We start from the raw sequence: 57,671 nt of genomic DNA, 5'->3' as shown, positions 1-57,671 counted from the left end.
ATCGGTCAGTTGCCCCACGAAGGCGCGCGACCGCAAACCGTGCGCAACACCAAAGAACTGCGCGGACGGATGATTCATCTATTGCCGGTGATCGATGCGCTTGAAGACTCGCTCTACGCCCTCGAACGGCGCACGCCGGAGCTTGTAGAAAAGTTCGAACCGCTGCTCGTCGCGACCCGCGAATGGCTAGGTCATGAAGACGCCGATCTCGACCGTTGGCAAGCGCTGAAAGATCAGCTCGAAGCCCTGCAACCGAGCGCCGAAGCGCTGGAAGATCGCCGGCAATTGCTGTTCTCCAACTCGATCTATCGCCTCGGCGAGTTCATCGATCTGTGGCAGGACTGCCGCAGCCTGCAAGACGCCATTCTCTGTGAACGCCAGGACAACTGGCGCGCGGTGTATCGCCACTGGCGTCTTGGTCGGCTGACACCGTTCATTGATCGTGGGTTGATGCTGTATTCGGTGGCCTCGACGATTCTGGCGATCATCACCGCGTCGGTGCTGTGGATTCTGCTTGGCTGGCCGGACGGCGGCAGCGCGGTGATTCTGGCGGCGGTGGCGTGCAGCTTCTTCGCCTCGATGGATGACCCGGCGCCGCAGATTTACCGATTCTTTTTCTGGACCGGCATGTCTGTGCTGTTCGCCAGCCTGTATCTGTTTTTGATCCTGCCCAACCTGCATGACTTTCCGATGCTGGTGCTGGCGTTTTCCATCCCGTTTATCTGTGTCGGCACCCTGACCGTGCAGCCGCGTTTCTACCTCGGCATGCTGCTGACGCTGGTCAACACCTCGTCGTTCATCAGCATTCAAGGCGCTTACGACGCGGACTTTTTCGCCTTCGTGAACTCCAACCTCGCGGGGCCGATCGGTCTGTTGTTCGCGTTTATCTGGACGCTGGTGGCGCGCCCGTTCGGTGCTGAACTGGCGGCCAAGCGCCTGACCCGTTTCAGCTGGAAAGACATCGTCCACATGACCGAGCCGGCCAACCTCGCCGAGCACCGGAAATTGGGCGTGCAGTTGCTTGATCGGTTGATGCAGCACTTGCCGCGTCTGGCTCTTACCGGCCAGGACACCGGCATCGCCATGCGCGAAGTGCGCGTGGGCCTGAACTTGCTCGATTTGCTCGCCTACACCCCACGGGTGACCGGCGCGCCGAACGTTTTGTTGCAGCAAGTGGTCAGTGAAGTCGGCGAGTATTTTCGCGCCTGCCTCAAGGCTGGCGAACGCTTGCCGGCGCCTGCTCCTTTGCTGATGACCCTGGATCGCACCCGTCGCGCACTCAATGGCCACGGCGACGATGAAACCCGTCTAAACCTGTTGCACGCCTTGAGCGGTTTGCGTCTGGCGTTGCTGCCCGGCGTCGAATTCGTCTCCAGCGCCGAGCCCGAAGAACCGCTGCCCGATGGAGCGCCCCTATGATCGGTGATCTGGACATCAGCGGCATTTTCCTGCCGACCCTGCTGGTGTTGATGGGCATTACTTATGTGCTGTTTTTGTTGGTGCATGCCGTGCTTACGCGCGTGCACTTTTACCGTCTGGTCTGGCACCGGGCATTGTTCAACGTGGCCCTCTACGCCGTGCTTCTGTACGGCGTGGACTCACTCAGTCGATACCTGATGACATGAAAAAACCGTTTTTGACCATCGGTCGCGTGGTACTGACCCTGCTGATCGTGACTTTTGCCGTTGTCCTCGTCTGGCGCATGGTGATGTATTACATGTTCGCGCCGTGGACCCGTGACGGCCACATTCGCGCCGACATCATCCAGATCGCCCCGGACGTCTCCGGGTTGATCCAGCAGGTTGAAGTGAAGGACAACCAGCTGATCAAACGCGGCCAAGTGCTGTTCAGCATCGACCAGGACCGCTTCAAACTGGCACTGCGTCAGGCCAAGGCGGCTGTCGCCGACCGCGAAGAAACCCTCGCCCAGGCCCAGCGCGAAGCCAAGCGTAACCGTGGCCTCGGCAACCTGGTGCCGGCCGAGCAGCTGGAAGAAAGCCAATCGAAGGTCGCCCGTGCGCAATCGGCACTGGCCGAAGCCATGGTCACCGTGGACAGCGCCCAGCTCAACCTCGACCGCTCGGTGATCCGCAGCCCGGTGGACGGCTACGTCAACGATCGCGCGCCGCGTCCGCAGGAGTTCGTCACCGCCGGGCGTCCGGTGTTGTCGGTGGTCGACAGCAATTCCTTCCACATCGACGGCTATTTCGAAGAGACCAAACTCGACGGCATTCATGTCGGTCAGTCGGTGGACATCCGCGTGATCGGCGACCGTGCGAAATTGCGCGGGCATGTCGAAAGCATCGTCGCCGGTATCGAAGACCGCGACCGCACCAGCGGCAGCAACCTGCTGCCCAACGTTAACCCGGCGTTCAGCTGGGTGCGGCTGGCGCAGCGGATTCCGGTGCGGATTGCCTTTGACGATGTGCCGGAAGATTTCCGCATGATCGCCGGGCGTACCGCCACGGTGTCGATCATTGAAGACTCAAAGGTCGACGATAAAAAGCAGGAGCCCGCGCAATGAGCAGGGCCCTGATGATCGCCGGGTTGGGCGTGATGTTGTCGGCGTGTCAGATGGTCGGCCCGGACTATCACGTGCCGGAAGACGCGGCAGTGCAACGCAAGGATTTTCAGGGCGAACTGGCCGTGGCCGGCAAACCGGTCGTTTCCGCCCCGGTGCCGGCGGATTGGTGGCGGCTGTATAAAGACCCGCGTCTGGATCAGCTAGTCCAGCAAGCCATGGCTTCCAACACCGATCTGCGCGTCGCCGCTGCCAACTTGCAACGCGCCCGTGCACAGGTCGATGAGGCCGAAGCCGCCGGTGGCTGGAGCGGCGGCGTGAAAATGGGCGCCCAGCGTTTGCAGGAATCCGGTCAGGCATTCCTGCTGCCGGAAAAAGTCCCGGTGGCGAATATCGGCGATATCGGCATCAGCGCTTCTTACCAGTTCGACCTGTGGGGCACGTTGCAACGTGGCATCGAGGGCGCGAAGGCCAATGCCGACGCGACGCAAGCCGCAGCGGATACCGCGCGGATCACTTTGGTAGCGGACGTGGTGCGCGCCTACACCCAAGTCTGCGCGGCCAACGAAGAGCGCGAAATCGCCCAGCATTCCCTCGACCTGCAGTCCCAAGGCACCACGCTGATCCAGCGTCTGCGCGACGCTGGCCGTGGCGATGAAACCCAGGTCACCCGTTCGCAAACCCAATTCAAATCCCTGCGCGCCGACATGCCGCGCTATGAAGCGGCGCGTCAGGCCGGGTTGTTCCGTCTGTCGATGCTCCTGGCGAAACCGGTCGATCAATTGCCGGCGGGCACCGCGACTTGCGCCGAATTGCCGAAAATCGCTCAGTTGGTCCCGGTCGGTGACGGTGCCGCTCTGCTCAAGCGTCGCCCGGACATTCGTCAGGCTGAACGACGTCTGGCCGCCGCGACCGCCGGGATCGGCGTCGCGACCGGCGAGCTGTACCCGGACATCAGCATCGGCGCGACCATCGGCACCGTCGGCATCATCGACGACCTCGGTGATCCGTCGACCAATCGCTGGGGTTTCGGCCCGTCGCTGAGCTGGAAAGTGCCGACCAACGGCGCCCGTGCGCGCATCCGTGAAGCCGAAGCGACCACCCAAGGCGCGCTGGCGCACTTCGACGGCGTGGTGCTCAACGCCATTCGCGAAACCCAGACCGGCCTCGCGCAGTACAGCGCGCTGCTGCAACGCCGCGATGCACTGGCCGATGCCGAGCAGTCGGCGAAACTCGCCGCCGACCAGACGCACCGCTTCTTCCAGGCCGGTCGCGAGTCGTTTCTTGCCGACCTGCAAGCGACCCGCACCTACACCGATGTCACCGCGCAACTGGCCGCCGCCAACACCCAGGTTGCGATGAGCCAGATCGATTTGTTCCTCGCCCTCGGCGGCGGTTGGGAAAGCGGACGAACGCACGCTCCAAGCCCGGGCAAACCCTGAGGCCGTAGCTATGCTTTGAAGTGTTGGAAGGGCGCCCCGTGCAAAGCACCCTTCCAGCGCACATTGCTAGCGCTGGTCTAGGGGAAACCAATAATGAAAAACCCTTACGCTCTCGGCTTCTGGTGCGCCTTGGTAGCGCTGGTGCTGCTATCGGCCACCTATTTCTACGGCATCATGCTGGCCCATCAGATCGACAAGGCCATGGTCTTTCTCGACAGCGCCGTCGCGCTGATCGCAGTCATGGCAATTGTGGTGGTGGCGTGGGCATCGGTTCAGGTGCAGCGGGTCAAGAAACGCCAGCTCGAACAGGGCAAGACCCTGGTGCTGATCTGGGACACCAAAGTCGCCTTGCGCCGGGTCGAAACCGTGTTCGACCGGTATTTCTGGGGCAGCTACTGGCAACCGGGGCGCACGTTCGCTGAGGTCATGGGCGAACTCACCGGCACGCCGCTGGAAAAAAGCCTCGAAGCGCTGAAAAAGCAGTGCCTGGAACTCGACAAGCAGATCGATAACGAGGGCTGGCACTGGTTGAACAACGCCCGCGAGTTGTCCGATGTTGCCACGGCCATGGCCCGCGAGCGTTATCAACTGGATTTCTGCGATCCACGCGCCGACGGGCCGGGCGGGGCGGTGATCGATCGGGATTTTGAAGTGCTGGTTTATACGTGGACTGCGCGGTTGAAGAGTTTTGATCATCAACTGGATGAGATCGAGGTTCAGTATTCCTGATTCTCGGCTGAATCATCTGGCCTCATCGCTGGCAAGCCAGCTCCCACAGGTTGACGTGGTGTGCACAAATTTTGTGTTCGCTGAAGATCCCTGTGGGAGCTGGCTTGCCAGCGATGGCGGTTTTGCTAACTGCGAAACTCTCACTGCCTGTCGGTTGTCCACTCTCCCCATAGACACTCTTTAACCTTTAAACATTGGGCCGTCTTGCACACCCGGTGCTAATCTCCATCGCTAATTTCAGCGGAGTCGAGCCGCGACCCGGTCACGGGTTCAGGGAAGACGACCACACTCACAGCCACGGAAATCGATCAGGTCATTCATGAATAAATCAGCAGGCGTGCTCCTCGGAATTGTTGTTGCCATTGGCGCGATCAGCGCAGGCGGGGCCTGGTACACCGGGACCAAGATCGAAGGCGTGTTGAACAACGCCGTCAGCAACGCCAACAAAGAGCTGCAAACCGCCATGGCCGGTTCCAACGGCACCGCGTCTCTGGAACTGGTGTCGCTCGATCGCCACACCTTCACCAGCACCGCGCACTACCGCCTCAAGGGCGAAGGCGAGATGTTTGGCGACAAGCCGGTCGAATTGCTCTTCGTCGACCACATCGAGCATGGCCCGCTGCCGTTCTCGCGTCTGGTTTCGCTGAAGTGGCTGCCAGTCATGGCCACCAGCAATTACGAACTGGAAAAGAGCCCTGCCACTGAAAAATGGTTCGCCGCCACTAAGGGCGCGGCGCCGCTCAAGGGTGTGACCAGCATCGGCTACGACGAATCCACCACCAGCACCCTCGAACTGCTGCCGTTTGAAACCGCGCTGGACGAGCAATCGAGCCTGAAGTTTTCCGGCCTGACCATGGACATCTCCGCCAGCGCCCAGGCGCAAAAGGTCAAAGCCAACGGCTACATGGACAACCTGAAACTGGTCACCGTGGCTGAAGATCAGGCGCCGGTGCAGGTCGAACTCAACGGTCTGACCCTGGCCAGCAACCTCGCCAAGAGCAGCTTCGGCTACTACACCGGCGAAAACACCCTGGAGCTGACCGACAGCAAAACCACCTTCGGGCCCAAGCAGTCGGTGCTGGGTGTGAAGAAGTTTGAAATGAAGAACCTCACCGAAGAAAACGGCAGCAGTGCCTCCGGTCGCGCCGATTACAAGATTGGCGAGGTGTCGCTCAACGACAAGAAAATCGGCTCGGCCAACATGGCCATGAGCCTGAAGAACCTCGACATCCCATCGACGATGTCGCTGATGCAGATCTACCAGACCAAACTACAGCCGTATGAAAAAGCCGCTGCCGAAGCCGCTGCTCAAGGCTTGCCGGCGCCGGAGCTGAACCTCACCGAAGCTGAAAATGCTCAGGTTAAAGCCGACCTGCAGAAACTGCTGGCCGCCGGCCCGCAGTTTGCCCTGGAAAACCTCTCGTTCAACACCGCCAACGGCGAGAGCAAGGCCAACCTGGTGATCGACCTGACCAAGCCGCAGTCGATGGATCTGCCGCCGGATCAACTGGGCAAACAGCTGATTGCGCTGCTTGACCTGAATATCCAGGTGTCCAAACCGATGCTGGTCGATCTGCTCAGCGTGCAGGCGCAGCTGGACGGCCAGACTGACGCCAAAGCCATCGTCGATCAGTCCAAGGAAGCCGCCGACATGTTCGCCGGCATGGCGGTGGGTTCGCAGTTGGCCGTCGTCGACGGCACCAACGTCGTGACCAAGTTGCATTACGCCGCCAATCAGGTCGAATTCAACGGCCAGAAGATGACCGTCGAGCAATTCGTCGGCTTCCTGATGAGCAAGTTCGCCGGCGTCACGCAAGTGCAGTAATTCTGCGTTCTAAATAGCAACGCCCGGCCTCTGGATCCTCCAGACGCCGGGCGTTTTGCTGTCTGGCGTTCGGGTTGTCGGCGTCTTGGCCGAATCGCCGCTTCGATTCTGAACAAATATTGTGTTCTGAATTTTGGTCTACGCTTGCGTGCAAGACTGCCTGACTAAGCTTGGCCGAGTGCTGTCATTTTCGGCCACCGTTACGAATGGGCAAGGAGGGCATTGCGACCCGGCTGGCCATGTAAGGATGCTGACGAATGCCGCGTATTGATGTTCCTGTATTGCATCGTGGTTTACGCCCGTTGTTCCGCGTTGCGCTGTGCAGCCAATTGCTTTGGCCGGCACTGGCGTTTGCCGACACCCCCTACGATCAGATGGTGCGTGATGCCCGTGCCGGACAAACCACGCCGGCGCTGACGGTTTTGCGCCAAGTGCCGCCGGGTCAATCGACCACCGGGCAGATCAGCGATCACCTGCAAATCGCCAGTTGGGCCGGGCTCGACGCCGAAGTGGTGCAGGTTTATGAAATTCAGGGCCGTGATCGCGTGCTGCCGGTGCAGGCACTGACCGCCACCGCCCGCGCCTACCGCAATCTCAAGCGCTGGGATCAGGCGAGCCAGGTCTACAACAAGGCCCTGGCGCTGGATCCGGACAACGCTGACCTGCAACTGGGCTTGGCCCTGACTCAGGCTGACGCCGGTAAACCTGACGAGGCGGTGACCCGCGCCAAGTCTCTGGTCGCAGCCAAACCCGATGACCCTTCGCGCCGTCTTGCGCTCGGCTACGCGCTCACTCGCGCCGGCAAACAGTACGATGCGCTGTTCGAATACGATCAGGCTTTTATACGCGCCGGTAACAAACCGGAAGTCGCCCGTGAATACGTGGTCGCGCTGCAAAAGGCCCGTCTGCCAGAACCCGCGTTGCGCTTGGCTAACCAACGTCCGGGTCTGATTGATCCCGTCACGCTACGTCGCCTCGAAGGTGATCTGGCCGCCGAGCGTGTGCGCCTCGCCGAAATGGCCAGTCGCAGCGAAAAAGAACGCTACGTCATCGCCGATCGTGCGCTGGCCGATTACGACAAACTCCTCGCCACCTGGACGCCGGACGCCAGCGCCAAGGAAGACGTGACCCGCTGGCGCATCGACCGCATGGGTGCGCTCAAGGCCCGCGCGCGAACTGCCGACGTCATTGCTGAATACCAAAAGCTGCAAGCCGAAGGCGTGAAGATTCCGACCTACGCGATGCGTTGGGTCGCCGCCTCATATCTGGATCAACGCGAGCCGGAAATCGCCACCGATCTTTATCGTCAGGTACTTTCCGCCCCGGACGCCGATGTCGGCAATCGCCTCGAAGACAGCACGGCGCTGTATTACGCGTTGCTGGAAAGCGACCGTGCCGACGAGGCGCGCAAAGTCGCCGAGGACGCCGCCAAGTCGCAACGCCCGCGCATCGAACTCAAGGGCTTGCCCGTCGGCAACCCGAACGATGAATGGATGGACGCCCAGCAACTGGCGGCGCAGGCCGGCACCTACGGTTCCGATCTGCCCCACGGTGAAGAGCGTTTGCAGGCCCTGGTCGATCAGGCGCCGGGCAACATCGGTTTGCGTCTGGCGCAGGCCGATTTGTACTTGGCCCGCAACTGGCCGCGTCGCGCAGAAATGCAGCTCAAGGAAACCGAGAGCATGGTGCCGCGCGACATGGGCCTGGAAATTGGTCAGGCGCATACGGCCATGGAACTGCAGGAATGGCGGCAAATGGATGCGCTGACCGACGACGTCGTCGCGCGTTATCCGGACAACCGCCAAGTGCAGCGTCTGGCCCGCGAGCGTGAAGTCCATGACATGTCCGAACTGCGCGTCGAAGCCTACGGTGGCAAGGCCAACGGTGGCGGCGACAGCGATGCAGGCGCCGTCAGCGGCAGCCGCGATTTCGGTATCCAGACCACCCTTTACAGTCCGCCGATCGACGAAGACTGGCGGGTGTTTGCCGGGGCCGGTTATGCCACAGGCGACTTCACCGAAGGCACTGGTCACCACCGCTTCCAACGAGTTGGTCTGGAGCGGCGCACCCGCGACATGACTCTCGAAGCCGAAGTCTCCAATCACGATTACGGCTTCGGCGACAAACAGGGCGCGCGCCTGGCGATCGCACGCGACATCAATGACCACTGGCAGTACGGCGGCAGCCTCGAATACCTCTCGGCGCAAACCCCGCTGCGCGCACTCAACAGCGACATCAAGGCCAACGGCGGCAGCGGTTTCATCCGCTGGCGCGCCAACGAAAGCCGCGAGTGGCGCCTGTCGGTCAGCCCATCGCACTTCAGCGACGGCAACAACCGCGTCGAAGCTTTGCTCACCGGTCGCGAGGGTATTTACAGCGCGCCGAACGTGCAGGTCGATGCGGGTCTGGAAGTCGGCACCAGCCATAACTCCAAATCCGATGACGTGCCGTACTTCAATCCAAAATCCGATCTCAGCGTGATGCCGCTGGTCAACGTCAATCACGTGCTCTACCACCGCTACGAAACCTCCTGGAGCCAGCAATTCCAGGCCGGTGCGGGCACGTACAGTCAGCGCGATCACGGCACCGGCGGCATGGGCCTGCTCGGTTATGGCCAGCGCTACGCCTGGAATGACGTGCTTGAGGTGGGCGGCCTGTTCAGTGTGATCAACCGGCCTTACGACGGTGATCGGGAGACCGATCTGCGTCTGCTCGTCGACCTCACTTTCCGCTTCTAGAAGAGTTTGAAGATGCCTTTGATTTCGCGTTTCATCCTTCTGCTGGGAGTGCTGTTGATCAGCGCTTGCGCCCAGCAAGCCCCGGCCTTCGCGCCGCCGTCCGAGCGACCGCTGGCGGCCAGTGAAAAACCGTGGCCGAAAAACCACGTGCTCGGCATTGCCTACCACGATGTCGAAGACCGCGACCCCGATCAGGCCGTGGTGGCGGTGCGCACCGAGCGCATGATCGAGCAACTCGCGTGGCTGCGTGAAAATGGCTACAAACCGGTCACGGTCGACCAGATCATGGCGGCGCGCAACGGCGGCCCGGAGCTGCCGGCGAAGGCGATTCTGCTCAGCTTCGACGACGGCTATTCGAGCTTCTATACCCGCGTCCTGCCGGTACTGCGCGCCTACAACTGGCATGCGCTGCTGGCGCCGGTCGGCAGCTGGATCGACACGCCGCTCAATCAACCGGTGGATTTCGCCGGTGCCCCGCGTGCGCGTTCCGACTTTCTGACCTGGGATCAGGTGCGCGAAATCTCGCAGTCGGGTCTGGTGGAAATCGCCGCGCATACCGACGCCAACCACAAAGGGATTCTGGCCAACCCGCAGGGCAACATGCAGCCTGCTGCCGCGACCCGGCGCTACGATCCGGTGACCAAACGTTATGAATCCGAGGCCGATTTCCAGGCGCGGATTCGCACTGACGTGAACAACATCTCGGAGAAAATCCGCAAGGTCACCGGCAAGAAACCGCGTGTCTGGGTCTGGCCGTACGGCACGGCGGACGGCACTTCGCTGACCGTGGTGGGCGAGGAGGGCTATGAAATGGCCCTGACCCTCGACGACGGCCTCGACTCACTCGATAACCTGATGAGCAGCCCGCGCTTCCTCGTCGCCTCCGACCCAGACGGTGAGCATTTCGCTAACAGCGTGGTGGCGGTGCAGTCCGATTTCGCCATGCGCGTGGTGCATGTCGATCTGGACAACGTCTATGACCCGGATCCGGCGCAACAGGACATCAATCTCGGCAAACTGGTGCAGCGCATGGCTGACCTCGGTGCCAACACGGTGTTCCTGCAAGCCTTTGCCGATCCGAAGGGCGATGGCCTGGTGCATTCGCTGTACTTCCCCAACCGTCATTTGCCGGTGCGCGCCGACTTGTTCGACCGCGTCGCCTGGCAACTGCGCACCCGCGCTCATGTGAAAGTGTTTGCGTGGATGCCGGTGCTGAGTTTCGGCCTCGATTCGAAGCTGCCACGCGTGACGCGCTGGGATCCGAAAACCGGGACTACATCAGTCGATCCGGATCAGTACAAACGCCTGTCGCCGTTCGATCCGGAAGTGCGGCGGATCATCGGTGAAATCTACGAAGACGTGGCGCGACTGACGTCGGTCGACGGCATTATTTATCACGACGATGCGGTGCTTTCGGATTTCGAAGACGCCGGCCCGCAGGCGCTGAAGGTTTACGCCGCCAACGGTCTGCCGGGTTCGATTGCCGCACTTCGCGATGATCCGGCGGCGATGCAGCGCTGGACGCGTTTCAAGAGCAAATACCTCATCGATTTCACTAACGAGCTGACTGCCAAAGTCCGCGCCATTCGTGGCCCGCAAGTGCAGACCGCGCGCAATATTTTCGCCGAGCCGATGATCAATCCGGCCAGCGAAGCGTGGTTCGCGCAGAACCTCGACGACTTCCTCGCGACCTACGACTGGACGGCGCCAATGGCCATGCCGTTGATGGAAAAACAGACGCAGGCGCAGTCCGGCCCGTGGCTGGAAGCACTTGTCGAAATCGTCAAAAAACGTCCTGGGGCACTGGATCGCACAGTGTTCGAATTGCAGGCGCGGGACTGGACGAAAAAGGACCAGGCCGACATTGATGCGACGGTGATGGCGGACTGGATGGGGCGCCTCAAGCGTCAGGGCGCGACCAGTTTCGGTTACTACCCGGACAACTTCCTCGACAACCTGCCAGACCTGAAAACCGTAAGGCCTGCACTCTCCAACAAATGGAATCCATAACATGCTGGATAGACTGTTAGCCCTGCTTGTTCTGGCGCTCGTCCTCGGCGTGCCGCTGGGACTGATCTTCCTGGTCACCGGGCAGTTCCTGATGGACTTCGTGTTCTTCTACCCGTTGTTCATGTCCGGGTTGTGGATCGCCGGTGGCCTGTATTTCTGGCTGCACTGGGAGCGCCACTGGCCGTGGAAAGACGACACCCTGCCGCCACCGCTCGAAGGCGAGCCGCTGATCTCGATCCTGATCCCTTGCTACAACGAAGGTGACAACGCCGCCGATACCATTCACGCGGCATTGGCCCAGCATTACCCGAACATCGAAGTCATCGCGATCAACGACGGCTCCAAGGACAACACCGCGCAAGTGCTCGACGCGCTGGCCAAGGAAGATCCACGGTTGCGCGTGCTGCATCTGGCGGAAAACCAAGGCAAGGCTGTCGCGCTGCGCATGGGCGCCATCGCTGCGCGCAGTGAGTATCTGGTGTGCATCGACGGTGACGCGCTGCTGGCACCGAACACCGCGGCCTATCTGGTCGCACCGATGCTGGATAACGCACGGCTTGGCGCAGTGACCGGCAACCCACGGATTCGTACGCGCTCGACGCTGGTCGGGCGGGTTCAGGTCGGTGAATTCTCGTCGATCATCGGGTTGATCAAACGGACTCAGCGGGTCTTCGGGCGGATCTTCACCGTTTCCGGGGTGATCGTCGCGTTCCGCCGCAGCGCACTGAACCGGGTCGGTTACTGGAGCCCGGACATGATCACCGAAGACATCGACATCAGCTGGAAGCTGCAACTCGATCACTGGAGCATCTTTTACGAGCCGCGCGCGCTGTGCTGGATTCTGATGCCGGAAACCCTCGGCGGCCTGTGGAAGCAGCGTTTGCGTTGGGCCCAGGGTGGCGCCGAAGTGCTGTTCAAAAACATTCGTGGCATCTGGCAGTACCGCCATCGTTACCTGTGGCCGCTGCTGTTCGAATACTGCCTGTCGACCGGTTGGGCGTTTACCTTCCTGTTATCGGTGATCTTCTGGGGCGTGGGCAAGTTTGTGGTGATGCCGGAAGCCATCGCTGTCGATCACCTGATGCCGCCGGCGTTCACCGGGCTGCTGTTGGCATTTGTCTGTCTGGTGCAGTTCGCGGTCAGCATCATCATCGACCGCCGTTACGAACCGGGCTTGGGCAAGACCATGTTCTGGGTGGTCTGGTATCCGATCGCATTCTGGTTTGTCAGTTTGCTGACGACCTTGGTCAGTTTCCCCAAAGTGTTGTTCGGCCAACATCAGAAACGCGCGCGTTGGGTCAGTCCCGACCGGGGCATCAAACCGATCGGCGACGACGAAGAGGAGGTCATCAAATGAAAATCATCCGGACCCGCCAGCGGCCTTTCCTGGTCGTGGTCGATGTGGTTCTTACTGTAGTGGCGTGGGTGGGCCTGCTGTTCCTGCTGATACGCGGACTGTGGCCATTGATTGAACCCCATGTGGGTGGACCGGGCGTCGACAACTCGGCGTTCGATGCATTGGGCACCCTGCAGATTTATCTGTGGGTGGCCTTGGTCAACGCGGTGATTCTGATCAGTTGGGCGCGTTATCAGCAGCGCAAAAGTCGCAGCTTCGCCCAGCGCCGTCTGCCGTCGCCGGTGATTGACGACGAAGGGCTGAGCAGGAGCTTCAAGCTCTGCGATGACCGCTTTCAAAAGCTGCGCACGCCCGGGGTGATGACCATTCACAACGATCAGGAAGGCGATATCAGTCATGTGGTGACGCATTTCTGGCCAGTACAGCAGGAGGAATTGCCGCCGCCGCTGGCACCGCTGGAGCATCCGCGAGTGATCTTTCTGCATGCCGAGGATGACGATAATCGCGAGCCGGTGAACCGGCTTACCTGAGTTGATCGTTCCCACGCTCCGCGTGGGAATGCCTCTTGGGACGCACTGCGTCCAGTGACGCAGAGCGTCACGGGCTGCATTCCCACGCGGGAGCGTGGGAACGATCAAGCAGCGAATCGGTGGTCAGGCTTGGACCAGTGCCCAGGCTTCTTCCATCGGCAATGGCTGCTTCATCCTTTCGGCCAACAGGGCCATCGCCCGTTCCTTCTCGCAAGCGACCGCAGCGACCAACACACCATTTCTACCAAACAGCCCAATGAACGGCGGGTGTTCGGGTTCGCCAAGAAACTCCACTTCATCCCAATGTTCGGCATGCCCGAGGTAGTCGTAATTCTTGCCGAAATGCCAAGTCCAAAAGAACGGCACATCGAGGTAATGCTCGTCGCCACCGAGCATGTTGGCGGCAGCGATGCGTGCGTGCTGTTGAGCCAGGCGCCAGTGTTCGATGCGTTGCGGCTGACCCTGTAGCGGGAACGTGGCGATGTCGCCGATGGCCCACAAGCTTTCGCTCACGCGCATACCGTCATCGACGCGCAGTGACTGATCCTTTTCCCTCGGCAGTGATGCGAACGCCTCGGTCGCCGGATGCACACCGACTCCGGCCAGTACCAGATCCGCTGAGAGCCTTAGTCCATTGTTCAGCAGTACCGCTTCGACTTTGCCGTCGCCAATGATTTCGGTCGCCTCATGATCATCGATGAACTTCACGCCCTGTGCTTCATGCAGTGAGCGGATGGCCTTGCCGACGGCTTCGCCAAACTGAGCGGCGAAGGGAATCGCGTGGCGGGCCAGTACGGTGACGTCGAGGCCATGCTGGCGCAGGGCCGAAGCGCATTCGAGGGCAATGAAACTGTCGCCGATGATCACGGCGCGTTGATCGGGGCTGGCGGTGTTCATTATCCGCTCGGCCTGAGCTTTTGAGCGCAGCACGAAGACTTGCGGCAGGTCCGCTCCCGGTAGATCCAATGGGTTGGGCTCGCCGCCGGTAGCCAGCACCGCCGCGTCGTAGTGCAAGACTTGGCCATCGCTCAGATGCAAAGCCTTATTGGTGGCGTCGAGCGAAGAGAGTTCTTTCTCCAGGCGCTCGATGCGCTGCTCTGTATAGATATTCTCATCTCGCAGTGGCGGTGTTTCCTCGGGTGGCATTTCCCCGGCGAGGACAAATTTGCTCAGCACCGTGCGGTCGTAACCGGCATCGGCCTCGCGGTCGATCATGACGATGCGGCCACCAAAGCCCTTTTCCCGCAACGCCGCTGCACACGCGGTGCCAGCCGCCCCCGCGCCGACAATCACGAACGTGCGCGGATCATCCGCCGGAGGGGTGTGCGGATCCGGCAATGGCTGATCATCAACCCAAATTTCATCGCCGCGCAGCTCCAGTGGATAGCGTTTGAGGCTGTCGAGGGCGGGCGGCTCACACAATGCGCCGTCCTCTGCGCGAAAAGCGGCCTTGTGCCATGGGCAGATCAACCGCCCATGACACAACGCGCCGTCAGCCAAAGGCGCACCGGCATGCGGGCATTCGCCCTGAACGGCCCGCAACTGCTCGCCTGCGCGCAGCAGCACAATCTTGCAGTCGCCGATTTCAACGGCTAGGCCACGGTCGTGGGGGACATCTGCGCTACGGGCGACGCGGTGCAGGGACATGTTCGGCTTCCTCGCGGGCATTTCTCTTGTGAGTTTGCGCATCGGTGCGAGGTTCAGCCATTTGCCACTGCCACGGCACGAACGGTACAGCTATAGTTTGCAGGCCGACGACGGCCCAACTGCACAAGGTGCTCCCGGAATGACCCGATTGACCTCTCTCAACCCCTGGCTGGCAGCCCTCGCTGTCACCCTTTGCGTGCAGTTTCCGGCGCAGGCCCAGGAACGTTTCACCCTTAGCATCCCGGGTGTGTCCGATAACCGTCTGTTCACTTCGGCTGCGGCCAGTGATGCGCCCGGTTGCGGCGGCAAGAACCAGTCGCCGGCGCTGAGCTGGAACGCCGGCCCTGCCGGCACGCAAAGCTACGCAATCGTCATGCATGACCCGGACGGCCAGAAAGGTTTGGGCGTCGATCACTGGATTCACTACGGCATCAAGTCCTCCACGCACCAGATTGCGGCGGGCGTCGGCGCCAAATCCGCGTTCGAAGGTGTCGGCGGCACCAACAGCAAGGGCAACACCCATTACATGGGGCCGTGCCCGCCAGTGGGCGACAGTGCGCACCACTACATCATCCAGATCTACGCGCTGGATCTGGCTCCAGACGCCTTGCCCGCCGGTCTGACTCGCGCCGAGCTGATGGAAAAAATCAAAGGTCATGTGCTGCGTAACAGCAGTGCGGTGCGGCGTTATCACCGCTGAAAATTTTTTAGCGGCGTTTAACCCGAACTGAAAGGGCTGCCCGTCTCAGTGGATGAATGATCAACTTCATCCCCGAGGTCAGCCCCATGTCCCTTCCTTTCTTACGCCCTGCTGCGGTTGCTGTGCTGCTGGCGCTCGCCGGTTGCGGTGTTTCTTCCACACCCGATTCCGCTGCGGTGCCAGCGCCGGCTCAGCCTGAAGTGCTGGTACAGCAGGAAACGATGCCGGTGGCTGGCACGATGGCCAAGCGCATGTTCCGTTCGGCGCCCATCGCCAGTTTTGCGCCGATGCCCAGCGCAGACAGTTATCCACAGGGCTATCGCGACGAGCAGCGTGAGCAATATCAGGCGCTGGCTGACAACCCGGTTCACAACGTCGCCGAAACCCCGGTTTCAACCTTTAGCGCAGACGTCGACACCGGCGCGTACGCCAACGTTCGCCGCCTGCTCAATCAGGGACGTCTGCCGCCGCAAGGCGCCGTGCGGCTGGAGGAAATGGTCAATTACTTCCCCTACGACTACGCGTTGCCCAGCGACGGCTCACCGTTTGGAGTGACCACCGAACTGGCCGCGTCGCCGTGGAACCCACACACCCGCTTGCTGCGGATTGGCATCAAGGCCTCCGATCGCGCCGTGGCGGAACTGGCCCCGGCCAATCTGGTGTTTCTGGTGGATGTGTCCGGCTCGATGGATCGCCGCGAAGGCCTGCCGATGGTCAAAAGCACGCTGAAATTGCTGGTCGATCAGTTGCGCGATCAGGATCGCGTGTCACTGGTGGTGTATGCCGGCGAATCCAGAGTGGTGCTTGAACCTACATCCGGGCGCGAGAAGGCGAAAATTCTCACAGCCATCGAGCAATTGACTGCGGGTGGTTCGACCGCTGGCGCTTCCGGCATCGAACTGGCCTACCAAATGGCCCAGCAGGCATTTATCCCCAAAGGCATCAACCGCATCCTCTTGGCCACCGATGGCGATTTCAATGTCGGCGTCAGCGACTTCGACAGCCTCAAACAAATGGCTGTGGATAAACGCAAAACCGGGATCTCGCTAACCACCTTGGGTTTCGGTGTGGATAACTACAATGAACACTTGATGGAACAACTGGCCGACGCGGGCGATGGTAACTACGCCTACATCGATAACCTGCGCGAGGGGCGCAAAGTGCTGGTGGACCAACTGGGTTCGACCCTCGCCGTGGTGGCGAAAAACGTCAAACTGCAGGTGGAATTCAACCCGGCGCAGGTCAGCGAATATCGCCTGCTCGCCTACGAAAACCGCGCGTTGAAGCGTGAGGATTTCAGCAATGACAAGGTCGATGCCGGCGAAATCGGCGCAGGACACACGGTGACCGCGCTGTATGAAATTGTTCCTGCGGGTGAAAAAGGTTGGCTGGAGCCGCTGCGTTACGGCAAATCGGCATCGGTTGGTTCCGGAAAGAACGGAGAGTTGGCGATGCTGCGTGTGCGTTATCAACCGCCCGAAGGTGGGAAAAGTCTGCTGATCGAGCGGCCGATTACCAATCAGGTCGCGCCCGCCAGCGAAGACCTGCGCTTTGCCGCTGCGGTCGCCGCGTTTTCCCAGCAGCTTAAGGACGGTCGCTATACCGGCGACTTCAGCCTGAAAGACACTGAAACCCTGGCCCGTGGTGCGCGCGGCGATGACCGTTTTGGCCTGCGCAACGAGTTCGTGCAACTGGTCGAGTTAGCGCAGAGCTTGCGCAACTCGAGCGCATCGAACGCGCTGGCCACTGAACGCCGGATTGAATAAGTGAGTCGTCTGAAGGGGTTTATCAGTCAGCTGTTTGCCTCCGCAGACAGCTCAGCCGCCAGCAGCGATGAATCGCTGCTGGCGCGTTATCGCGAGGGTGACGGTGCGGCGTTCGAGATCTTGTACGCGCGTCACCGTCAGGGTTTGTATCGGTTCCTGCTCGGTTTGAGCGGTAAAGCGGAACTGGCCGACGAGGTGTTTCAGGAAACCTGGCTGAGCCTGATCCGCAGCGCCAGTCAGCCACAAGGCCGGGCGACTTTTCGTACGTGGTTGTTCCAGATTGCCCGCAATCGTTTGATCGATCACTGGCGCAAACACGGGGCTCACCAACCGTTGCACGACAGCTATGACGAACAAAGCCACGCCGTCAGCGACGAGACGAATGATCCCGAACAACTGCTGAGCCTCAGCCGCGATAGCCAACGCTTGGAAAGCGCTCTGCAAACCCTGCCCGCCGACCAGCGCGAAGTGTTCCTGCTGCGCGCCCACGGCGACCTCGACCTGGCGCAAATCGCCAGCCTCACCGAAACACCGCTGGAAACCGTCAAAAGCCGCTTGCGCTACGCCCAGCAAAAACTGCGTCGGCTGCTGGCCGAGGAGGTACTCACATGACTGACGCCCGCCAGACACCTGAAGATCCGCTGATCAAACATGTGCGTGAGCAACACAACGCTGAACCACCAGCGCACCTCGATGCGTTTATCCTCAACGCTGCCCGCCGCGAGGTCCCGGCGCCCCAGGCAAGCCTGTGGCAGCGCTGGCTCGATGCATGCCGCAAACCACGCTGGCAAGTCGCATTCGCCAGTCTCGTTGGCGTCGCCCTGATGTTGTCGCTGGTGCAACGCGCGCCAGAACAGCAAGGGCAATCCGACTTCGCCCCGGCAGCGAAACCCGCCGCACCGCTGGCGCGCAAGCACGCGCCGCAAGCATTGTCGGCGCCCGCAGGTGCCATGCCCGCACCCGCACCGATGGCAGAAATGGCCGCACCGATGCAGAGCGAACCCATCGGCGCTGACCAAGCCAAACTCAGCAAACGCGCCGCCACCCCGGTCAATGGCCTCGACGCGCAACTGCGCGAAGTCCTGCGTCTGCGCGAAACCGGCCAATCGCGAGCGGCCGACAGCCTGTTCAACAACCTGCACAAACGCTACCCGAACGCCGATCTCGACGCCCGACTCGAACAGTTGCAGAAAAATTGATCGCGTGACCGCTCAGCCATTTGGCATTGCCCCGCAAAAGCGCGCAATATCGGGACATTGCCAATACGCTGGAGGACAACGTGGCATCGAAAATTGACCGCATTGCCCAACTGCTCAACTGCCCGGAAAAGGGCGAAGAGATGCGGCGCGCTATTACCGAAGCACGTAAGGAATTTCTGCTCAACCAGCCGGAAGAAGATGTCGTTGATGAAGACGAGGTTTTTGAGGAGGAAGTTGGAGAGGAAGAGGACGACGATGATTACGATGAGTTTGACTGGACGACGGAGTAAATTGAGCTTCAGGCGCTGGTTCAGGTCTTGGTTGCCTGATCCAAGGCTGTGGGCTCAGTGCCGACTCTTTTGTGAAATGTGGCGAAGTGCTTCAATGGCGTCCCGTTCGCCTTCTTTCTCTTTCAGAGTCCTGCGTCGTTCGGCATAGATTTCATATTCAGCTCGGCCTTTTTCTTCGGCTGCTTGATTACTTGTGTGCCCCGATCCTTGCAAAATCTGGCGGCTGTTGAATTCCAAAAACTGGTTCAACTTCTCCTGCCAATCCCGTAGAAAAACCTGTTTGCGCATCAATGCTTGGTCTTCCGCGAAGTCCAGCCACATCGTAACGATGCGATTGAGAGCATTGATTTCTTATTGGATGAGGTAGTTTTTAGCGATTGTTACATCGCTTTTACGCACTTCATCTCCCTTGAAGTTGGTTAGACCCATATGTGCTTTTGAGGCGTCAACGCGCTGGAAAATTAACTCGGCGGCAGTCAGGCCCGTGCTGGCGAAATGCAGCTTGTTTTGGATGATCTGAAAAAACGCAGTCGTATCCTTGTTGGACGGCACGTAATCGGCCGCCATCGCGAAGATATCCTTCACCCTTAAATAAACCCGTCTTTCGCTGGCTCGAATATCCCGGATGCGCTCAAGCAACTTGTCAAAATAGTCAGGCACCTGTGAGTGTGCCACGGGAGGGTTTCTCAATCGCTCGTCGTCCATAGCGAAGCCCTTGACCAGATATTCTTGAATTACCTGGGTGGCCCATCGACGGAATTGGGTTCCTCGCTTGGAACGGACGCGGTATCCCACCGCAATAATCAAGGGCAGGCTGAAATACTTGACGTTGTAAGGTTTGTTGTCGGCGGCAGTTGTTCGGTAATACCGAACAACTGAATCCTCTGACAACTCGCCCTCGGCAAAAATATGGCTGATATGTTCGCTGATGGTTGCTTTGGCTTTACCGTACAGTTCGCAAATCATCGACTGAGATAGCCAAAGCGTTTCGGACTCGAATCGACACTCCAGGCGTACCTGGCCTTCGGAGCTTTCAAAAAGCAAAAGCTCCCCTTGAGGGGCTACAGGATAGGCTGTGTCGTTCTGATCAATCATTGGCTGTTCCGCGACCAGTTCTGGCGAGTCTTTACGTTGATCGCAAAGGCTCAGGTGAGGCTACGTAGTGTGGCGAAAACCGCAGGCCTAATGAACCCGATTGTCGTGTAATTTTGTTTCCAAAAAATCTTTTCTTAAAACCATCGCCCACAAAAAAGCCCCGGACCATCACAGTCCGGGGCTTTCTCGTTTAAATCAATGGTGCACCAGGCGGGATTCGAACCCACGACCCCTGCCTTCGGAGGGCAGTACTCTATCCAGCTGAGCTACTGGTGCAGCGGGCGACATCATACCTAGGTCGGCTCGGGGCGTCCATGCTGGGTTTCGGCGCGGATTGTCAGTGCGCGTGTCGGCGCAAAGCGCTGTATTCCATAAAGCGGTAACGTCCTGCAAAACCCTCGCTTGGCGCTTTGCCGGGGTTGATCTAAGGTTTTCCTGCGGCGGGGGCTTTTGGCTCGTTGATCTGAAAAATCCGGCAAAAGCGGCGTTTTTGTTCTTTTTTTCGAACGACCTATTGTCCTTTAACCCCTTTGATCCTACGATCCGTTTGAGATTTCAAACGCTCGTTGATGGGGTGTTGAAGCGCCGGTGGTTCGAATCGTCCACGGTTGATGCGCCACACCCGGTCACTGATTTCCCTGACGGCAGCCTTGCGAGGCGCCTTTCTACAATCATAATTTGCTCCGCGCAGGCCGCGGTGCTGTTAAGGAAAGCCGACATGCAGCTTAAAGACACCCAGTTGTTCCGCCAACAAGCCTTCATTGATGGCGCTTGGGTCGATGCGGACAACGGTCAGACGATCAAGGTCAACAACCCGGCCACCGGCGAAATCCTCGGCACCGTGCCGAAGATGGGCGCTGCCGAAACCCGCCGTGCCATCGAAGCCGCTGACAAAGCGCTGCCGGCCTGGCGTGCACTGACCGCCAAAGAGCGTGCCGGCAAGCTGCGTCGCTGGTTCGAATTGATGATCGAGAACCAGGACGACCTCGCGCGCCTGATGACCCTCGAGCAGGGCAAGCCGCTGGCCGAAGCCAAGGGCGAAATCGTTTACGCCGCTTCGTTCATCGAGTGGTTCGCCGAAGAAGCCAAGCGCATCTACGGTGACGTGATTCCGGGTCACCAGCCAGACAAGCGCCTGATCGTGATCAAGCAGCCAATCGGCGTGACCGCCGCGATCACCCCGTGGAACTTCCCGGCGGCGATGATCACCCGTAAAGCCGGCCCGGCACTGGCCGCCGGTTGCACCATGGTGCTCAAGCCTGCTTCGCAAACGCCGTTTTCCGCTTTCGCATTGGCCGAACTGGCTCAGCGCGCTGGCATTCCTGCGGGCGTGTTCAGCGTCGTGTCCGGCAGCGCCGGCGACATCGGCAGCGAGCTGACCAGCAACCCGATCGTGCGCAAGCTGTCCTTCACCGGTTCGACCGAAATCGGTCGTCAGCTGATGTCGGAATGCGCCAAGGACATCAAGAAAGTCTCGCTGGAACTGGGCGGCAACGCGCCGTTCATCGTGTTCGACGACGCGGATCTGGATAAGGCCGTCGAAGGCGCGATCATTTCCAAATACCGCAACAACGGCCAGACCTGCGTCTGCGCCAACCGTCTGTACATTCAGGATTCGGTCTACGACGCATTCGCCGAGAAGCTGAAAGTGGCCGTGGCCAAACTGAAGATCGGCAACGGTCTGGAAGACGGCACCACCACTGGCCCGCTGATCGACGAAAAAGCCGTGGCCAAGGTCAAAGAACACATTGCTGACGCCGTATCCAAAGGCGCCACCGTGCTGGCCGGTGGCAAGGCGATGGAAGGCAACTTCTTCGAGCCGACCATCCTGACCAACGTGCCGAAAAATGCTGCCGTAGCCAAGGAAGAAACCTTCGGCCCGCTGGCGCCGCTGTTCCGCTTCAAAGACGAAGCCGAAGTGATCGCGATGTCCAACGACACCGAGTTCGGTCTGGCTTCGTACTTCTATGCTCGCGACCTGGGTCGTGTGTTCCGTGTGGCCGAGGCTCTGGAATACGGCATGGTCGGCGTCAATACCGGGCTGATCTCCAACGAAGTCGCGCCATTCGGCGGCATCAAGGCCTCGGGCCTGGGCCGTGAAGGCTCCAAGTACGGCATCGAAGATTACCTGGAAATCAAATACCTCTGCCTGGGCATCTAAGCCGAGAAAGGGATCGCTGCAAACGCAAAGGGCACGAGAGCGCTGTCCCTTTGCGTCGTTTCAAACCGGAATTTTCTCTGCGGCCAGGAACGCCGTGGCAGTCGATCATCGCATGCTGCCACCGTCGATTCCTCCCGCTTAATCCTTGAACCACGCCGCCCGATGAGCGGCGAATGAGGACTGTAATGAGCAAGACTAACGCTGAACTGATGGCCCGCCGTACCGCAGCTGTTCCACGTGGTGTTGGCCAGATTCACCCGATCTTCGCTGAGTCCGCGAAGAACGCTACCGTGACTGACGTTGAAGGTCGTGAGTTCATCGACTTCGCCGGCGGTATCGCTGTACTGAACACCGGCCACGTGCACCCGAAAATCATCGCCGCCGTGACCGAGCAACTGAACAAGCTGACCCACACTTGCTTCCAGGTTCTGGCTTATGAGCCGTACGTAGAAGTGTGTGAAAAAATCAACGCCAAGATCCCGGGTGATTTCGCCAAGAAAACCCTGCTGGTTACCACTGGTTCCGAAGCTGTCGAAAACGCCGTGAAAATCGCCCGCGCCGCCACTGGCCGTGCTGGCGTGATCGCGTTCACCGGCGCTTATCACGGTCGTACCATGATGACCCTGGGCCTGACCGGTAAAGTCGTGCCTTACTCGGCCGGCATGGGCCTGATGCCAGGCGGTATCTTCCGCGCGCTGTACCCGAACGAACTGCACGGCGTGAGCATCGACGACTCGATCGCTTCCATCGAACGCATCTTCAAGAACGACGCCGAGCCGAAAGACATCGCCGCGATCATCATCGAACCTGTTCAGGGTGAAGGTGGTTTCTACGTCGCGCCGAAGGAATTCATGAAGCGTCTGCGCGCGCTGTGCGACCAGCACGGCATCCTGCTGATCGCTGACGAAGTGCAGACCGGCGCTGGCCGTACCGGCACGTTCTTCGCCATGGAACAGATGGGCGTTGCTGCCGACCTGACCACTTTCGCCAAATCCATCGCTGGTGGCTTCCCGCTGGCCGGCGTGTGCGGCAAGGCTGAATACATGGACGCCATTGCTCCAGGCGGCCTCGGCGGCACTTACGCCGGTAGCCCGATCGCTTGCGCCGCGGCCCTGGCCGTGATGGAAGTGTTTGAAGAAGAAAACCTGCTGGATCGTTGCAAGGCAGTCGGCGAGCGTCTGGTCACCGGCCTCAAGGCTATCCAGGCCAAGTACCCGGTGATCGGCGAAGTCCGTGCTCTGGGCGCGATGATCGCGGTCGAGCTGTTCGAAAACGGCGACAGCCACAAGCCGAACGCTGCTGCTGTGGCATCGGTTGTGGCCAAGGCGCGCGACAAGGGTCTGATCCTGCTGTCCTGCGGCACCTACGGCAACGTTCTGCGCGTACTGGTACCGCTGACCTCGCCGGACGAGCAACTGGACAAAGGCCTGGCGATCATCGAAGAGTGCTTCTCCGAGCTCTGATCACCCAGTGTGACCTGATCGACAAAAAACCCGCTTCGGCGGGTTTTTTTACGCCCCCGAAACACATCGGACGCTTTAGCGCTGTATCGAATGGCCAGCATTGGCTAAGGTTCAGGCATTGCAAGGGAGAGCGCGCATGACAGCCGTTGATTTACCCGCTGTACCCCGAGTGTTGATTGCCGAGGCTGACCCGTGGTCTCGCGACCTGCTCAAACAAGTGTTGCTCAATGTGCGTTGCGATGCGCGCCTCGATTTGTGCGCCGACGGCCAACAAGCCATGTCGATGCTCAGCGAAATTCCGTATGACCTTGCCATCGTCGATTGGGAGCTGCCCGGCGTCGATGGTCTGAATGTGCTGCGCAGCGTGCGCCAGCGCAAACGCAATCCGCCGCTGCCGTTCATTCTGATGAGCAGCCGTAACGACAGTGCCAGTGTCCGTGAGGCACTACCGCTGGCGCCGACGGCGTATCTGACCAAACCCCTGAACATGGAAAGCCTGACTGAGCGTTTGCAGGGTTTGCTGCTCAATGCCGGGGAAGAAGTGTTCTGTGAAGTGCCGACGCTGGCACCGGGCATGACCTTGTCAGTGTTTCTTGAACGGCGGCGCGAACAGGCTGACGGCGCGCCGTTGATGACCGATGTGCAGGTAGCCGTCAAACGCAGCCTCAATCCTAATGGCCTCGATCTGAAGCTGCTGGAAGATGAGATCAAAACCGATCCGCAGATCACTGCCGTGTTGATCGCTGCGGCCAACAGTGCCGCGCAGCACCACGGCGCGCCGGTGCAGACACTCGCGCAGGCGCTGCATCGCTTGGGTACGGGGCAGAGCATGAATCTGATTCTCGGCTTGGCGCTCAAGCGCAGCGCCAGACTGAGTGATCCGTGTCTGGCCGACTATGCCGAGCGCTATTGGGGGCTGTCGCTGCACACTGCTGAATACGCACGCACGTTGGCGCGTCTGCTCGATCTTGATCAAGAGCGTTGTTATTGCGCAGGCATGCTCCATCGGCTCGGTGATCTGGCGTTGTTGCGGTGTTTGCAGGAGTGGCAGCAGGCCGGTGGGGCGCTGGATGAGCTGGAGGAGGTCGGCGAGGCACTGGCGGCGTTTGGTGCTGCCTACGGTTCGGCATTGCGTACGCGCTGGCGGTTGCCGTTGGAGCTGCGGGAGTTGATTGCGTCGGTCTACCAGCTCGGTGGCGGGGTGTATTCCCGTGAGGCGCTGGTGATGAACATGGCGGCGCAAATGGCGCGCCTGACCGAGCATGAAGGCATTGAAGAGTTGGCGAAGAGCCGCACGGCGCGGTTGCTCAAGATCGGCTTACCGGAGTTGATGCGGATGCGCAAATAGCCCGACTTACGCAAACCCCTGTAGGAGTGAGCCTGCTCGCGATAGCGTAGTGTCAGACACCTACGGTTCGTTTGACACACCGCTATCGCGAGCAGGCTCACTCCTACAATGAATCTCTGTGAAGCTGAGATACGGCTCAGGCAGAAATAATCCGGTTCTTGCCCTGCCGCTTGGCCTCGTACATTGCCGCGTCCGCTCGGGCGAACAGGCTGTCGAGGCTTTCGTCTTCTTCGGTGAGGCTGGTCAGGCCCTGACTGACAGTAATGCCGAACGTCTGGCCGTCATGGCTGAAGCTCAGCCGCTGAATCTCCTGCTGTAGCCGTTCGGCCACTTGCATGGCCATGTCCGGCGCACAACCCGGAAACACTGCGGCAAACTCTTCGCCGCCAATGCGTCCAAACAGATCGCCGCGCCGCAACGACCCCCGTCCACACTCGGCAATCCGCTGCAGCACGTTGTCACCCTCCGGATGGCCGTAGCTGTCGTTGATCACTTTGAAGTCATCGATATCCAGCAGCAGAAACGCCAATGGCGAGCCTTGCAGTCGGGCTTCTTCGAACTCGCGGTGGGCACACTCGAAGAAGTGCCGGCGATTGCTGCTTTGGGTCAGCACGTCGGTGGTCGCCAAGCGATGCAGCTCGGTTTCCATGTGCTTCTTGTCGGTGATGTCTTCGGCGATGCCGACGATGATCACCGGTTGTCCGGGTTCGTCCTGGCGATTGATGAAGCATTTGTCGCTGAGCCAGCGCACTTGGCCGTCGGCGGCGATGATCCGGTACTCGCGATCTTCCACCGCGCCTTTGTGCAGCACTTCGGCGAGGCTGCGTTCGGCGTATTCAAGATCGTCGGGGTAAATGCTGTCGCGCCACTGGTTGTAGTCGGCCAGCAGAAGCGCTGCGGAATGGCCGAAAATCCGCTCATAGGCGGGGCTGACGTACAGCACCTGCCGGGTTTCCCAGTTGAAGGCCCAAAGCACCGCGTTGACGCTGACCAGCAGCGAGCTGAACAGTTGCTCGCGCTCGCTCAGGCGGGCGACTTCGCCTTGGGCGTGCATCAATGCCATAAGGGTTTGCGCGGCTTCTGGCCACTGCGGCAAGGATGAGTCTTTCTGGTTGTTATTGACCATCGGCACCAATCTCAAAAGGCGTGCCGGAAGTCGACAACGGCCACGGTACAACCCGCCGGAGGTGGCGAAGTGTCATTGAGATAGGGGATTGGAGGGGAAGTTCCAAAGGGTGCGCCCGGGTTGCGGGCGCACCGATCAATGGCTTTAGACCGCTGCTGGACGCAGCGAGTAGGTTTTCAACTGGTCGGCGAATTCACGCAGGGACTGGATGCCGCTGGCTTCTGCTTCGTGAATCCACTCTTTGATGGCGGCGAGCATGTCGTGGCCATTCGAGCTGGTCTTGACCCAGATCTGCTGCAGGGCCAGGCGTTTTTCGTAAATTACTTTCAGCGCCTGGCTGTGCTCGAGCATGTTCTGGATGCGCAAGTGGTGGCGGTCTTCCAGCAGGCTGGTCTCCCGCGACAGCAGACGTTTGGCGCGGTGGAACTGGTGACGCACCGAATGATCGACCTTGGCCAGCTCCTGTTTGACCAATGGGCCGATCACCAACTTGCGGTACTGGGCCATGATCTGGAAGCGGTTGTTGAGGATCGCCATGGCGGTGTCCATGTCCAGACTGCCCTTGCCTTCAACGCGGTGGGCAATCGGCGCGACACGCTGAACCTTGGCCAGACGCAGGAAACTGAAGACTTTGATCCATGCCCAACCGAGGTCGAACTCCCACTTCTTCACCGACAGCTTGGCCGAATTAGGGTAGGTGTGATGGTTGTTATGCAGTTCTTCGCCACCGATCAGGATGCCCCACGGCACCAGATTGGTCGCCGCATCGCGGCATTCGAAATTGCGGTAGCCGACGGCGTGCCCGAGACCGTTGATGACGCCGGCAGCCCACACCGGGATCCACATCATCTGGATCGCCCAGATGGTGATGCCGATGGTGCCGAACAGCAGCAGGTCGATGACGCCCATGATCGCCACACCCAGCAGCGGGTAGCGGCTGTAGAGGTTGCGTTCGATCCAGTCTTCCGGGCAATTCTTACCGTAGATGCGCAGGGTTTCCGGGTTCTGTGCTTCGGCGCGGTACAACTCGGCGCCGGTACGCAACACCGTCGACAAACCCTTGATGACCGGGCTGTGCGGGTCATCTTCGGTTTCGCACTTGGCGTGGTGTTTACGGTGGATGGCGGTCCACTCGCGGGTGTTCTGCGCCGTGGTCAGCCACAGCCAGAAACGGAAAAAATGCTTCAGGCCGGCATTCAACTCAAGCGAGCGATGAGCCGAGTAGCGGTGCAGATAGACCGTCACGGCGACAATTGTCACGTGGGTCATCAGCAGGGTGACTGCGACCAGAGACCAGGCCGACAAGCCAAGAAAACCTTCGTACCACATAGGCTATAGGGCCCTCGATAAAGATAAAAACAGCCGTTGCATTATCACTAAGCACACAGATAAAACCAGTCGCCCTTTCAGATAAGAGTCGCTGGATGTTTCTTGACCTATAATTCCAACCTTTTTGTAGGGACATGGACAGCCGAATGTCTGCCACATATCGCGATGCCTTGCGTGCAGCGCTGCTCTATCTCGGGCTTGCCGTCGTTTGGCTGCAAGCTGCTGATCATTTATTAAACAATTTCTTCGATAGCTCCGTCGATCGGGCGCGATGGCAACTGATCAACGGTTACCTGTTTGCGGCAGTCAGCGCCGGGCTGATCTTTCTGGCGCGGGCGCGCTTGTGTGCGTTTCTCGGGATCGGTGCGCGTTTGCGAGAACGGCATGCCGATCGCGAGCGCTTGCGCCAAGCTGCTGCGGTGTTCGATTGCACCCGCGAAGGGGTGTTGGTCACCAACCATCAAGGCCTGATCGTCCACGTCAACCGGGCGTTCATGGAGATCACCGGTTATCAACGCGAAGAAGTCCTCGGTCAGCAGCCGAGCCTGTTCAAATCCGGCCATCATCCGCCGGGCTTCTATCAGGCCATGTTCGCCATATTGGAGTCGCAAGGGGAGTGGAGCGGCGAAATCTGGAACCGGCGTAAAAGCGGCGAAATTTATCCACAGTGGCAAACCATCCGGGTCATTCACGATGATCAAGGCCGGCTCAGCCATTACGTCGCGGTGTTCTCCGACATCAGCGCGATCAAGGATTCCGAGCATGAGCTCAAGCATCTCGCCCATCACGATCCGCTGACCGATCTGCCCAATCGCCTGCTGTTCAGCGACCGCGCCGAGCAGGCGCTGGCGTCTGCGCAGATCCACAAGCGCGGCTGTGCCTTGCTGATGCTTGATCTCGATCACTTCAAGATGATCAACGACAGCCTCGGCCATAACGTTGGTGATCGTTTGCTCAAGGCTGTGGCGGCGCGTTTGCTGGCGTTGTTCGGCCCCGGGATCACTCTGGCGCGCCTCGGTGGCGACGAGTTCGCCGTGCTGGCGGAAAGTTGTCCACAACCGGGGCAGGCAGCGGCGCTGGCGCAACGCATTCTCGATGGGCTCAAGGATCCGTTTCGCATCGACGGGCATGAGCTGTTCATCAACACCAGCATTGGCATCAGCCTGTTCCCCAGCGACGCGCTGAGCGCCGAGCAACTGTTGCGCAATGCCGATGCGGCCCTGTTCAAAGCCAAGAGCAGCGGTCGTGACGGTTATGCCTTGTACACCGAAGAGCTCACCGCCCACGCCCAGCAACGGGTCGAAATCGCTTTCGAACTGCGCCGCGCGCTGGAGCAGCAGGAACTGCGCGTCTACTACCAACCGGTGCATGACTTGAAAACCAGTCGCCTGATCGGTGTCGAGGCACTGGTGCGCTGGCAGCATCCGCAGCGCGGTCTGGTGTCGCCGGCGGAATTCATCCCGATTGCCGAGCGCACCGGGCTGATCGCCGAGATCGATGCCTGGGTGATGCAGCAGGCGTGTCGGCAGATGTGCCAATGGCAGCAGGCCGGCATCGTGCTGTCGTTTGTCGCGGTGAACGTTTCTTCGCGGCTGTTCGCCCGGCGTGAGCTGTATCAGCAGGTCGCCCAAGTGCTGCATGACACCGGGCTGAATCCGGCTTATCTGGAGCTGGAAGTCACCGAAAGTGCGGTGATGGATGACCCGGAAGTGGCGCTGGAACAGATGCATCGTCTGCGCGAGTTGGGCATTCGTCTGGCCATCGATGATTTCGGCACCGGTTATTCGTCGTTGTTGCGGCTCAAACGCTTGCCGGTGCAGAAGCTGAAGATCGATCAGGGTTTCGTCGCCGGGCTGCCGTTGGACGAGGATGATGCGGCGATTGTCCGGGTAATCATCGCGCTGGCGCGGAGCATGGGCATGCAGGTGCATGCCGAGGGTATCGAACAGGTTGAACAGGCGGTGTTTTTGCTTGAGCAGGAATGTGATCTGGGGCAGGGGTACTGGTTTGGGCGGCCGGTTCCGGCGCAGGAGATAGATTGGGCGATAGCTCCGGTGATTGGATAAGCAGAGCAAATTTATCCGTGCGCTCTACGCGGGAATACCATTTGGGACGCTCTGCGTCCCTCAAAATCGCGCCGCAGAGCGCCGCCGGCTGCATTCCCACGCAGAGCGTGGGAACGATCAGTTTTTCAGTTATATAAACATTCTTAAATAGTCTTTTTAAGAATATCCGCGCCTCTCTTATATTGCTCCCACGCCGAACGCAGTGCCGCCCACTGCCAGGCACATCCCATTCAAAGGAGCAGCACCATGAGCGCATCCCTTCGCAGCGTTGACGGTCAGGACGAAAGCACCATCTTGCGTGAAATCCAGAGTGCCTTGCGCGATCTGCGTTTCGGCGCGGTGGAGATCACTGTGCACAACGCGCAGGTCGTGCAGATCGAACGCAAAGAGAAATTCCGTTTGCAGCAACCGGGCAAGCAACCGGGCTGAGTTGAAGCCAAAAGATCGCAGCCTGCGGCAGCTCCTACAGGGGGCTGTGTGTAGGAGCTGCCGCAGGTTCGGGCCGCGATCGGACGATCTTTGAACCGGCAACACGATTTACGAAATACATAAGAAAAAGCCACCACCAGAATTCCAGGAGCTTTCACCATGTCGTCGATTCGCCGTTACGCTTTGGCCGCCCTGGCCAGCGCTGTGTTTGCCGGTTCCGCGGTTGCCAAGGATTACGAACTGCTCAACGTGTCGTATGACCCGACGCGCGAGCTGTATCAGGACTACAACGCTGAATTCATCAAGTTCTGGCAGAAAGATCACGCCGGCGACACCGTGAAAATCCAGCAATCCCACGGTGGCTCGGGCAAGCAGGGCCGTGCGGTGATCGACGGTCTGCGCGCCGACGTAGTAACCCTGGCCCTGGCCGGCGACATCGACGAAATCGCCAAACTCGGCAAGACCCTGCCCGCCGACTGGCAGAAGCGTCTGCCGGAAGCGAGCACGCCGTACACCTCGACCATCGTCTTCCTGGTTCGCAAGGGCAATCCGAAAGGCATCAAGGACTGGGGCGATCTGGTCAAGAACGACGTCTCGGTGATCACCCCGAACCCGAAAACCTCCGGCGGCGCACGCTGGAACTTCCTCGCTGCATGGGCCTACGGCCTGAAAGCCAACGGCGGTGACGAAGCCAAAGCCAAAGAATATGTGCAGACCCTGTTCAAGCACGTACCGATCCTCGACACCGGTGCGCGCGGTTCGACCATCACCTTCGTCAACAACGGTCAGGGCGACGTGTTGCTGGCCTGGGAAAACGAAGCGTTCCTGGCCCTGAAAGAAGATGGCGGCGCTGACAAGTTCGACATCGTCGTGCCTTCGCTGTCGATCCTCGCCGAGCCACCGGTAGCCGTGGTCGACAAAAACGCCGAGAAGAAAGGCAACGAGCAGATCGCCGAAGCCTATCTGAAGCACCTGTACAGCCCGGCTGGTCAGGAAATTGCCGCGAAGAACTTCTACCGTCCGCGTGACAAGGACGTGGCCGCGAAGTACGCCCAGCAGTTCCCGAAACTCGAGCTGGTGACCATCGACAAAGACTTCGGCGGCTGGAAAACCGCGCAACCGAAATTCTTCAACGACGGCGGCGTGTTCGACCAGATTTATCAGGCGCAGTAATCTGACTTCAGCCACACATCAAGCCTGAAGCCAGGCGCGAAAAATGTGGGAGCGAGCTTGCTCGCGAAAGCGGAGTGTCAGACGACGTAGAGTTGGCTGATACTCCCTCTTCGCGAGCAAGCTCGCTCCCACATTGGTGCGTTCAGCGGAATGCTTTTTAACCAAGGACTTTTATGTCGCGTCGTATCTCCCCCGTCATACCCGGCTTCGGGCTGACGCTGGGCTACACCTTGGTGTACCTCAGCCTGATTGTGCTTATCCCGCTGGCGGCGATGTTCGTCCACGCCGCTCAACTCACCTGGGATCAGTTCTGGGCGATCATCTCCGCACCGCGCGTGCTGGCCGCGTTGAAGCTGAGCTTCGGCACTGCGCTGTGTGCCGCGATCATCAACGGCATCATCGGCACGTTGCTGGCGTGGGTGCTGGTGCGCTACACCTTCCCGGGGCGCAAGGTGATCGACGCGATGATCGATCTGCCGTTCGCGCTGCCAACCGCCGTTGCCGGTATCGCGCTGACCGCGTTGTACGCGCCGGCCGGTCTGGTCGGGCAATTCGCCGCTGATCTCGGCTTCAAAATCGCCTACACCCCACTCGGTATCACCCTCGCGCTGACCTTCGTCACGTTGCCGTTCGTGGTGCGCACAGTGCAACCGGTGCTGGCCGACATTCCCCGTGAAGTCGAAGAAGCCGCCGCGTGCCTCGGTGCGAAGCCTTTGCAGGTGTTCCGCCATATTCTCGTCCCCGCGCTGCTGCCCGCCTGGCTCACTGGTTTTGCCCTGGCCTTTGCCCGTGGTGTCGGCGAGTACGGTTCGGTGATTTTCATCGCCGGCAACATGCCGATGAAAACCGAGATTCTGCCGCTGCTGATCATGGTCAAACTCGACCAATACGATTACACCGGCGCCACCGCCATCGGCGTGTTGATGCTGGTGGTTTCCTTCGTCCTGTTGCTGCTGATCAACTTGCTGCAGCGGCGCATCGAAACCCCATAAGGAGGCGCGAACCATGTCCCAATCGTCTATTGCGGCCGCCTCTTCGGCCAACGCTGCACGCCGTGGCAGCGCCACTTCGCGCAGAGTCTTGATCGGTCTTGGCTGGCTGGTCTTCTTCCTGTTTCTGCTGCTGCCGCTGTTCATCGTCGTATCGCAGGGTTTGAAGAATGGCCTCGGTGCATTCTTCACTGCGATCTTTGAACCGGATGCCCTATCGGCACTGAAACTCACCGTGTTCGCCGTACTGATTTCGGTGCCGCTGAACCTGGTGTTCGGCGTCAGCGCCGCGTGGTGCGTGAGCAAATACTCGTTCCGTGGCAAGAGCATGCTGGTGACGCTAATCGACCTGCCGTTTTCGGTATCGCCGGTGATCGCCGGTCTGGTCTACGTGCTGATGTTTGGCGCGCAAGGCCTGTTCGGGCCGTGGTTGCAGGATCACGACATCCAGATCGTCTTCGCCCTGCCGGGCATTGTGCTGGCGACGATCTTCGTCACCGTGCCATTCGTGGCCCGTGAGCTGATTCCGTTGATGCAGGAGCAAGGCACTCAGGAGGAAGAAGCCGCGCGCCTGCTCGGTGCCAATGGCTGGCAGATGTTCTGGCATGTCACCGTGCCGAACATCAAGTGGGGCCTGATCTATGGCGTGGTGCTGTGTACCGCGCGGGCCATGGGTGAATTCGGTGCGGTGTCGGTGGTCTCCGGGCACATTCGCGGGGTGACCAACACCTTGCCGCTGCACGTCGAGATCCTCTACAACGAATACAACCACGTGGCCGCGTTCGCCGTGGCGAGCCTGTTGCTGATCCTGGCGCTCTTCATCCTGCTGGCCAAGCAGTGGAGCGAAAACCGTATCAACCGCCTGCGCGCCAGCGCCGCGGAGGAATAATTCATGTCGATCGAAGTGCGTAACGTCAGCAAGAATTTCAATGCGTTCAAGGCGCTGGACAACATCAGCCTGGACATTCACAGCGGTGAACTGGTCGCGCTGCTCGGCCCATCGGGCTGTGGCAAGACCACGCTGCTGCGGATTATTGCCGGTCTGGAAACCCCGGATCAGGGCAACATCGTGTTCCACGGTGAAGATGTCTCCGGCCACGATGTGCGTGATCGCAACGTCGGTTTCGTGTTCCAGCACTACGCCTTGTTCCGCCACATGACCGTGTTCGACAACGTCGCTTTCGGCCTGCGCATGAAACCGAAAAACCAACGCCCGAGCGAAAGCCAGATCGCGGTCAAGGTTCACGAACTGCTGAACATGGTGCAACTGGATTGGCTGTCGGATCGTTATCCGGAGCAGTTGTCCGGTGGACAGCGTCAGCGGATTGCTTTGGCCCGCGCCTTGGCGGTTGAACCGAAAGTGCTGCTACTGGACGAGCCGTTTGGCGCCCTCGACGCCAAGGTGCGTAAAGAGCTGCGTCGCTGGCTCGCCCGTCTGCACGAAGACATCAACCTGACCTCGGTGTTCGTGACCCACGACCAGGAAGAGGCGATGGAGGTTGCTGACCGTATCGTGGTGATGAACAAAGGTGTGATCGAGCAAATCGGCTCACCGGGCGACGTCTACGAAAACCCGGCCAGCGACTTTGTTTATCACTTCCTTGGGGATTCGAACCGCTTGCTGCTGAGCGACGACAATCATGTGCTGTTCCGCCCGCATGAGGTGTCGTTGTCCAAACATGAGCTGGAGGATCACCATGCGGCTGAGGTGCGTGATATCCGGCCGTTGGGCGCGACCACGCGGGTGACGCTGAAGGTTGAGGGGCAGACGGATTTGATCGAGGCCGAAGTGGTGAAAGATCACGACAGCCTGATTGGTTTGGCCAAGGGTGAAACCCTGTTCTTCAAACCGAAGGTCTGGCAGAAAGTCGCCAGCCTTTAACTGATCGTTCCCACGCTCTGCGTGGGAACGCATCCCGTGACGCTCCGCGTCACAGTGGACGCGGAGCGTCCATGGCGGCATTCCCACGCAGAGCGTGGGAACGATCGGATGTAGGAGCTGCCGCAGGCTGCGATCTTTCAAGCGGCCTAAGCCGCCGCTTTACCGTTCGGATTAACCCGCACCATCCCCGCCCGCGCCTCGATCTGCTCTTTCAATTCATGCCGCATCCCGAGCATGAACGCCAGTTCGGCCGCGACAAATAACGGCCCGACAATCAGCCCCGACACATCATCGACAAACGCCGGTTTGCGCCCTTCATAGTGATGCCCGACAAACTGGATCACCCAGCCGATCACAAACATCGCCAACCCGCTGCTCAGCCAGACCATGGTGCTCTGCTGCGCCAGCACATGCCCGGCCCAGACCGACAGGCCCATCAGCACGGTCATTAACACGCCAAGCTTCACCTCTAGGCGCAAGTAAAACCACGCCGAGGCCAGCGCCACGACAACCGCCGGAGATATCCACAACCCGCCCAGTGACCATTCCGGCCGCGACAACAACACCGCAACGGCCACCACAATCAGCGGAATGCCGATAAAGTGGCTGGCGATGTTGCGCGGGTCGCGGTGGTAGGCGGCGTATTGACTGAGGTGGTCGACGAGGCTTTTCATTGTTGTTCCTCCGGTAGGGTTGATCGCATCATCCCTTGGGATCAGGGTTCGCTCTGTCAGGCAGGCGACAGTCCAGGAGTGTTTATGCAAATACGTTCGCGATTGATGACCGGGCAGTGGTTCAGTCATTTGCCGGCGTCCTTTCAGGATAGCTTGCTGGCGGCGGCCCGGGAGCGGCGGCTGACGGCAGGGCAACGCCTGTTTCAGCGCGGCGATGCGCCATGCGGCCTGTACGCGGTACTCGACGGCGTCGTGCGCATCGGCGCGGTGAGTGAGCAGGGCAAGGAGGCGTTGTTGAGTCTGGTGGAAGCGCCGCACTGGTTTGGCGAGATCTGCCTGTTCGATGGCCAGCCGCGGACCCATGACGCCTACGCCGTCGGTCCGTGCACATTGCTGAATATTCCGCAGGCTGCGCTGTTGAAACTGCTCGACGAACAGCCGGTGTACTGGCGGCATCTGGCGTTGCTGATGAGCCACAAACTGCGCCTGACTTTTATCAACCTCGAACAACTGAGCCTGCTGCCAGCCCCGGCGCGTCTGGCCCATCGACTGCTGATGATCGCCGAAGGCTACGGCGAACTCGACGCGCCACGCCGAGTGCTGCAACTGCCCCAAGAGCAACTGGCATCGATGCTGTCGCTGTCGCGGCAGACTACCAACCAGATCCTCAAGGATCTCCAAGGGCAGGGGATTATCGGGCTTGGCTATGGCGAGATCGAAATCCTCGACGCCACGCGATTGCGCGCCCTGGCCACGATCTAACAATGCACCCGAACCCTGTGGGAGCTGGCTTGCCAGCGATAGCGGTGGATCAGCCGGCCTCGATGTCTGCTGAACGGACGCCATCGCTGGCAAGCCAGCTCCCACAGGGTTTTCCGCCGTCCACGATATCTCAGGCAAACCAGAGCCTGTGGGAGTAGGCTCAGGAACCGCGGTAGGTCGAGAAACCATAAGGGCTGAGCAGCAGCGGGATGTGGTAGTGCTGATCGGTCTGCTTCACTTCGAAAATCACCGGAATCTCCGGGAAGAAGGTGTCGTGCTTGACCTTCTTGAAGTACTCGCCGGTCTTGAACACCACGCGGTATTCACCCGCTTCAAAAGGCTGCTTGGCCGGGAACAGTTCGGCAATCCGCCCTTGTTCGTTGGTCGTGCCTTGAGCCAATGGCTGCCAGTCCTGGCCGACGTGTTTTTCCAGAGTCACGTTGATGCCCGGCGAAGGCAGGCCGTTTTCCAGATTGAGCACGTGGACGCTCAACGGGTTGCCGGCGGCCAGAGCCAAACTTGAAAAAGCGCTCAGACCGAGCGCCGCGAAAGTCATGCGCAAAGTATTCATCGATGCATCTCCTTATTGGGAACGGGTGGTGGCCAGACCGGTTTTTTCGGCAGCCTTGATCGCACAGTTTTCGTCTTGCTCGCCGCCCCCGGAACCGGCCACGCCCATGGCGCCCACCAGTTCAGCGTCGAGGAACAGCGGAATCCCGCCGCCGAGCAGCAGCAATTCGTCGAGGGTATTGAGATTGGCGGTTTCCGGATTGCTGCGGGCGCGTTCGGCGAACAAGCGGGTGGCGGTTTTGGTCGACAGCGCGGTGTACGCCTTGCGTTGGCTGGCAGCGGTGTTGTGCGGGCCGACGCCGTCGCCGCGCAGGGTCACCAGCAAGTTGCCGCCACGGTCGAGCACCGACACCGTGCCGGTGCAGTTGGCCATGGCGGTGTCAGCGAGCAGCCGGGCGGTTTTCAGGTCGAGGTCGGCGTGACGCGGCAGTTCCGGGCTGGCGTAAACACCGGCGCTAAGGCCGAGGGTCAGGCTGGCGAGCAAGAATTTCAGGGTCATGGGCAAGCTCCAGAAGCGAAGGCCGCCACCTTAATCGCCGGTCTTCGTCAGAACCTCGTCAGTCTGATTACAAGTTTGTAATGGGCAACGCCGCCGAAGGCGCCTAGCCTGTGTGTCTGAATAATCGAGGTGTGCCATGCGTTTGCTGGTCGTAGAAGATGAAGCCAAAACCGCGAATTTCCTCGCCAAAGGCCTGGGCGAGTCGGGTTTTGCCGTGGACGTGGCGCTCAATGGCCTCGATGGGCGCTACTTCATCGAGCAACAGGAGTACGACCTGATCATCCTCGATGTGATGCTCCCCGGCCTCAATGGCTGGCAATTGCTGCAATTGATCCGCCAGCGCGGGGCCACGCCGGTGCTGTTTCTCACCGCCAAGGACGCCATCGAAGACCGCGTACGTGGCCTCGAACTGGGTGCCGACGATTATTTGCTCAAACCCTTCGCCTTCGCCGAACTGCTCGCGCGGGTGCGCACCTTGCTGCGACGCGGGCCGATGCGCGAAGCCGAGTCGTACAGCATCGCCGATCTGGAAATCGATGTGCTACGCCGCCGCGTCAGTCGTGGTGGCCAGCGCATCGCCCTGACCAACAAAGAATTCGCCCTGCTGCAATTGCTCGCCAGTCGTCAGGGCGAAGTGCTGTCGCGCACGCTGATTGCCTCGCAGGTGTGGAACCTGAATTTCGACAGCGACACCAACATGGTCGAAGTGGCGGTGCGGCGTCTGCGTTCGAAAGTCGATGATCCGTACATGCCGAAACTTATCCACACCGTGCGCGGCGTCGGTTATCAACTGGAAGCCCCTGAAGATGCGCTCTAGGTCGATCGCCTGGCGTCTGGCGCTGGCGTTTGCACTGGTCTGCGCGTTGGTATTGAGCGCGATTGGCGTGTTTCTCTATCGCTCCCTGGCCTCGGAAATCGCCTACCGCGACGACCTCGCCTTGCTCGGTCGACTGGAGCAGGTGCGCGCTTTGCTCGCCGACAGCGACAGCCTCGATGCCTTGCAGGCACGGCCACGGCTGTATCAGAACATGCTCGGCAATCTCGACAGCCTGTTGCTGGTGCGCCGCGCCGACGGTTCCAGTGTGATCGCCATCAACCCGCGTCAGCGCGATCTGCCGATCCTCAACGCAATCCCCCGCGAGCAAACGCCACGGCGCCGTGACGTGCTGACGTGGCAAGCGCCCGACGGTGCCGAGCTGGCGCTGTTATCCGGTGAAGCCCAAGGGCCGAACGGCGAACCGCTGACGATCATCGCCGGCAAGGTGCTGAGCGAGCGCGAGCAGATGCTTGGCAGCTATCGCCTGCGCTTGTATCTATCGGTTGGACTCGGCGCGCTGCTCGCTTTTGCCTTGGGTCTCCTGCTGCTACGACGGGGCCTGCAACCGTTGCGTCAGTTGAGCGAAGCGGTACGCGGCATCGATCTGCGTAGCCTCGATCAACGCCTGCCCGCCCATGGCACGCCCGCCGAACTGCTCGAACCGGTGCAGGCGCTCAACGGCATGTTGGCGCGGCTCGACGACAGCGTGCAGCGTCTTTCGCAGTTCTCCGCTGACCTCGCCCATGAGATTCGCACGCCGTTGCACACCTTGTTGGCGAGCAACGGTCAGGCGTTGAATCATCCGCGCAGCACGGCGGAATATCAGGAAGTGCTGGCCTCGAACATGGAAGAGTTCGAACGGCTCAAACGCATGGCGGAGAACTTGATGTTCCTTGCCCGTGCAGAACAGGCCGAGAGGGCGCTGAATCTGCAAACGCTGGATTTGCACAGCGTTGGCGGTGAGCTGTGTGATTACTTTGAAGCCTTGGCGGACGACCGTGAGTTGCGGCTGGACAATCAACTGCACGGTGAATTGCTTGCCGATCAGCAACTGCTGCAACGGGCGCTTGGCAATCTGTTGGCCAATGCCGTGCGTCATGCCGATCCCGCCAGCGTGATCAGCCTGCGTCGCCGCGACGAGTCGGGAATCTGCTGGTTGCAGGTGCACAACCACGGCCCGGCGATTGCGCCGGAGCATCTGGGCAAACTGTTCGATCGCTTTTACCGTGTTGATCCTTCACGGGCAGAGCCGGGGGATTCGGGTGGGTTGGGGTTGGCGATTGTGCAGTCGATCATGCAATTGCATGGGGGGGAAGTGAAGGTCAGCAGTGATGCTGGTGGCACTGTTTTCGAGCTTGGTTTTGGTGTGAATTAAAGAGCGCTATCGCGAGCAGGCTCACTCCTACAATGGAATGCGTTCCTCCTGTAGGAGTGAGCCTGCTCGCGATGGCGCCAGATCAGAGAACCCGGTTCTGGATCAGCGCAAGCCATCGCGAAACTGCCCCGGCGTCATCCCCGTCCAGCGCTTGAATGCGCGGCTGAAGCTGCTGGTATCGGCGAAGCCGAGCAAGTAACTCACCTCACTCAACGAACACTGCGGGTCGCGCAAATGCAGCAGCGCCAGATTCTCGCGGCTCTCGTTGAGCAATGTATCAAAGCGACAACCTTCATCCGCCAAGTGCCTTTGCAAGCTACGCAGACTCAGGTGCAGCGCCTGGGCAATCCGCTCGGCACTCGGCTCGCCTTCCGGCAATTGTTCTTCAATGGCATCACGAACCTTGCGTTCCCAAGTCAGCGGTTTGAGCTGGGCCATGGTGCGTTTGAGCACGGCTTCGTTGTGTTCGGCGAGTTCCGGGTTGGCGTCGTCGAGATGGCTGTCGAAGTCGGCGAGGGCGAACTCCAGGCGATCCTCGGCACAGCCGAAATGCACCGGGGCGCGGAAGACTTTGTGCCATTGCTGCGCATCGCTCGGCTCCGGGCGGCGCAGGTAAACGGCGAGTGGCGCGTAGTCGCGACCCAAGCGATTGCGGCAGGTGCGCACGTAGATCGCGGTAAACGCATCGATGGCTTCAAAGGCTGGTGCCGGATTGCCTGACGGAATTTTCAGACGGAATTGATAGCGGTCTTCGCTGCGGCTCAGTTCCAGTTCCAGCGCATCGCTGACCACCGGGTGATAGCGCACGATGCGTTCGAACACCTCACGCAAACTGCCGCTGGCCACCAGCGCATAACCGAGCGCATGGAAGGTGGTCGGGCTGACGAAGCGCGACACGCGCAGACCAAGCGCCGGGTCGCCGCTGACCTGCACGGCGATTTCCCACAGACGCGTGGTGCCGGACAGTGGATAGCGCGCGTTGGGGTCGTCCATCAAGTTCGGATCGAGCCCGGCCTGTTGGCACAGGGCAATGCTGTCCAGCCCCAGCGCATCAAGTTGCTTGCGCAAGGCACGGGTCCAGCTGGCGAGGGAGGTCGGTTCCTTCATGCTGATTGGCGCTTCCGGTCAACAGGTTGGCGTTCTCGGCTACCGCGATTCAAGCCCCGGCGAGGCACGATGCGAACATCATAAACCCGAGGATGGAAGCATGGACGGTACTTCTGCAAGTCCCCAGCGACACAATGCGGCCCAGCGATCAGCGCATATTCGCGAAGTGGTGCTGGCCAAAGGCGTTGAACTGCGCGAGCGCTACCCGATTCTCAAGCATCAGGATGCGCTGGGCGCGGGGATTCTGGCCTTTGCCCTGATCGGGATGATCGGTTCGGCGGCGCTTTACATCACCGGGCACATGGCGTGGTGGGCGTGCCTGTTGCTCAATGCGTTTTTCGCTTCGCTGACCCATGAGCTGGAACACGACCTGATCCACAGCATGTACTTCCGCAAGCAACGCGTGCCGCACAACCTGATGATGGGCCTGGTGTGGCTGGCGCGGCCGAGCACGATCAACCCTTGGATTCGCCGCCATCTGCACCTCAATCACCACAAGGTCTCTGGCACTGAAACCGACATGGAAGAGCGCGCGATCACCAATGGCGAGCCGTGGGGTTTTGCGCGGTTGCTGATGGTTGGCGACAACGTCATGTCGGCGTTCATCCGTATGCTGCGGGCCAAGACCTGGGCGCACAAGGTCAGCATCATCAAGCGCACGCTGAAGGTCTACGCGCCGCTGGCGCTGGTGCATTGGGGCGCTTGGTATGTGTTCCTGGGTTTCCACGCAGCCAATGGCATTGCGTATCTGCTGGGCGCGCCGATCGAGTGGTCAGCGACCACGTTGTCGGTAATGCAGGTGATCGACATCGCCGCGGTGGTGATCATCGGGCCGAACGTGTTGCGCACGTTTTGCCTGCACTTCATCAGCTCGAACATGCATTACTACGGCGATGTTGAACTGGGTAATGTGCTGCAGCAGTGTCAGGTGCTCAACCCTTGGTGGCTGTGGCCGTTGCAGGCGTTCTGCTTCAACTTTGGCAGCAGTCACGGGATTCACCATTTTGTGGTGAAGGAACCGTTTTACATCCGCCAGATGACCGTGCCGGTGGCGCATAAAGTGATGCGCGAGATGGGGGTGCGGTTTAATGATTTTGGGACGTTTGGGCGGGCGAACCGGTTTGTTCGGCAGGCTGAAGGGGGGAGTGAAGAGGTGCGTACAGCTCAAGCTTGATGGCTGAATTTGAGGGCCTCATCGCTGGCAAGCCAGCTCCCACAGGTTTTATGTCATTCAGTGGTTTTGTGAACGGCATTGCACCCTGTGGGAGCTGGCTTGCCAGCGATAGCGGTGTATCAGGCACCCTCAATCCGGCTGAAACGGCGACTCACTCAAAATCACCCCGGTCTCCTCGACATACTGCTGCCAATGCCCGATCAGCGCGCTGAGCTTCTCCGGCTGACTCAACGCCAGATCATGAATCTCCCCCGGATCACTGCTCAAATCATAAAGCTGCCAGGTCGCCGGCCCCACCGGCCCAGGGATCCACACCGCTTTCCACGACCCCTGCCGAATCGCCCGACGCCCAAACAATTCCCAACCCGTCACCGTGTGCTCGTCATGCACCTGCGCAGTCTCGCCCGACAAGAACCCCAACCACGATTTGCCGCGCAATGGCGCCACCGGTTTGCCGTGCCAGAGCTTGCCCGGATGACGCACACCGGCCAGATCGAGAATCGTCGGCGTGATGTCCATCACCGTGCCAAAACCGTGGCTGATCTGCCCTTTGATTGCCAGTTGCGGATAGTGCAGCAACGCCGGCACACGAATGCCGCCCTCAGTGGTAAACGCCTTGAACAACCGCGATGGCGCGGTCGCGACCTGCGCCCAGTTCGGCCCGTACCAGACGTAAGAGTTGGCGCGGCCAATATTGTCGAGGCTGTTGTCGTAATGCTGGCTGAGGTAGGTCACCAGTTCCGGGCCGAATTTCGGGAAGGCTTCAAGCAGCGCACCTTCGGCACCGTTGTCGGACATGAACAGGATGAACGTATTGTCGAGTTGGCCCTGCTGGCGCAGGTAATCGACGACCCGGCCAATGTTCCAGTCCATGCGCTCGACCATCGCCGCGTAGACTTCCATTGCTCGCGCGGAAATCTGCTTTTGCTCGTCGCTCAATGCGTCCCACTGCTGAGTCAACTGGATCAGCGGATGTGGCTCGACGTCCGGTTCGATCAGGCCGAGGGCTTTGAGTTTTTCCAGACGCTCGAGTCGCAGCACTTCGGGGCCTGCGTCGTAACGACCACGGTATTTCTCGACGATGTCAGCGGGTGCCTGCAACGGCCAGTGCGGTGCGGAGAACGGCAGATAAGCGAAGAATGGCCGGGTTTGGTCGCGCTCCTTGAGGTATTGCAGCAACTTGTCGCCGAAGGCATCGGAGGAATAGAAATCCTTCGGCAACTCATCGAGAAACGTATCGTCCTCGATGTACAGCGCCGGGGTGGATTTCAGCAGGCCGGGGGTTTGCTCATCGTAGGTCGGCTCGAAACCGTAGTGGTTGGCCGCGCCCGGCAGCAGCGAAAAAGATCGCTCGAAACCCCGCGCGTGAGGCGCCAGTTCAGCCTTCAGGCCGAGGTGCCATTTGCCGCTCATCAACGTTTGATAACCGGCCTCGCGCAGCAGCTCCGGCAGGGCTACCACGCGGTCATTGAGATAGCCTTCGTAACCCGGTTTGCCGATCAGCTCCGGGGTCAGCGTCTCGGCCATGGTGCCGATGCCGGCGATGTGGTGATCGGTGCCGGTCAGCAGCATCGAGCGAGTCGGCGAGCAGGTCGGTGCGGTGTGAAAGTCGGTCAGGCGCAGGCCGTTGTTGGCGAGCGCATCGAGGTGCGGCGTAGCGATTTCGCCGCCGAACGCACCGATGTCGGAAAAGCCTAAATCGTCAGCCAGAATCACCAGAAAATTGGGACGTTGCGGCATTGCGAAACTCCTGTTCAGCAGGCAATGAATGTCAGCGGCAGATCGCGGATCTGCACCGGCACGCTCGGTTGGTAATGGTCGTCACTGGTCAGTTCGTGCAGCAATTCCTCACGCAACTGATGGAAGTCGAAACTGCTGCGCTGGCGCGGATGGGGCAGGGCGATGTCGACCACTTGCTTGATCCGCCCCGGACGTGGCTCCATCACCACCACGCGGTCGGCGAGGAAAATCGCTTCTTCGACGTCGTGGGTGACGAGGATGGTGGTGATTTTTGCGCGGTCGCGGATCGCCAGCAGCTCGTCCTGCATCTGCTGGCGGGTCAACGCATCGAGGGCGCCGAAGGGTTCGTCGAGCAGCAGAATGCGCGGACTGGCGACCAGGCCGCGAGCAATCGCCACCCGCTGCGCCATGCCGCCGGAGAGTTGGTGCGGATAGGCGCGGGTGAAGTCGCGCAGGCCGACCAGATCGATGAAATCGTCGATGCGTTTTTGCTTTTGCGCCGTGCTCAGCGACTCGTTGACCAGGCCCAGGCCAATGTTTTCAGCGACGGTCAGCCACGGGAACAACCGGTGCTCCTGGAAGACAATGCCACGCTCGCCGCCGATACCGCTGACGGCTTTGCCGTCCACGCTGATCTGCCCGCGAAACTGCGTATCGAGACCGATCAACAAGCGCAGCAAGGTCGATTTGCCACAGCCGCTGGAACCGACGATGGCGACGAATTCGCCCTCAGCGATGTCCAGATTGAATTCGCGAATCGCCTCCAGTTCGAAACCGTCGACGTCGAAAGATTTGCCTACATGGTTGAAGCTGACAATGGGTGCGTTCATGCGTGTCTCCAGCGGGTCGCGCGAATTTCCAGGCGTTGGCCAATGAGGTTGAGCAGGGCGCCGGTGAGGCCGACGAAGAGCATGCAAGCCATGATCAGATCCATGCGCAGCAGTTGTTGCGCGCCGATCATCTGGCTGCCGATGCCGCCGTTGGACGGCATGAAATATTCAGCGCCGATGGTGCCGAGCCAGGCGTAGATCAGGCTCAGCCTGAGGCCGGCGAAAATCCCCGGCGCGGCGCCCGGCAGCACTAGGCGACGCAGGCGCTGGCCGAGGCTCAGGCGCAGCACTTGGGCGGCTTCGTTGAGTTGCGGCGAAAGGTTGGCGACGCTGCGTTGCGTGGCGATGAACAGTGGAAAGAACGCGGCGAGGGCGACGAACACCCACTTCGCCAGTTCGCCCAGGCCGAACCACGCGGTGAGCAACGGCACCCAGGCGAAGATCGCGATTTGGCGAAGGGCGGCGAGGGTCGGGCCGAGCAGTCGTTCACTGGTACGCGACAAGCCCAGCAGCAAGCCGAGGGCGAAACCGAGTCCGCCACCCAGCAACAAGCCGCCGAGGGTGCGGCCCAGACTCAGGGCCATGCCGCTGAGCAACGTACCGTCGAGCAGACCATCCCAAGCCGTGATCAATACCGCCAGCGGGCTGACCAGAATGTTGTTATCGACCCATTGCTGATCGTTCGCCAATTGCCACAACGCCAACAGGCTCAGCGGCAGCAGCCACGGTTGCAGGCGCTGCCAGCCTTCATAGCGCGGGCCGCGACGAATTTCAGCGGTGGCGGGATGCGGCCAGTGCACCAGTTTGCGATCGAGCAGACCAATGCCGCGATCCATTGCCACGCCGATCAAGCCAATCACCACGATGCACACGAAGACGATGTCGAGCATGAACAGTTGCCGCGCCCAGACCATCAGGTAACCGATGCCTTCGCTGGAGGCGAGCAGTTCGACCGCCAGCAGCGATGTCCACCCAGCCGCCAGTGCCAGGCGTACGCCGGACATGAACGCGGGGAGAGCGGCGGGTAATACCAGTCGACGAATCAGCAGGTATGGCGGCAGGCGCAAAACGGCGGCAGCCTCGCGCAGTTTCGGCTGAGCGTCACGCACGCCGACCAGCGTGTGCAGGGTCACCGGGACGACGATGGCTTTGATGAGCACCACCAGTTTCAGCACTTCGCCGATGCCGAAAAAAACCATGAACAGGGGAATCCACGCCAGCGTCGGCACCTGCGCCAGACCGGCGAAAGTCGGGAAGATCAGGCGTTCCAGACGGCGACTGAATCCCAATGCTGCACCGAGCACAGCGCCTGCCGAAATCCCCGCAAGCAAGCCCCAGAACAACCGTTGCAAGCTGATCCACAAGTGGCTCCATAACTCGCCTTGCGCAAGCTCGACGGCGCTGTTCCACACCAGCGATGGCGCCGGCAGGATTTGCTCGCTCATCCATTCGTTGCGCGCTGCCAGCCACCACAAAACGAACAGACCGATGGGCAGCAGCCACGGCAACAAACGTTGGTTGATGGTTGGCGAAAGGCCTCGGCTTTTCAGCGGCGGCGCTGGCAGCGGCAAACTGAGCAGGGATTGACGGGCCATGGGTGACCTCCGTTGTCGGGTTGGATCGAGATCGAGTCAAGATCAAAAGATCGCAGCCTGCGGCAGCTCCTACATTGGGATTGCTTTGCCCCGGTAGGAGCTGCCGAAGGCTGCGATCTTTAGCGGTATTAGCTACAAACAAATAGTTATAAACAATTTATAAAAATGTATTTTTAGAGATAAGCAGCGCCATTTAAGGCTTCCCGTGCACACGCATCCAATGCATTCGAAGAATATTTTCGATGCTGTTAATGCATACACCGCCGAAAGCCCCGTCACTGCTCGCTTAGCGCTAAAAGCTATAAAAATGTGCATTTATAGTATTTAAGTGAAGGTATGCATTCGGCCTACTTTCGGCTCCTCAACGCTCGTCGTGATCAAGGAACTGTACCCATGAACCTTCCATTCAAACGTGTCATCAGTCTGTTTGCCGCCCCGGCGCTGGCGGGTTTCCTCGCGTTCACCGCTCACGCTGACGAACTCAAGGAAATCAGAATTGCCGTGCCCGACCTGAGCGCCGGCACGCAGCACAGTGGCGGTGGTGTGGTTGATGTGTTGCGCGATCAGCAGATCTTTGAAAAGGCCTTCGCCGATCAGGGCATCAAGATCCAGTGGAGTTTTTTCAAAGGTGCGGGGCCGGTGATCAATGAGGCGTTTGCCAACGGCCAGGTTGATCTGGCTTATCTGGGCGATCTGGCGGCGATCATCGGCAAGTCCAATGGCCTCGATACGCGCTTGCTCAGCGCCAGTGCGCGTGGGGTTAAGCAATATCTGGGCGTGGTGCCGGGGTCGGGGATCAAGACGTTGCAGGATCTGAAGGGCAAGCGTGTGGCGATTTTCCGTGGCACGGCAACGCAGCTCTCGTTTGACGCGGCGCTGGCCAGCCAAGGTTTGAGCGAGAAGGATCTGAAAGTCATCAACCTCGACTTCACCGGCGCGACCGCCGCGCTGGCGGCGAAGCAAATCGATGCATCGTGGGGCAGTTCCGGGCTGGCGGCGTTGCAGATCAAAGGCCTGGCCGAGCTGCCGCTCAACACCAAGGATCTCGGCGGTGCCGGCAGCGTCCAATCGGTTCTGGTCGGCACCGGCAAGTTTGTCGACGCCCATCCGGAGGCGGTGGCGAAATTGCTCAAGGCGCAGCAGCAAGCGGTCGAGTGGCTGACCCAGGACAGCAACAAGGATGCCTATGTGCAGCTGGTGTCGGGTCTGGCGAGTTATCCACCGGTGATCCTGACGCAGGATCTGAAAGATCAGAAACTCAGTGAAGTGTTCCCGTCGACGCTGGATCCTGCGTTCTTGGGTAGCTTGCAGAACAAGGTTGATCTGGCGGCGCAGCAGAAGCTGATTCGCAAGCCGTTCAAGGTCAATGATTGGGTCGCGCCTGAGTTGGCTGCTGCCAAGCTCTAACGTACGCCGATCGTTCCCACGCTCTGCGTGGGAACGCATCAATGGACGCTCTGCGTCCGCTTTGGGACGCGGAGCGTCCCGGGCTGCATTCCCACGCAGAGCGTGGGAACGATCTCTTCAAACAGCGACGCGATGCTCCTCACGATCCACCGCCACCAACGTCTCGATCATCGCCCGCGCCGCCGGTGACAGCCGAAACCCGGTGCGGCTGACGATCCCGCAGCGCGCATTCATGCTCTCCAGGTTCTGCGGCAGATTGCGCCAGTGCAACAGCACCAGCGAACCCTTGGCAATGTCCTCGACAAACGCCTCTTCCGTGCCCACGCCGATCGCATTCGATTGCAGCACCACCTTCACCAGCGCCGGAAAGTGCTCAGTCTCGATGGTCGGGGAAAAATCGATGCGGCCACTGAGGTTTGCCAGCAATTTGCGAATGCCCGGCGGAATGCGCGTGGTCGCCAGCGGGTAGTCGAACATGTCGTTGGTCGACAGACTTTCCTTGGCCAGTAACGGATGCCCCGGTCGGCAGAAAAATACTCCGCGCTTGGGCGTCAGCGCCTGGGTCTGGAAATTCGGGTCGGCTTCGAAATGGCGAATGTCGGCAATGAAGAATTCGATCTCTTCACGGCTCAGCGCGCGACTGAGTTTTTCCCAGTTATCCACCTGAAAACAGGTGCGCACTTTCGGGTGCGCGTTGATGAATTGCGCCACCGCATCCGGTACCAGTTTCACCGCCGGTGCCGGGCCGCAACCGAAGTGCACTTCGCCGGCATCGAGCTTGGTCATCTGCGTCACTTCAGCACTCAGCATTGCCGCGCCCTGCACCAGGCTCAGCGCATGCTGCAGTACTACCTGGCCCTCGGGGGTGGGGCGCAAATCCTTGTTGCCGCGATCCACCAGCACGCAGCCGAACTCTTGCTCGAGCCCCTGAATGCTGCGACTGAACGCCGGTTGAGTGATGCCCATCGCGTCCGCCGCGCGGACAAAACTGCGGTGTTCGTTGAGGGCGATGAAGTAACGCAACTGGCGAAGATCCATATGCTTTTCCGGCATCCTAAAAATAGCTCGAAGGCATTTGCGACGAGGGTTGCTAGAGGTTTTAAATGCAAGCTCTTATTCCGTCAACGAAGCATGTGAATATCTATTAGATGTAAAAGGAATATAGATAGAGCGATGTTTCGCTGCCGTCCAACCGTAAGCAGTCGATGAGGGTCTACCCATGAGCAATGCCGCACTCGCAGTAAAACCCGCTGTCCACGCGCTGGAAATTCATCCGGTGGCCGGTCGTATCGGCGCCGAGATCCGTGGCGTGCACTTGTCCGGTGAGCTGGACGCCGCTACCGTCGAAGCCATTCAGCAAGCGCTGGTGCATTACAAAGTCGTGTTCTTCCGCGAACAGACTCAGCTCGACGATCAGCGCCAGGAAGCCTTCGCCCATTTGCTCGGCGAGCCAGTGGCGCACCCGACCGTGCCGTCGCGGGAAGGCACGCGTTATCTGCTTGAGCTGGACGGTGCCGAAGGTCAGCGCGCCAACTCCTGGCACACCGACGTGACCTTCGTCGACGCCTACCCGAAAGCCTCGATCCTGCGCTCGGTGGTGGCCCCGGCCTTCGGTGGCGACACCCTGTGGGCCAACACCGCGACCGCCTACAACGGCTTGCCAGCGGAGCTGCGCGAGCTGGCCGACAAACTGGTCGCCGTGCACAGCAACGAATACGACTACGCCAGCGCCAAGCCGGACGTCTCGGCAGAGAAGCTCGAGCGCTATCGCAAGGTCTTCACTTCGACCGTCTACGAGACTGAGCACCCGGTGGTGCGTGTGCACCCGATCAGCGGTGAGAAAAGCTTGTTGCTGGGGCATTTCGTCAAGCGCATCAAAGGCTACTCGCAGGCGGACTCGGCGCATCTGTTCGGGCTGTTGCAGAGCCATGTGATTCGCCAGGAAAACACCGTGCGCTGGCGCTGGAAGGCGGGTGACGTGGCCATCTGGGATAACCGCTCGACGCAGCATTATGCGATTGATGATTACGGCACTCAGGATCGCGTGGTGCGTCGTGTCACGTTGAAAGGTGAAGTGCCGGTGGGCGCGAATGGGCAGCGCAGTCAGACCATCAAAGGCGCAGATATCGTCGGCGTCTGATCGGGCCCCATCGCTGGCAAGCCAGCTCCCACAGGGATTGTTGTTGGACACAAAGGATGTGAACGACGCAAAACCTGTGGGAGCTGGCTTGCCAGCGATGTTTTTAATCACCAAACGCCGATTTGAACGACTTTCTCGGTTTCCGGCTCACCGTAGCGAAACCTCTGCCCACGCAAATCAATCTCCTGATGACTGATGGTCGTGCGCCGTTTCAAACCCCGCACCCACTCAAACAAATACCCCGCATGTTCCTCGCGCACCGCCGCGAATTTCGGGTCATCACCCAAATCACGCAGCTCCTGCGGATCATTCAGCAGATCAAACAACTGTGGGCGAAAACCGTCGTACGCCAGGTATTTCCAGCGCTCGCTGCGCACCATGGTCATCCGGCAACGATCGATCGGCTGGCCCAAACGCTCACGCGCCGGGGCCTGAAAGGCGTAGTCGTATTCGCTGATCGCATAGCGGCGCCAGTCCGGGTTTTCGCCGTGCAACAGCGGAATCAGTGAGCGGCCTTCAAGCCGATGTTGCGCCGCCGGCAATCCCAAGGCTTGAAGAAACGTCGGCAACGCATCGATGGTTTCCGCCAGCCGATCATCCACTGTCCCGCGTGTGACATCCGCTGCAGCCCGAGGGTCGCGCACGATCAGTGGCACGCCTACCGCCTGCTCCAGCAAAAACTCCTTCTCGCCCAGCCAGTGATCGCCGAGGAAGTCGCCGTGATCGCTGGTGAACACGATCAACGTGTCATCCCAACGGCCATTGCTCCGCAGAAAATCGAACAGACGCCCGAGTTGATCATCCACTTGCTTGACCAGGCCCATATAGGTGGGGATTACAGTCAATCGTACTGAGTCACGGGAGAAGTTGAGGCTTTCCTCGTGCTGGCGAAAGGCAGTGTATACGGGGTGTTTGCTGGCTTCGGAGGGCGTCGCGCGGATCGGTTCGAGAATCGATTTCGTACTGTACAAGGCGTGGTACGGCGCTGGTACGATGTACGGCCAGTGCGGTTTGATATAGGAAAGGTGTAAACACCACGATTTCTCGCCTTGCTCGGTGATGAAGTCGATGGCTCGATTTGTAGTGTAGACAGTCTCTGAGTGTTGCTCGGGAATTCGTGCTGGCAAATTCGCATGACGCATTTGCCAGCCACTGAGGATTTCACCGTTCGCACCCTCGGCGGCGTTGGCCCAGTCGTGCCAAGGGTTTTTGCCATCGAACCCCTGCTCACGCAGGTAATGGGTGTAGGGCGCGGATTCGCGTTTGTCGTCGAACAGCGGATCGTCGGGATAAATGCCGTCGTGGCGCATGTAGGGTTCGAAACCGACTTCGTTGAGGATTTCGGCTTGCTCGCTGTCGGGGTTGATCGCCAGGCGCTGCAAGGCATCGATATTCGCGGTGGCGTGGGTCTTGCCGACCAGTGCGGTGCGGATGCCGTGGGGGCGCAGATAGTCGCCGATGGTCAGTTCTTCCAACGGCAACGGCACGGCGTTCCACGCCACTTGATGGCTACTGACATAGCGTCCGGTATACGCCGACATCCGCGACGGGCCGCAGATCGTGCCTTGGGTGTAGGCGCGGCTGAAACGCACGCCGGCGGCAGCCAGGCGATCGATGTTCGGTGTGTGCAGATGCGGGTGGCCGTAGCAGGACAGGTAATCGCGGCGCAGTTGATCGCACATGATGTACAGCACGTTGCGCACGGGGTTTGGCGAGTTGGACATGGGTTCACCGGTCAGTGGGACAGGCGAGGGTTTTCGCTTTCAGTAGGGGTGTTCGGCAAGTGCATTTGGGGAATCGGGTTTATGCAGGGAGTGCATTGGTGCCTGGGCTGCCGCCATCGCTGGCAAGCCAGCTCCCACAGGTATCTGGGGTGATCACATGATTTATGTTCGGCGCGAGTCCTGTGGGAGCTGGCTTGCCAGCGATAGCGATCGGTCAGACAGCAAGGTTCTGCAGTGAACACACCTCCTCATCCACCGCATCAATCGCCTTGATCTGCTCAATCATCGCCTCTGCCAACGGCGACAACCGATACCCCGCCCGACTGACAATCCCATAGCGTGTGTACAGCTCCTCAAGATCATCCGCCAACCCTTCAATGCGCAAACAGACCAGCTCTCCCTTGGCCTGGTGCAACGCATCCGAATACGCCCCGACAATCCCGATCGCCTCCGAGCGCAGCACGACACTGAGCAAACTCGAGCTGTTTTCACATTCCACATTCGGGGTGAAATCCGGTCGCCCGCTGAGATCGACAATCACCTTGCGCAGGTTCGGCGGACGAATACTCACCGCCAGGGGATAGCTCATCAACTGCTCAGCCGTAACCCGATCAACAGCAGCCAACGGATGTCCGGCGCGGCAACAGAAATGCCACTTACGCGGGCGCAACCGGTGCGTCAGGTAATCGGGATCCGCCTCGAACTGCCGAGTGTCCGCGACGAAGAATTCAAACTCTTCGCTCAATAAGCGTTTGCTCAAACTCTGCCAGTCATCGACCTGAAACTGCACCCGCGCTTTCGGGTAGCGACCAATGAAGCTGCCGATCGCGCGCGGGATCAAACCCGCTGCCGGCGCCGGTCCACAACCGAAGCGCAATTCCCCCGCCTCCAGCCCATTGAACTGGCTGATCTCGTTGGCCATTTGCTGCGCGCCACTGACCAGCCGCCGCGCATGTTCCAGGAGCACCTGGCCTTGTTTGGTCGGCGGCAATTCCTTGCGACCGCGATCGACCAACTGACAGCCAACGCTGTGTTCCAGCGCCTGAATGCTGCGGCTGAAGGCTGACTGCGACAGGTTCACCGCCTGCGCGCCGGCGACGAAGCTGCGTTGTTCAGCCAAGGCGATGAAGTGACGAAGTTGCCGCAAGTCGATATGCATTTTTCACATAAAAAATATCCGGGAAATGCATTGGATATGCATTAGGTCGACTCCTTATAAAGGCAATCTCTTATGCAGTAAATATTTGTAAATCCATAAATAAATAACTTAAAAGAATATGCAGCGCTGAAGATGTCTGTGTGTTTTTTGACCAGGAGCCGCGCCATGAGTCCGTTGAACCTAGCGTCACCCATAACACCACGACGGCTCAAACGCCTGCCCTTGGCCCTGTTGCTGGCAGGGAGCGCCAGCTGGACTCACAGCTACGCCGCTGAAACGGAAACCCCGACGCCGGTGCCCGCAGGCAAACCGGCGGCCAACAGTTCGCAGCTCGAAACCGTGACCGTGACCACCCGCCGTCGTGAAGAAAGTTCGCAGGATGTACCGACGCCGATGAGTGTGGTCAGCGGGCAGAATCTGGAGACGCAGCGGGTCTACCGGATTCAGGATTTGCAGCAACTGGTGCCGAGCGTCAACGTCGCCTACATGCATGCGCGGCAGTCCAGCGTGTCGATCCGAGGTCTGGGCAATAACCCGGCGAGCGATGGTCTGGAAGGCAGCGTCGGGCTATACATCGACAACGTCTATCTCGGCCGCCCGGGCATGGCGGTGTTCGACTTGATGGACATCGAACAGCTCGAAGTTTTGCGCGGGCCGCAGGGCACGCTGTTCGGCAAAAACACCACCGCCGGGGTGATCAACATCAGCACCCGCGCGCCGACATTCACGCCTGAGCGCAGCATCGAAACCTCGGTCGGCGAGGACGGTTATTTCCAGACCAAGGGCACGATTTCCGGGCCGCTCAACGATGAATTGGCCGGACGTTTCTCCGCCTATCGCACGCGCAGCGACGGCGACATCAAGAACGAATACAACGGCCATGATTTGAACGGCGGCTCGCGCGATGGCTTCCGTGCGCAGTTGCTGTTCAAGCCGAATGAAGACTTCAACCTGCGCTGGATCGGTGACTACAACGAAGAGGATTCCAGCGCCGGCACCCGCGTGTTGTACAACACCGGGCCAACCATCAATGGCGTCAATCTCTACTCGGCGCGGGCGGCTGCCGCTGGCGCAACGCTGGTCAACGGTTCGCACCGCAAGGTCAATCTGGACAACGATCAACACGTCACCGTGCATCAGGGCGGCACCTCGGTCGAGGCGAACTGGACGCTGCCAAGCGATTTCACCCTGACCTCGATCAGCTCGTATCGCTTCTGGAATTTCACCCCGAAGAATGACGATGGTCTCAACGTCGCGTCGACTTACAACGCTGGTGTTTCGGTAGAAGACAAACAGTACTCACAGGAATTTCGTCTGGCGTCGCCCAAGGGCGAATTCTTCGATTACGTGGTCGGCGCCTACTACTTCGGCAACGATCTGGACAACAAATCCTTCGCCTATTACGGCCCGCAAGCCGACATCTGGAACGGCACGCCAGGCGGCGCTTTGGCCAACGTTGACAGCGTCGGCAACGGCCACATCAAGACTGACAGCTTCGCGCTGTTCGCCCAGGGCACCTGGCACCTCACCGAGCGCCTGGATTTCACTGCCGGCGTACGCGGTACCTATGAAGAAAAATCCGCGTGGGTAACGCGTGATGCGCCGGTCGGTGGCGCGGCAGTCACCGGTGCTGCCGCCACCGCGCGGCGCGGTCGTACCGGCGCTTACGATTCCGGCGATCTGAATCAGTACAGTTCGAGCCCTTCCGGTTTGCTCAACCTCAGCTATCGCATCACCGACGATGTGCTCGGTTACGCGACGGTGTCCCACGGCGAAAAATCCGGCGGCGTTAACCTCTCGGTCGGCTCTGCACCCGCCGCCGGCGCCGACTCGCTGTTGATCGGCACCGAACGCGCCAACAACGCCGAACTCGGCTTCAAGAGCACCCTGTGGGATCACCGTCTGCAACTCAATGCCAACGTGTTCTGGACCCAGGTCAACGCCTATCAGACCAACGCCTACGACGACGTCAACCGCGTGCAATACCTGACCAACGCCGGCTCGGTGCGCTCACGCGGCGTGGAGTTTGAAAGCACGATCATCCCGCTGCGCGGCCTGACCCTGAACTTCAACGGCTCCTTCAACGACGTCAGCTACCTCTCCTACAAAGACGCACCGTGCCCGCCGGAAATCAGCCAGGCACCGGGCGCTCCAGCGTCTTGCGACCTCAGCGGCCATCAGGTTGTCGGCGCCTCGAAATGGATCGGCAACGCCAACGGCGAATACAAATGGAATCTGGATAACGGCTTCGAACCTTACGTCACCGGCAGCTATGCCTTCCGCTCCAAAGCCGTCGGCACGGTCGAGGATTCCGATTACGGGCAGATCCCGAGCTACGCCGTGGTCAACCTGTCCACCGGCCTGCGCGGCGACTTCAACCAGGGTCAGTGGGACGTCTCGCTGTGGCTGAAAAACGCCTTCGACAAAACCTACTACACGACCCTGTGGACGGGCGGCAACGGCGGCTATGAAGGCCTGCTCGGCACACCGCGCACCCTCGGTGTCACCGGTCGCTACGACTTCTGATTGGTTATTCAAGGAGCTGCATCATGTTGCCCATCAAGACTGCTTTCCCGCTGTTGCTGTCTAGCGTGGTTTTCAGCGCCGGTGCCTTCGCCGCGCCCAGCGTTTACCCGACCGGTGTCACCCGTTACGACCCGGACAAAGCCTTCAACCAGTACGTGATTTTCAGCGGCGCCGACAAGCAGACGCACCTGATCGACATGAACGGCAACGAGGTCAAGAACTGGCCGCAGGCCGGTTTTCCGTCCGCGATCATCGACCCGAAACTGGTCGGTGGCGAACGTGGCCACGTGCTGCTGCAACTGAGTGACAAGGACCCCGGCAAGCTCGGTTCTGCCGGTAATGGTCTGGGCAATCAGAGCGTCGGCGAATTGGACTGGAACGGTAAAGTCGTCTGGCAGTGGGGCGACAAGGCGCCCGGTGGCGCGGCGCAGCAACATCATGATCAACGCCGGTTGAGCAACGGCAACACCGTCGTTCTGGCGAACAAGGTGCACAAGGTCAAAGGCTTCAAAGTCCCCGAGGTGATTGACGATGCGATCTATGAAGTCAGTCCCGACGGCGCGGTGAAATGGCAGTGGCTGGCCTCGGAACACCTCAACGAATTCGGCTTCACGCCTGCGCAATTGAAGCTGGTGCGAGCGAGTGAGGATGCGGATTACCTGCACATCAACAACCTCAGCGTGGTCGGGCCGAACAAGTGGTTCGATGCCGGCGACAAGCGTTTCAATCCGGACAACCTGTTGTTTGATTCACGCAATGCCAACTTCATCGCGATCATCGACAAAACCAGCGGCAAAGTGGTCTGGCGTCTGGGGCCGAACTTGCCATTGGCCAGCCCGAAAACCGCGCGGACGCTGCCGCGTCCGGTCGACCAGTTTGTCGGTCAGCATGACGCGCACATCATCCCGGCCGGGCTACCGGGTGCGGGCAATGTGCTGGTGTTCGATAACCAAGGCTCGGCGGGTTACCCCAGCGTCACACTGGGGCTGATTTCCGGTTCGCGAGTGCTGGAAATCGACCCGGTGAAAAACGAAATCGTCTGGCAGTACAGCGCAGCGAATTCGAAGCAGCCAGGCTGGGCGTTCTACAGCTCGTTCATCAGTAGCGCGCGGCGTTTGCCCAACGGCAACACGCTGATCGATGAGGGCATGAACGGACGGTTTTTCCAGGTCACGGCCAGCGGCGAAAACGTCTGGGAATACGTCAGCCCGTACCTCGGTAAAGCGCCTGGCAGCGATGCCGTCAGCAACTGGGTGTATCGCGCGTTGCCTGTGAGTTATGACTGGGTACCTGCCGGAACTCCACGTTCGGAAACGGCAGTCATTGCGCCTGCAATCGGCGTGCAGCAGACCAACGCCAGTCGTTAGTTGAGGCGCGCCTCGGGTCTTTGCCGATGCGTTGCGCGAATACTTTCAATGCCTGAAAAGCATGCTGTTTTCACCTGAAGGCTACAGCCCTTATGGGCCGTGGCTTTGGTGAAATTGATCAGCTTATATATTCCATAAAAGTCTATGTATAACGTCAAAGATTACTTTCGGAGATAAGCGTCTCGCCCAATGATTCACCCATCGATCACGTTGGGGGGATTCAAAAAACGGCGAATCGATTGCTTGGTACACAAAACGCAAAAAGACCGCAGGGAGTGAATCAATGGGCAATGTCCAGACCGCCGCCAGCGCAGAGCAATTGCTGTGGCGTCAGACGCCGAGTGGCGAACTGGTTGATCTCGGCCGGCCCCATCGCGTGCCGTTGGGGCAACTGCGTTTGCAGCGAGCGCCAAAAGGTATTTTGAGCCGTCGTGAGGCGATTTTGCTTGGCGTCCTGGCGTTGTTGGCGCACGGCGCGGTGATCTACTGGATCAGCCAGAAACCGACGCCAGTGCTGCCGATCGTGCCGCCGGAAATTCCGCCGATGACCATCGAATTCTCGCGCCCGGCACCGCCCGCGCCGCCGGTTGTTGTGCCGCCGCCGCCAGCACCAGTGGTCGAGCCTCCGCCGCCGGTGGAAGACGAACTGGCGGTAAAGCCGCCGCCGAAACCGATCCCGAAACCCAAACCCAAACCGGTGGTTAAGCAGCCACCGAAACCGGCACCGAAAGCGGTCGAGCAACCCCCGGCGCCGCCACAACCAACCGCCCCGGTCGCGGCTCCACCCGCACCACCGGCGCCAGCACCGGTCACCCCGGCTTCGGCCAATGCCGCCTACCTGAAAAACCCGGCGCCGGAATACCCGTCGCTGGCCCAGCGTCGCGGCTGGGAAGGCACGGTGTTGTTAAGGGTGCACGTATTGGCCAGCGGCAAACCGGGCGAGATCCAAATTGCCAAAAGCAGTGGCCGGCAACAGCTCGACGACGCGGCGCTCAACGCCGTGAAGCGTTGGAGTTTCGTCCCGGCCAAGCAGGGTGATGTCGCCCAGGACGGCTGGGTCAGCGTGCCCATCGATTTCAAGATTCATTAAACCGAAACCAAATTCGCGCGAAACGTTTACACGAGGGAATCATCATGACGTTACTGGCATCTCCACTGGAATCCATCGAAAGCGCGGTGATCTGGCTGCTGGTGGTTTTTTCCGTCGCTACCTGGGGCCTGGCATTGCTCAAGGCTGTGCAGTTCGGGCGACTGAAGGCGCAGGATCGGCGCTTTCATAAACGCTTCTGGGCGGCATCGAGTCTCGACGCCGCCGCTGAGCTGAGCGAAACCCAGCCGGGCGCTGCGGCCCGTGTGGCGCAGGCCGGTTATGCCGCGATTCAAGTGGGCGAGGCGCCGCAGGCCAATGATTTGAGCCAGGCGATCAACCATCAGGATCGCCTGGAGCGCGCCTTGCGCCAGCAGATCGTTCGCGAACGGCGTTCTTTGGAAACCGGTCTGGCGGTAGTCGCCAGTATTGGCAGCACCTCGCCGTTCATTGGTTTGTTCGGCACGGTGTGGGGAATCATGGAGGCGCTGAAGGGAATCAGTGCGGCGGGTTCGGCGAGCCTGGAAACGGTCGCTGGCCCGATCGGTGCGGCACTGGTTGCGACCGGCGTGGGTATTGCCGTCGCGGTGCCGGCGGTGCTGGTTTACAACTATTTTTTGCGTCGGTTGAAACTGACCGCAGCGGATTTGGACGACTTCGCCCACGACTTCTATAGCCTGGCGCAGAAGAGCTCGTTCCGCGTGTTGATCCACCCGACCGCGCACAAGGTTGCAGCGCCGGGCAGCGCGGCAAAAGTGAAGGAGGCGTCCTGATATGGCCTTCTCCACGCAAGACAGTGACGAGGTGCTCAGCGAGATCAACGTGACGCCGCTGGTGGATGTGATGCTGGTGCTGCTGGTGGTGTTTATCGTCACCGCGCCGCTGCTGACCAACGCGATCCCGATCAACCTGCCGAAGACCGAAGCAGTGGCGCCGGTCGAGCAAAAGGATCCGTTGGTGGTGAGCATCGACGGCGCCGGCAAACTGTTTATCAACAAGGATGAGATTCAGCCGGACTTGCTGGAATTCAACCTGAAGTCGGCCAAGGCCAAAGACCCGGAAGTGCGCGTGCAATTGCAGGCGGATGACGGGGTGAACTACGGCGAAGTGGCGCGAGCCATGGCTTCGATCGAGCGGGCAGGGATTACCAAGTTGTCGGTGATCACTGCACGGTGACAGATTTTCATGTTTTTCCGGGGCCGTCTCCTTGGCAGGGTGCGGCCCTTTTTTTATTGATCAACATCAACCCTGTAGGCGCTGCCGAAGGCTGCGATCTTTTGATTTTGATTTTTAAAAACAAGAT

General features: G+C 60.1%; 48 protein-coding genes, 1 tRNA gene and 1 pseudogene (1 of these 50 running past the window's edge). 35 read left to right on the top strand and 15 right to left on the bottom strand.

The window, feature by feature from the left end:
• The 10 genes from EJA71_RS18450 to pgaD form a co-directional block, all read left to right on the top strand.
• Window positions 1–1,419, top strand: partial view of an FUSC family protein gene (locus EJA71_RS18450; RefSeq protein WP_158959093.1) — the 3' portion only. It extends 645 nt beyond the left edge of the window; the window shows 1,419 of its 2,064 coding nt (coding positions 646–2,064); its start codon lies beyond the left edge, outside the window; its stop codon occupies window positions 1,417–1,419.
• Complete coding sequence (locus EJA71_RS18445) at window positions 1,416–1,625, top strand: DUF1656 domain-containing protein (protein ID WP_007917703.1); 210 nt, start codon at window positions 1,416–1,418, stop codon at window positions 1,623–1,625. Before EJA71_RS18450 ends, EJA71_RS18445 begins: the two co-directional genes overlap by 4 nt.
• Window positions 1,622–2,524 carry an HlyD family secretion protein gene (locus EJA71_RS18440; RefSeq protein WP_064389057.1) on the top strand — a complete coding sequence of 301 codons (903 nt, stop codon included), beginning with the start codon at window positions 1,622–1,624 and terminating at the stop codon, window positions 2,522–2,524. The genes EJA71_RS18445 and EJA71_RS18440 overlap by 4 nt, the downstream gene beginning before the upstream one ends.
• A complete protein-coding gene (locus EJA71_RS18435) occupies window positions 2,521–3,963 on the top strand; it encodes an efflux transporter outer membrane subunit (protein WP_158959092.1) in 1,443 nt (480 codons plus the stop codon). Before EJA71_RS18440 ends, EJA71_RS18435 begins: the two co-directional genes overlap by 4 nt.
• A 93-nt stretch (window positions 3,964–4,056) precedes the next feature.
• Window positions 4,057–4,692 (top strand): NADH:ubiquinone oxidoreductase subunit N, encoded by a 636-nt coding sequence (locus tag EJA71_RS18430; RefSeq protein WP_158959091.1) that lies wholly within the window; start codon window positions 4,057–4,059, stop codon window positions 4,690–4,692.
• A gap of 319 nt (window positions 4,693–5,011) precedes the next feature.
• Complete coding sequence (locus EJA71_RS18425; RefSeq protein WP_158959090.1) at window positions 5,012–6,517, top strand: YdgA family protein; 1,506 nt, start codon at window positions 5,012–5,014, stop codon at window positions 6,515–6,517.
• Window positions 6,518–6,774: 257 nt separating this feature from the next.
• Window positions 6,775–9,255, top strand: coding sequence for a poly-beta-1,6 N-acetyl-D-glucosamine export porin PgaA (pgaA, locus tag EJA71_RS18420; RefSeq protein WP_158959089.1), 2,481 nt, complete (start codon window positions 6,775–6,777; stop codon window positions 9,253–9,255).
• A gap of 12 nt (window positions 9,256–9,267) precedes the next feature.
• Complete coding sequence (gene pgaB / locus EJA71_RS18415; RefSeq protein ID WP_158959088.1) at window positions 9,268–11,265, top strand: poly-beta-1,6-N-acetyl-D-glucosamine N-deacetylase PgaB; 1,998 nt, start codon at window positions 9,268–9,270, stop codon at window positions 11,263–11,265.
• Window position 11,266: 1 nt separating this feature from the next.
• A complete protein-coding gene (gene pgaC, locus EJA71_RS18410; protein ID WP_158959087.1) occupies window positions 11,267–12,622 on the top strand; it encodes a poly-beta-1,6-N-acetyl-D-glucosamine synthase in 1,356 nt (451 codons plus the stop codon).
• Window positions 12,619–13,152 carry a poly-beta-1,6-N-acetyl-D-glucosamine biosynthesis protein PgaD gene (pgaD, locus tag EJA71_RS18405; RefSeq protein ID WP_158959086.1) on the top strand — a complete coding sequence of 178 codons (534 nt, stop codon included), beginning with the start codon at window positions 12,619–12,621 and terminating at the stop codon, window positions 13,150–13,152. The genes pgaC and pgaD overlap by 4 nt, the downstream gene beginning before the upstream one ends.
• Window positions 13,153–13,275: 123 nt before the next feature.
• Here the strand turns inward: pgaD and EJA71_RS18400 are convergent, their stop codons facing one another.
• Window positions 13,276–14,799 carry an FAD-dependent oxidoreductase gene (locus tag EJA71_RS18400; RefSeq protein WP_158959085.1) on the bottom strand — a complete coding sequence of 508 codons (1,524 nt, stop codon included), beginning with the start codon at window positions 14,797–14,799 and terminating at the stop codon, window positions 13,276–13,278.
• A 139-nt stretch (window positions 14,800–14,938) separates the two neighbouring features.
• Between EJA71_RS18400 and EJA71_RS18395 the strand changes: the two genes are divergently transcribed.
• From EJA71_RS18395 to EJA71_RS18375, 5 genes are all read left to right on the top strand, one after another.
• Complete coding sequence (locus tag EJA71_RS18395) at window positions 14,939–15,499, top strand: YbhB/YbcL family Raf kinase inhibitor-like protein (RefSeq protein WP_158959084.1); 561 nt, start codon at window positions 14,939–14,941, stop codon at window positions 15,497–15,499.
• An 86-nt stretch (window positions 15,500–15,585) separates the two neighbouring features.
• Window positions 15,586–17,265, top strand: coding sequence for a VWA domain-containing protein (locus EJA71_RS18390; protein ID WP_158959083.1), 1,680 nt, complete (start codon window positions 15,586–15,588; stop codon window positions 17,263–17,265).
• A 30-nt stretch (window positions 17,266–17,295) separates the two neighbouring features.
• Complete coding sequence (locus EJA71_RS18385; RefSeq protein ID WP_256671775.1) at window positions 17,296–17,877, top strand: RNA polymerase sigma factor; 582 nt, start codon at window positions 17,296–17,298, stop codon at window positions 17,875–17,877.
• Window positions 17,874–18,464, top strand: a complete 591-nt coding sequence (locus tag EJA71_RS18380) for a hypothetical protein (protein ID WP_158959080.1) — start codon at window positions 17,874–17,876, stop codon at window positions 18,462–18,464. The genes EJA71_RS18385 and EJA71_RS18380 overlap by 4 nt, the downstream gene beginning before the upstream one ends.
• 20 nt (window positions 18,465–18,484) lie before the next feature.
• The gene (locus EJA71_RS18375) at window positions 18,485–18,754 is read left to right on the top strand and encodes a hypothetical protein (RefSeq protein ID WP_256671773.1); all 270 of its coding nucleotides are present in this window, start codon (window positions 18,485–18,487) and stop codon (window positions 18,752–18,754) included.
• 54 nt (window positions 18,755–18,808) lie between these two features.
• Here the strand turns inward: EJA71_RS18375 and EJA71_RS18370 are convergent.
• Window positions 18,809–19,720: pseudogene (locus EJA71_RS18370) on the bottom strand (virulence RhuM family protein).
• A gap of 328 nt (window positions 19,721–20,048) precedes the next feature.
• Window positions 20,049–20,125: transfer RNA gene (locus EJA71_RS18365), tRNA-Arg, on the bottom strand.
• 442 nt (window positions 20,126–20,567) lie between these two features.
• Between EJA71_RS18365 and gabD the strand changes: the two genes are divergently transcribed.
• The 3 genes from gabD (at window position 20,568) to EJA71_RS18350 (ending at window position 24,821) form a co-directional block, all read left to right on the top strand.
• A complete protein-coding gene (gene gabD / locus EJA71_RS18360; RefSeq protein ID WP_158959078.1) occupies window positions 20,568–22,010 on the top strand; it encodes an NADP-dependent succinate-semialdehyde dehydrogenase in 1,443 nt (480 codons plus the stop codon).
• 185 nt (window positions 22,011–22,195) lie between these two features.
• Complete coding sequence (gene gabT / locus EJA71_RS18355; protein ID WP_008080000.1) at window positions 22,196–23,473, top strand: 4-aminobutyrate--2-oxoglutarate transaminase; 1,278 nt, start codon at window positions 22,196–22,198, stop codon at window positions 23,471–23,473.
• A 136-nt stretch (window positions 23,474–23,609) separates the two neighbouring features.
• Window positions 23,610–24,821 (top strand): response regulator, encoded by a 1,212-nt coding sequence (locus tag EJA71_RS18350; RefSeq protein ID WP_158959076.1) that lies wholly within the window; start codon window positions 23,610–23,612, stop codon window positions 24,819–24,821.
• 136 nt (window positions 24,822–24,957) lie between these two features.
• On the opposite strand, the gene EJA71_RS18345 is transcribed toward EJA71_RS18350, so the two are convergent.
• Both EJA71_RS18345 and desA read right to left on the bottom strand, forming a co-directional pair.
• The gene (locus tag EJA71_RS18345; RefSeq protein WP_158959074.1) at window positions 24,958–25,947 is read right to left on the bottom strand and encodes a sensor domain-containing diguanylate cyclase; all 990 of its coding nucleotides are present in this window, start codon (window positions 25,945–25,947) and stop codon (window positions 24,958–24,960) included.
• A gap of 144 nt (window positions 25,948–26,091) precedes the next feature.
• The gene (desA, locus tag EJA71_RS18340) at window positions 26,092–27,276 is read right to left on the bottom strand and encodes a delta-9 fatty acid desaturase DesA (RefSeq protein WP_158959071.1); all 1,185 of its coding nucleotides are present in this window, start codon (window positions 27,274–27,276) and stop codon (window positions 26,092–26,094) included.
• A 146-nt stretch (window positions 27,277–27,422) separates the two neighbouring features.
• On the opposite strand from desA, the gene dibA reads away from it, so the two are divergent.
• From dibA to EJA71_RS18310, 6 genes are all read left to right on the top strand, one after another.
• The gene (dibA, locus tag EJA71_RS18335; protein WP_158959069.1) at window positions 27,423–29,342 is read left to right on the top strand and encodes a phosphodiesterase DibA; all 1,920 of its coding nucleotides are present in this window, start codon (window positions 27,423–27,425) and stop codon (window positions 29,340–29,342) included.
• 246 nt (window positions 29,343–29,588) lie between these two features.
• Entirely contained in the window at window positions 29,589–29,771 is a 183-nt protein-coding gene (gene oscA, locus EJA71_RS18330) for a sulfur starvation response protein OscA (protein WP_007917682.1), read from the top strand.
• 159 nt (window positions 29,772–29,930) lie between these two features.
• Entirely contained in the window at window positions 29,931–30,944 is a 1,014-nt protein-coding gene (locus EJA71_RS18325) for a sulfate ABC transporter substrate-binding protein (protein ID WP_034151823.1), read from the top strand.
• Between the two features lie 173 nt (window positions 30,945–31,117).
• Entirely contained in the window at window positions 31,118–31,936 is an 819-nt protein-coding gene (cysT, locus tag EJA71_RS18320; protein ID WP_008080019.1) for a sulfate ABC transporter permease subunit CysT, read from the top strand.
• Window positions 31,937–31,949: 13 nt separating this feature from the next.
• Window positions 31,950–32,822 carry a sulfate ABC transporter permease subunit CysW gene (gene cysW / locus EJA71_RS18315; protein ID WP_034151824.1) on the top strand — a complete coding sequence of 291 codons (873 nt, stop codon included), beginning with the start codon at window positions 31,950–31,952 and terminating at the stop codon, window positions 32,820–32,822.
• 3 nt (window positions 32,823–32,825) lie between these two features.
• Window positions 32,826–33,815, top strand: a complete 990-nt coding sequence (locus tag EJA71_RS18310; protein ID WP_102354732.1) for a sulfate/molybdate ABC transporter ATP-binding protein — start codon at window positions 32,826–32,828, stop codon at window positions 33,813–33,815.
• Window positions 33,816–33,961: 146 nt separating this feature from the next.
• Here EJA71_RS18310 and EJA71_RS18305 read toward each other — a convergent pair whose 3' ends face one another.
• Window positions 33,962–34,489 (bottom strand): DUF962 domain-containing protein, encoded by a 528-nt coding sequence (locus tag EJA71_RS18305; RefSeq protein WP_158959067.1) that lies wholly within the window; start codon window positions 34,487–34,489, stop codon window positions 33,962–33,964.
• 84 nt (window positions 34,490–34,573) lie between these two features.
• On the opposite strand from EJA71_RS18305, the gene EJA71_RS18300 reads away from it, so the two are divergent.
• Window positions 34,574–35,251, top strand: a complete 678-nt coding sequence (locus EJA71_RS18300) for a Crp/Fnr family transcriptional regulator (protein WP_158959065.1) — start codon at window positions 34,574–34,576, stop codon at window positions 35,249–35,251.
• A gap of 160 nt (window positions 35,252–35,411) precedes the next feature.
• Here the strand turns inward: EJA71_RS18300 and uraH are convergent, their stop codons facing one another.
• Entirely contained in the window at window positions 35,412–35,822 is a 411-nt protein-coding gene (gene uraH, locus EJA71_RS18295; protein ID WP_016987599.1) for a hydroxyisourate hydrolase, read from the bottom strand.
• A 12-nt stretch (window positions 35,823–35,834) separates the two neighbouring features.
• Window positions 35,835–36,320 (bottom strand): heme-binding protein, encoded by a 486-nt coding sequence (locus EJA71_RS18290; protein WP_158959063.1) that lies wholly within the window; start codon window positions 36,318–36,320, stop codon window positions 35,835–35,837.
• A gap of 136 nt (window positions 36,321–36,456) precedes the next feature.
• Here EJA71_RS18290 and EJA71_RS18285 point away from each other — a divergent pair, with 136 nt between their 5' ends.
• On the top strand, window positions 36,457–37,137 hold the full coding sequence (locus EJA71_RS18285) for a heavy metal response regulator transcription factor (protein ID WP_158959061.1): 681 nt from the start codon (window positions 36,457–36,459) through the stop codon (window positions 37,135–37,137).
• Window positions 37,127–38,512 carry a heavy metal sensor histidine kinase gene (locus tag EJA71_RS18280; protein ID WP_158959059.1) on the top strand — a complete coding sequence of 462 codons (1,386 nt, stop codon included), beginning with the start codon at window positions 37,127–37,129 and terminating at the stop codon, window positions 38,510–38,512. The genes EJA71_RS18285 and EJA71_RS18280 overlap by 11 nt, the downstream gene beginning before the upstream one ends.
• Before the next feature lie 102 nt (window positions 38,513–38,614).
• Here the strand turns inward: EJA71_RS18280 and EJA71_RS18275 are convergent, their stop codons facing one another.
• Window positions 38,615–39,619 (bottom strand): AraC family transcriptional regulator, encoded by a 1,005-nt coding sequence (locus EJA71_RS18275; RefSeq protein ID WP_158959057.1) that lies wholly within the window; start codon window positions 39,617–39,619, stop codon window positions 38,615–38,617.
• Between the two features lie 100 nt (window positions 39,620–39,719).
• On the opposite strand from EJA71_RS18275, the gene EJA71_RS18270 reads away from it, so the two are divergent.
• Window positions 39,720–40,793 (top strand): fatty acid desaturase, encoded by a 1,074-nt coding sequence (locus tag EJA71_RS18270; RefSeq protein ID WP_158959055.1) that lies wholly within the window; start codon window positions 39,720–39,722, stop codon window positions 40,791–40,793.
• Between the two features lie 129 nt (window positions 40,794–40,922).
• On the opposite strand, the gene EJA71_RS18265 is transcribed toward EJA71_RS18270, so the two are convergent.
• The 3 genes from EJA71_RS18265 to EJA71_RS18255 are packed head-to-tail and all read right to left on the bottom strand — an operon-like array spanning window position 40,923 to window position 44,958.
• Complete coding sequence (locus tag EJA71_RS18265; RefSeq protein WP_158959053.1) at window positions 40,923–42,533, bottom strand: arylsulfatase; 1,611 nt, start codon at window positions 42,531–42,533, stop codon at window positions 40,923–40,925.
• Window positions 42,534–42,547: 14 nt separating this feature from the next.
• A complete protein-coding gene (locus EJA71_RS18260; RefSeq protein WP_158959050.1) occupies window positions 42,548–43,363 on the bottom strand; it encodes an ABC transporter ATP-binding protein in 816 nt (271 codons plus the stop codon).
• Window positions 43,360–44,958, bottom strand: a complete 1,599-nt coding sequence (locus tag EJA71_RS18255) for an ABC transporter permease (protein WP_158959048.1) — start codon at window positions 44,956–44,958, stop codon at window positions 43,360–43,362. Before EJA71_RS18255 ends, EJA71_RS18260 begins: the two co-directional genes overlap by 4 nt.
• A gap of 393 nt (window positions 44,959–45,351) precedes the next feature.
• On the opposite strand from EJA71_RS18255, the gene EJA71_RS18250 reads away from it, so the two are divergent.
• Window positions 45,352–46,365: an ABC transporter substrate-binding protein gene (locus EJA71_RS18250; RefSeq protein ID WP_158959046.1), complete on the top strand. Its 1,014-nt coding sequence runs from the start codon at window positions 45,352–45,354 to the stop codon at window positions 46,363–46,365.
• 117 nt (window positions 46,366–46,482) lie between these two features.
• Here the strand turns inward: EJA71_RS18250 and EJA71_RS18245 are convergent, their stop codons facing one another.
• Window positions 46,483–47,403, bottom strand: a complete 921-nt coding sequence (locus EJA71_RS18245) for a LysR family transcriptional regulator (RefSeq protein WP_053116485.1) — start codon at window positions 47,401–47,403, stop codon at window positions 46,483–46,485.
• Between the two features lie 181 nt (window positions 47,404–47,584).
• Between EJA71_RS18245 and EJA71_RS18240 the strand changes: the two genes are divergently transcribed.
• A complete protein-coding gene (locus tag EJA71_RS18240; protein WP_158959044.1) occupies window positions 47,585–48,505 on the top strand; it encodes a TauD/TfdA family dioxygenase in 921 nt (306 codons plus the stop codon).
• A gap of 107 nt (window positions 48,506–48,612) precedes the next feature.
• Here EJA71_RS18240 and EJA71_RS18235 read toward each other — a convergent pair whose 3' ends face one another.
• Together EJA71_RS18235 and EJA71_RS18230 are read right to left on the bottom strand one after the other, a co-directional pair.
• Window positions 48,613–50,229, bottom strand: coding sequence for an alkaline phosphatase family protein (locus EJA71_RS18235; RefSeq protein WP_158959042.1), 1,617 nt, complete (start codon window positions 50,227–50,229; stop codon window positions 48,613–48,615).
• Window positions 50,230–50,443: 214 nt separating this feature from the next.
• Entirely contained in the window at window positions 50,444–51,388 is a 945-nt protein-coding gene (locus tag EJA71_RS18230; RefSeq protein ID WP_158959040.1) for a LysR family transcriptional regulator, read from the bottom strand.
• A 165-nt stretch (window positions 51,389–51,553) separates the two neighbouring features.
• Between EJA71_RS18230 and EJA71_RS18225 the strand changes: the two genes are divergently transcribed.
• From EJA71_RS18225 to EJA71_RS18205, 5 genes are all read left to right on the top strand, one after another.
• A complete protein-coding gene (locus tag EJA71_RS18225; RefSeq protein WP_158959038.1) occupies window positions 51,554–53,914 on the top strand; it encodes a TonB-dependent receptor in 2,361 nt (786 codons plus the stop codon).
• Between the two features lie 23 nt (window positions 53,915–53,937).
• A complete protein-coding gene (locus tag EJA71_RS18220) occupies window positions 53,938–55,281 on the top strand; it encodes an aryl-sulfate sulfotransferase (protein WP_158959035.1) in 1,344 nt (447 codons plus the stop codon).
• A 283-nt stretch (window positions 55,282–55,564) separates the two neighbouring features.
• Window positions 55,565–56,371 carry an energy transducer TonB gene (locus EJA71_RS18215; protein WP_158959033.1) on the top strand — a complete coding sequence of 269 codons (807 nt, stop codon included), beginning with the start codon at window positions 55,565–55,567 and terminating at the stop codon, window positions 56,369–56,371.
• Window positions 56,372–56,415: 44 nt separating this feature from the next.
• Window positions 56,416–57,141, top strand: a complete 726-nt coding sequence (locus tag EJA71_RS18210) for a MotA/TolQ/ExbB proton channel family protein (protein WP_158959031.1) — start codon at window positions 56,416–56,418, stop codon at window positions 57,139–57,141.
• A gap of 1 nt (window position 57,142) precedes the next feature.
• Window positions 57,143–57,544: a biopolymer transporter ExbD gene (locus EJA71_RS18205; protein WP_003220570.1), complete on the top strand. Its 402-nt coding sequence runs from the start codon at window positions 57,143–57,145 to the stop codon at window positions 57,542–57,544.
• The last annotated feature ends 127 nt before the right edge of the window (window positions 57,545–57,671 follow it).

The sequence above is a fragment of the Pseudomonas sp. PB106 genome, assembly GCF_009764645.1.
Taxonomy (GTDB): domain Bacteria; phylum Pseudomonadota; class Gammaproteobacteria; order Pseudomonadales; family Pseudomonadaceae; genus Aquipseudomonas.
Note: the sequence above shows the minus strand (reverse complement) of the source record. Positions and strands in the feature narration are given on the sequence as shown.

Coding starts and splice junctions, on each gene's coding strand:
- EJA71_RS18380 (WP_158959080.1), top strand. CDS start 17,874: ATGACTGACGCCCGCCAGACACCTGAAGATCCGCTGATCAAACATGTG.
- EJA71_RS18250 (WP_158959046.1), top strand. CDS start 45,352: ATGAACCTTCCATTCAAACGTGTCATCAGTCTGTTTGCCGCCCCGGCG.
- EJA71_RS18235 (WP_158959042.1), bottom strand. CDS start 50,229: ATGTCCAACTCGCCAAACCCCGTGCGCAACGTGCTGTACATCATGTGC.
- EJA71_RS18395 (WP_158959084.1), top strand. CDS start 14,939: ATGACCCGATTGACCTCTCTCAACCCCTGGCTGGCAGCCCTCGCTGTC.
- EJA71_RS18425 (WP_158959090.1), top strand. CDS start 5,012: ATGAATAAATCAGCAGGCGTGCTCCTCGGAATTGTTGTTGCCATTGGC.
- EJA71_RS18300 (WP_158959065.1), top strand. CDS start 34,574: ATGCAAATACGTTCGCGATTGATGACCGGGCAGTGGTTCAGTCATTTG.
- cysW (WP_034151824.1), top strand. CDS start 31,950: ATGTCCCAATCGTCTATTGCGGCCGCCTCTTCGGCCAACGCTGCACGC.
- EJA71_RS18350 (WP_158959076.1), top strand. CDS start 23,610: ATGACAGCCGTTGATTTACCCGCTGTACCCCGAGTGTTGATTGCCGAG.
- EJA71_RS18390 (WP_158959083.1), top strand. CDS start 15,586: ATGTCCCTTCCTTTCTTACGCCCTGCTGCGGTTGCTGTGCTGCTGGCG.
- EJA71_RS18400 (WP_158959085.1), bottom strand. CDS start 14,799: ATGTCCCTGCACCGCGTCGCCCGTAGCGCAGATGTCCCCCACGACCGT.
- gabD (WP_158959078.1), top strand. CDS start 20,568: ATGCAGCTTAAAGACACCCAGTTGTTCCGCCAACAAGCCTTCATTGAT.
- cysT (WP_008080019.1), top strand. CDS start 31,118: ATGTCGCGTCGTATCTCCCCCGTCATACCCGGCTTCGGGCTGACGCTG.
- EJA71_RS18205 (WP_003220570.1), top strand. CDS start 57,143: ATGGCCTTCTCCACGCAAGACAGTGACGAGGTGCTCAGCGAGATCAAC.
- pgaB (WP_158959088.1), top strand. CDS start 9,268: ATGCCTTTGATTTCGCGTTTCATCCTTCTGCTGGGAGTGCTGTTGATC.
- pgaA (WP_158959089.1), top strand. CDS start 6,775: ATGCCGCGTATTGATGTTCCTGTATTGCATCGTGGTTTACGCCCGTTG.
- EJA71_RS18210 (WP_158959031.1), top strand. CDS start 56,416: ATGACGTTACTGGCATCTCCACTGGAATCCATCGAAAGCGCGGTGATC.
- EJA71_RS18240 (WP_158959044.1), top strand. CDS start 47,585: ATGAGCAATGCCGCACTCGCAGTAAAACCCGCTGTCCACGCGCTGGAA.
- EJA71_RS18435 (WP_158959092.1), top strand. CDS start 2,521: ATGAGCAGGGCCCTGATGATCGCCGGGTTGGGCGTGATGTTGTCGGCG.
- pgaC (WP_158959087.1), top strand. CDS start 11,267: ATGCTGGATAGACTGTTAGCCCTGCTTGTTCTGGCGCTCGTCCTCGGC.
- EJA71_RS18345 (WP_158959074.1), bottom strand. CDS start 25,947: ATGGTCAATAACAACCAGAAAGACTCATCCTTGCCGCAGTGGCCAGAA.
- oscA (WP_007917682.1), top strand. CDS start 29,589: ATGAGCGCATCCCTTCGCAGCGTTGACGGTCAGGACGAAAGCACCATC.
- EJA71_RS18260 (WP_158959050.1), bottom strand. CDS start 43,363: ATGAACGCACCCATTGTCAGCTTCAACCATGTAGGCAAATCTTTCGAC.
- EJA71_RS18280 (WP_158959059.1), top strand. CDS start 37,127: ATGCGCTCTAGGTCGATCGCCTGGCGTCTGGCGCTGGCGTTTGCACTG.
- EJA71_RS18440 (WP_064389057.1), top strand. CDS start 1,622: ATGAAAAAACCGTTTTTGACCATCGGTCGCGTGGTACTGACCCTGCTG.
- EJA71_RS18325 (WP_034151823.1), top strand. CDS start 29,931: ATGTCGTCGATTCGCCGTTACGCTTTGGCCGCCCTGGCCAGCGCTGTG.
- EJA71_RS18290 (WP_158959063.1), bottom strand. CDS start 36,320: ATGACCCTGAAATTCTTGCTCGCCAGCCTGACCCTCGGCCTTAGCGCC.
- EJA71_RS18270 (WP_158959055.1), top strand. CDS start 39,720: ATGGACGGTACTTCTGCAAGTCCCCAGCGACACAATGCGGCCCAGCGA.
- EJA71_RS18445 (WP_007917703.1), top strand. CDS start 1,416: ATGATCGGTGATCTGGACATCAGCGGCATTTTCCTGCCGACCCTGCTG.
- pgaD (WP_158959086.1), top strand. CDS start 12,619: ATGAAAATCATCCGGACCCGCCAGCGGCCTTTCCTGGTCGTGGTCGAT.
- EJA71_RS18255 (WP_158959048.1), bottom strand. CDS start 44,958: ATGGCCCGTCAATCCCTGCTCAGTTTGCCGCTGCCAGCGCCGCCGCTG.
- EJA71_RS18310 (WP_102354732.1), top strand. CDS start 32,826: ATGTCGATCGAAGTGCGTAACGTCAGCAAGAATTTCAATGCGTTCAAG.
- dibA (WP_158959069.1), top strand. CDS start 27,423: ATGTCTGCCACATATCGCGATGCCTTGCGTGCAGCGCTGCTCTATCTC.
- gabT (WP_008080000.1), top strand. CDS start 22,196: ATGAGCAAGACTAACGCTGAACTGATGGCCCGCCGTACCGCAGCTGTT.
- EJA71_RS18265 (WP_158959053.1), bottom strand. CDS start 42,533: ATGCCGCAACGTCCCAATTTTCTGGTGATTCTGGCTGACGATTTAGGC.
- EJA71_RS18225 (WP_158959038.1), top strand. CDS start 51,554: ATGAGTCCGTTGAACCTAGCGTCACCCATAACACCACGACGGCTCAAA.
- EJA71_RS18275 (WP_158959057.1), bottom strand. CDS start 39,619: ATGAAGGAACCGACCTCCCTCGCCAGCTGGACCCGTGCCTTGCGCAAG.
- EJA71_RS18305 (WP_158959067.1), bottom strand. CDS start 34,489: ATGAAAAGCCTCGTCGACCACCTCAGTCAATACGCCGCCTACCACCGC.
- uraH (WP_016987599.1), bottom strand. CDS start 35,822: ATGAATACTTTGCGCATGACTTTCGCGGCGCTCGGTCTGAGCGCTTTT.
- EJA71_RS18430 (WP_158959091.1), top strand. CDS start 4,057: ATGAAAAACCCTTACGCTCTCGGCTTCTGGTGCGCCTTGGTAGCGCTG.
- EJA71_RS18230 (WP_158959040.1), bottom strand. CDS start 51,388: ATGCATATCGACTTGCGGCAACTTCGTCACTTCATCGCCTTGGCTGAA.
- EJA71_RS18285 (WP_158959061.1), top strand. CDS start 36,457: ATGCGTTTGCTGGTCGTAGAAGATGAAGCCAAAACCGCGAATTTCCTC.
- EJA71_RS18220 (WP_158959035.1), top strand. CDS start 53,938: ATGTTGCCCATCAAGACTGCTTTCCCGCTGTTGCTGTCTAGCGTGGTT.
- EJA71_RS18215 (WP_158959033.1), top strand. CDS start 55,565: ATGGGCAATGTCCAGACCGCCGCCAGCGCAGAGCAATTGCTGTGGCGT.
- desA (WP_158959071.1), bottom strand. CDS start 27,276: ATGTGGTACGAAGGTTTTCTTGGCTTGTCGGCCTGGTCTCTGGTCGCA.
- EJA71_RS18245 (WP_053116485.1), bottom strand. CDS start 47,403: ATGGATCTTCGCCAGTTGCGTTACTTCATCGCCCTCAACGAACACCGC.